Source organism: Enterococcus olivae (assembly GCF_053760925.1).
On sequence record NZ_JBSMVT010000001.1, the window covers coordinates 1 to 57671 of the forward strand.

Sequence of the window (57671 nt, forward strand, 5' to 3'; positions counted from 1 at the left end):
ATTGGGACGGCTATTTCTTCGTCACTCGCATCAAGAAAAATACCAAAGTTCACGTCGTAGACACATTGGAAAAATCATCAGAAGAAGAAATTCTACGAGATGAGCTGGTTCGTTTAGGTTCTAAAACTTATCTGACTGCCACTTTCCGACTCGTCACTGTTCAAGATAAAAGTGGACGTGCGTTTCAATTTATTACCAATCGAATGGACTGTACGTCAAAAGAAATAGCGGACATGTATCACGCTCGTTGGCAAATTGAATTGTTTTTCAAACACATCAAACAACACATGACCAGTAAAACGTTCTTTTCTCAAAGTGAAAAAGGCGTGCAGAATCAATTGATTTTAACGATGATTTCCGCTCTCCTTACGTTTCTCATCAAATTGGAGACGAAAACGGAACAATCGGTGTTCCAAATCAAACGATTCTTTCGTTATTTACTGTTTCAGCCTTTTGAGTGTTGGTTAGAAAAATTAATTCCCACATGAGAAAAAAGAAATTTAGCTCGTTACTTTTTTGGTTTTCAGTTGAATAACAGGTAAAAATTTTTCTGGAAAAAGTCATCCTTTGCGTCAGCACAGTTTCTTTTGACCTATTTCCACGAAAATTAGTTTTCAGAATATTCTAAATTATTTTTATGCAACACCAGTGACTTTTTTAATGTAATTTTTTATTGATATTTCTAATTTAAAACGTTGATATACCGCCTATCTAATCCCCAAAGCAATCCGGGCATAACGGCTCATTTTGTCTGTTGTCCAAGCGGGATACCAAACCAATTTTACTTCAATTTTTTCTACTTCTGGTACATCTTTGAGTGCGTCATGGATTTCTTCTGTAATAACATCCGCCAATGGGCAGCCCATGGTAGTCAGTGTCATTTTGATGACTGATTCACCAGTCTCACCATCAAATCCTACTTCATATATTAAACCTAAGTTGACAATATCGATCCCTAACTCTGGGTCGATAACTGTTTCCAAGGCAGTCAAAATGCGATCTTTGATTTCTTCTACTTCTTGATCGGTTCTTGCTTCGCTCATCTCGATCCCTCCCTCATTGTTCTACTTGCAATCATACCTTGTTTCTGATTATTTGTAAATCGTTGAACTGAATCTTGCAGGAAAATGGTATAATACAGAAAACAAAGGTTTTAGGAGGAGATTTAATGGCAAAAGAAGCAAGCTTTGATGTTGTTTCAGAAATGAATATGGAGGAAGTGAAGAATGCTATCCAAATGACATTGAAAGAGCTGAAAAACCGTTTTGATTTTAAAGGTTCAACGGTTGATATTACTTTGGATAATCAAAAGCTTACCCTGGTTGGTGATGATGATTTCAAATTAGAACAAATCAAAGATGTTCTATTGGGAAAATTTGTTAAAAGAGCTGTTCCAATCAAAAATATCCATTTCTCAGAAACAGAGCATGCCCTAGGCTCAAAAGCCCGACAACATGCGGACTTGATTAGTGGTATCGATAAAGAGAATGCTAAAAAAGTAACGACAGCGATCAAAAACTCAAAAATCAAAGTCAAAGCACAAATTCAAAATGATCAAATCCGTGTGACTGGTAAAAGCCGGGATGATCTGCAGGAAGTGATCCAACTATTAAGAAAAGTCGACTTACCAATCGAGTTACAGTTTACCAATTACCGTTAAAATGAAACAGTCGTTGACCACTTTTTCTACTTGGTCAACGACTGTTTTTGCCAAAAATTTTTTAATTCCTTTGCGAGCTCTGTTGGACGGAAACAGATTTTGGCTTTTTGCCAGTGAGATGGAAAGAGCTGACGATACCTCGGAGCAGTGAAACGCTGATCCAGCAGTAATACAGTTCCTTTGTCCTCCATATCCCGAATGACCCGACCAGCAGCTTGCAATACTTTATTCATTCCAGGTAGCTGATACGCATATTCAAATCCTGCTTGTTTGTGCTCATCGAAATACTCTTTGATCAACTCTTGTTCCGGATTGATTTGAGGCAAGCCTACTCCCACAATCGCTGTGCCGATCAAGCGGGTTCCTTTTAAGTCAATTCCCTCTGAGAAAATTCCACCCAATACACAAAACCCTATGAGTGACTCCTCGGGTTCTTCCGAAAATTTAGCCAAGAACGCTTCTCTTTCCTCTTCGTTCATATCTGTGTCTTGCAAGATAGTGGGAATCTCAGGAAACAACTCGGTAAATAAATTATAGGTGTCGTCCAAAAATTTATATGATGGGAAAAACACTAAATAGTTGCCTTTTTTGGCTTCTGCCATCATCACGATAGTCTCAACAATTGCTGGCAAACTAGCCATTCTTTGTTTATAAGTCGTTTGAATGTAATTAGCGATCAAGATTTGTTGATGATCGATCGGGAAGGGACTATCTAAACGATAACGTAGTGCTTCTTCTCCCCCTCCCAATACCTCTTGATAATAAGGCAAGGGACTGAAGCTTGCTGAAAATAGCAGGCTACTCTCTCCTTTGTCTAGCATTTTTTGTAAAAACGGAGCTGGTTCAAGACACAGTTGACGAATCGTTAGATCGTAGCGTGAGATCTCGATCGTCGTTTCATAATGATCATCATAAAATTCACTGATTTTTAAAAAATGAAGGCAGTCAAAATAAACACTTAAAATATTCTCCAATCCAGGCTCTTCTGGGTGTGCCGCCAACCACTCTTTCATTAGTTCGCTGAATTTAAACAATTGATTCAACAAGCCTTCAGCAGCTGGCGCCTGATGATGGAAAGACCAATTTTCCTCTTCGGCGATCGTCTGAATGGCACCAAACTCTTGATCGACTTTATTCAAGCTCCGATGAATTTTCTTATAGTCTTTTGAAAGTTTTTCTTTTAATCCTTTGAAAGCAGAACGTTGCAATGTAGCTGAATACATTTCTCTGGAACGATTCACTAAATTGTGTGCTTCGTCAATCAAGAAATAATACTTTTCTTCAGGCTCTTCAAAAAATCGTCGCAAATACACGGTAGGATCAAACAAATAATTGTAGTCACCAATGATCACATCACAAAACAAACTGACATCTAATGACAGCTCAAATGGGCAAAGCTGATGTTTTTTAGCATATCTTTCAATTACTGGACGTGTAAATTGATTTTCATGATGCAAGAGATCCCAAAGTCCTTCGTTGATTCGATTGTAATAGCCATTCGCATACTGACAGTCATCGGGATTGCATTTACGTTCGTCTAAAAAACAAATTTTGTCTTTGGCCGTCAAGGTGACACTTTTGGTTTCAGCTCCAACTTCAGCTAATGCCTGCAAGGCATCTTCTGCCACCTGTCGCGTGATCGTTTTTGCTGTTAAATAGAAAATACGATCCGCCCGTTCTTCTCCCAAAGCCTTGAAGGCCGGAAATAAGGTCGAGATCGTTTTTCCCGTTCCAGTCGGGGCCTCCACGAAGAGACGCTGCTGATTCCTTAATGTTTTATAAGCGGCCACCGCCAATTCTCGTTGCCCCTTCCGATATCCTTCATAAGGAAACTGTAAGGCTTGTAAAGACGTTGTTCGCACCCTTCGCCAATCATCCTGAAACAGCAGCCAACGATGATATTCCTGCGTCAGATCGTCAAAGAAAGAGGTCAGGAAATCAAAACTAAACGTTCTGCTTTGGCGAGTGACTAGAGACTCTGTCGTTTGAAAGTATGTCAATTGAACCTCGATAGACGAAAGTTCATTTTGCAAACTATAGATATAAGCATAAACCATTGCCTGATAAAAAAATAATTCTATTTGATCTGCTGGCAGATCCTCAAACTGCACTTCAGAAGTTTTGATCTCATCGATCACCCAATACTCTTCCTTCTTAAAGATACCATCTGCTCTACCTTCTACAATCAGCGTGTCCTCTCCAACAGAAACTTCCGTCTTTAAAAAAACTTCTTTCTGATAGTCTATGCCGCTCTCTTTTTGGATTTTCCTATGGATACGTGCACCTTCTTGGGCAGTATGATTACTTACTTTACGGTTGTCGATACTACCTTTTCTTAAAATAAATTCTACTAGCTTTCGTACCGATATTTTTCCACGATGCATAGATTCACCTTCTCTATCTTTTTATTATAGAGAACTGATTCGAAAAGTATAGCGAACAAAAAATTTTTTTAAAAGTCTTTTATTTTTTCTTTTGATACATTTCTTTAAGCTGAATCAGAAACCGTTTAAACGGTTCTACATCAATGCCCATTTTTTGATAATTCTCTAAAATCGATTGTATTTCAAGAAACAAATAACCTAAATATAGTACATAGAGCATGGTCATCCCTGCATAAGCAGGGAGCAAAAAAGCGACTGGCAAAAAGAAAATCAGCAAGATCATACTAGCCAGCTTTCTTAAAATGCCATTGATCCCTATTTTAGAAGTCACAGCTTTCATCCATTTTGCCGCCAGAATCCCGCTAAAAAAATCTAAAACCATGGCGATCGCTAATACGGACAAGACGTATAAAATATTATGCTCCTTAATTGTTTGAAACCATTGATTAACATCCATATTCTCCACTCCTTTCATTACTAGTAACGAAAAAAATTGAGAAAATGTAAAAGGAATTTTGAAAAAAATCAAAATTCCTTTTAAAGTTTTATTTGTCGTATTGAATCGTATAAATGATATTGTGCTCATCATAAACACGATGATTGTCTTCGTCTTCAAAAAAGAAGATTTTCTTAAAGTCCTCACCAATAAGCTCGATCTTTTCCTCATCGATAGACAAAGAAACTGGAGAAAACGTGTCTTCATAAACCATATAAGGATCCCCTTCCCATTCTTTACTTGGAAAGGTCTTTTCAAAATCTTTTTTGATAGGGTCGAGGTCGATCTCACTAATCGTCAGATAGTCTTTTTGATGACTACTAGGTATATATTGCTTCACAATCGTCAGCTTGCCTTCACTAAAATCATAGACTCCTTGATTTTGCGGAAACATTCTAGCTTCTTCCTGCATCAGAAGCACATCCGAGACTTCTGTCTCCTGGACGATCGGTGTACTTTCTACGATCGGATCATTACTCGTTTCAATGACCTCAGGAGATGGCTGACATGCAACAAAAAGAAGATTCGAAAAAACAAGAACTATTACTACTAATGTTTTTTTCAATGACAGTTACCTCCTATCTAAAATAAGTATAGCAAAGAAGCGAAACGAACAATTTTAAAGGAGAAATTTTTCATGTAATTTTTAATTTATTCCTGTTCTTTCTAATCAGATACTTAACAATTCCTGTTTTTCTAAAAAATTCTTTTTGTTTGTAGACCTTGTTTACGTTATACTTGAAGTATCATTAGACAAGGAGGGCTTTTATGGAAATTACACGTATCGTCACGGGTGTAATTGATGAAAATTGTTACTTAGTCTGGCAAAATCAGGAACTGCTAATTATTGATCCAGGAGCAGATGCCGAAAAAATCATCAAAGAAATTGAGAAAATTGAAGCAAAACCTTTAGCGATTTTGCTGACACATACGCACCATGATCATATCGGAGCAGTCGATCAATTGCGAGATTTCTACCAAATTCCTGTATATGTGAGTCCATTAGAAAAGGATTGGCTGCAAGATCCCGTTCTCAATCTTTCTGAATCCCGAGCAATCACTGCACGTCCGGCTGAATTCGAACTAGAGTTGAGAGCATACACGATCGGTCCTTTTACTTTTCGTGTGGTCGCTACACCTGGACATTCAATCGGCAGTGTAAGTTTTATCTTTAATGACTTTGTAGTTTGTGGAGATGCACTGTTTCGTGGAAGTATCGGTCGGACTGATCTGCACACAGGCAGTCTTGAACAGCTTTTACACAGCATTCAAACACAACTTTTTACCTTACCTGGTGAACTACCAGCTTACCCTGGGCATGGTGAAGCAACAACGATCGAACATGAAAAAAATACAAATCCGTTTTTTAACTGAAGGAGAGAATAATTATGGCGAAAACAGAACTTTATATCGTAAGACATGGGAAAACAATGTTCAATACACTGCAGCGTGTACAAGGATGGTGTGATACTCCCCTAACGAAAACCGGTGTGGCTGGAATCGAAAATCTTGGTGTTGGTTTAAAAGACATCGATTTTGTTGAAGCAGTTTCTAGCGACAGCGGTCGGGCGATCGAAACGATGCGCATCATCTTGAATCAGCATTCAAAAGGCAGCGAGATTCCTTACCATACTGACCAAAGAATCCGTGAATGGTGTTTCGGTTCTTTAGAAGGTGGTTATGACGCTGAGATGTGGGGAGTCGTGCCTCGTGTATTGAACTTCGAAAACTACGATGAAATGATCGACCGTGAAACTACGTTTAAAGACATCTGTGAAGCGATCCATGCTGCCGATACAGCTAATTGGGCAGAAACATATGAAGAACTAAGCACTCGCGTAATGACAGGCTTTGAAGACGTCGCTCATCGTGTAGAGAAAAATGGCGGCGGAAAAGCCGTAATCGTTTCTCATGGCCTAACGATTGCTTTCTTGCTGAACTTGATCCAAGAAGAAAACAATGTTCGTATGGACTTGGAAAATGGTTCTGTTACCCGATTAGTTTATGAGGATGGCCAGTTTATTTGCGAAGAAGTTGGTTCAACAGATTATATCGAAAAAGGCAAGGAAATCTCTAAAAATTCATTAAGCTAGCATACACACCTTTATCACAAAGGTTGATACTGCAGCTTCAAGAGGAAGCAAACTATTTTTGTTTGCTTCTTTTTTTGAAAAAAAGTTGGTAATCTTTTCAAGAAAAGGTATACTAAATCTTGTCATTATGTAATGAAAGGATGGAAAAAATGTTTTTTGCAAATATTATCAAAGCCGTAGTTTTAGGTGTTATCGAAGGAATCACCGAGTGGTTGCCGATCAGTAGTACCGGACATTTGATTCTAGCGGATGAATTTATTCAGCTAGAAGCTAGTGAAGCATTTATGACAATGTTTAATGTCGTGATCCAGCTAGGGGCGATTTTGGCTGTGGTTGTCTTGTATTTTAACAAGCTGAATCCCTTCTCTCCTTCTAAATCAAAGGAAGAAAACCGCGACACCTGGTCATTGTGGTTCAAAGTAATCGTCGCTATTATTCCGTCAGCGATCATTGGCTTGCCTCTCGATGACTGGTTAGATGCTCATTTCCATAAATTTTTACCAGTAGCGATCATGCTGATTGTCTATGGGATCGCCTTTATCGTTGTTGAAAAAAGAAACAGAGATCGTGTTCCAAAAGCGACTCAGTTGACTGATATCACCTTTCGTTTTGCTTTTGTTATCGGTATGTTCCAAGTTTTAGCCCTAATTCCAGGTACTTCACGTTCAGGTGCAACGATTCTTGGGGGAATTTTAGTTGGAGCTTCGCGCTTCGTTTCGGCAGAGTTTTCTTTCTTCTTAGGAATTCCAACCATGTTTGGTGCTAGCTTGCTAAAAGTCGTTAAGTTTATAACTTCTGGCAATAGCTTCGACTTTCAAGGAATCGTGATTTTACTGGTCGGTACGATCGTTTCCTTCCTTGTTTCAGTCGTTGCTATCAAATTCTTGATGAATTACATCAAGAAAAATGATTTTACTGCCTTTGGTTGGTATCGAATCGTTTTAGGTATCATTCTGATCGGCTATTGGGCATTTGCAATGTAATTCTTGTTTTTTGTGTTAAGTAAAATTTCTTTACAACTTATTATTGCATTGCTCGTTTTGTTTATGTATAATGACTAGTGTTGATTTATACGTTTTTCGTATAATAACTTTTTTATTCGGAGGTGAAACAAATGCCAAACATTGAATCTGCAATCAAACGTGTGCGTACAAGCGAAGTTGCTAATGCTAAAAATTCATCTCAATTGAGCACAATGCGTACAGCTATCAAAAAATTTGAAGAAGCTGTTGAATCAGGTGCGGATAACGTAGATGCGTTATTTAAAGATGCTGTTAAAGCAATCGATATGGCTGAGTCAAAAGGATTGATCCATAAAAACAAAGCTGGTCGTGACAAATCTCGTCTAAGCAAAAAAGTAGCTAAATAATGCTAAAGAAAAAGGGGAAAGCAACTTGCTTTCCCCTTTTTCTTTTTATTTCGCCTGTAACTGATTGGCTGTTTTCAAGACAAACAGCTGAAATAGAAATTCTTTGTCCATTCTGCCACTTTTGATCAGATAATCATTCTCGATCAACTCATCGTATAACAAGCTGAGAGCCTTTTGATCGAACTTTCGTGCCTGCTGCATCGCCAGTTTGACCCGATAAGGATGAATTTTCAACGTCTCGACAATATTTCCCTGCTGATAACCAACCTTCATTAGAATTGCTGTCTGCAAAAGCAAGCGAATCTGACTGATCAGAATAGCATTGATCTTGATTGTTTCTTCTCCTTGAATATGCAGATCTTCGTACAATCGTAAAGCCGCTTCCGTCTTACCTTGAAGAACGTATGTCGTCAAATCAAAAACATTATGCTCCAGTGATTTGGGAATCAGCTCTTCTACTGCATATTTTGAAATACGTTTCTCCTCACCAGCATATAGGCGTAGCTTGTCCAATTCCTGCATCGCCTTTGACAGGCTGACATCTGTCAATCGAACAAACAACTCAAAGGCTTCCCGCTGCATGACCAGCCCCTCATTGTCCAATGTCTGTTGAAGATAACGTCGAACCTCCGCTTCCTTCATCGGTTGAACTTCAACAAGAGTTGCTGCCTGCTTCAACTGCTTCGTTACCTTTTTTCGTTCATCCATTTTTTCATAGCTTGCAAAAATTACGAGAATTGAGGTATCCACTGGATTCTTCAAATAATCCAGTAGTCCGTCAAGATTGTGTTCCGGTGCATTACTTTTCTTCTCTGCCGTCAAAAAGAATGGATGTTCAACAAAAATCAAACGATAGTCTCCAAAAAAAGGCGTAGATTGTGCTTCATCCAACACAACATCCAGCGAATCCTGTTCTAAGTCAAACTGAGCAAAGTTCAAATCGTCCTGATCGACATTCAAGCTGGTCAGAAACGCTTCACGTACTTGATTTTGTAAAAAATCTTCCGTTCCCAAAACCAAATAAACCGGTTGAAATTTCTGTGAGCGAATCTCCTGTAATACTTTTTGCGTGTTCATCTCTCGTCCTCTCCATTCTTTCAATGGTTATCCTATCATGAAGCAGAAACAAATGCTAGTGTTCTTTTGCTGTCCATATCTTTGGAAAACGATCTTTCGGATACCACACATAGCGGACCATTCCGTCTTGATCAGTCCGGTATATTTGAACCTTTGCATGATTCAGTGTATCCAAAACTTCTGGATGAGGATGATTGAAGCGATTGTTCTTTCCGCAAGAAATAATCCCATGCTTCAAGCCGATTTTCTCGATAAATGCCGGATCAGTAGAAGTCTGGCTCCCATGATGCCCAAGCTTCATGACCTCCGCTTTCAACTTGGGATAATGGGTGAGCAATTGTTTTTCCCCCTCCTTGCCTAAATCACCTGTCATCAAAAAGCTAGTATTACGAATGACTGTGGTTAAAACCAGTGAATCCTCATTTTCACCTTTCCCAAGATGTTGAGGTGCTAGCACCTTCAGAGGGATTCTTTTACCTATCTGTTCATTTTCTGAAACTTCACGAATATTAGTTCGTTTTGGCAATTGAGCTGCCAAACGCTGAATACTAGGATGTGACAGGCTTCCTTTTCCCACATAGACCCATTGGACGGGTATCTGCTGAATCAATTCTAACGCATCTCCCATATGATCTGCGTCACCATGAGTAAGGAACAAACCAGTGATCTGAGTCACTCCCTCTCCTTTCAAAAATGGTAACAAAGTATATTCAATGCTAGCGCGATAATTTCTGGTTTTCCACTTTTCTTGTTCAAATTGCAATCGTCCCCCAGTATCGATGACATACACCTCTTGATTAAACAGACTTTGCAGAACAACACTGTCTCCTTGGCCAACATCTACAAAAGAAACCGAGGCTGTTAGCGATACTCGTTGACTGATAAGTAATATCAGTAACGGGACAAACAACCAGCGTTTTTTGCTACTCTGATAAATAAGTAAACTACTGATTATCGTCAGCCAAACAAGAAGCAAAGGTGGCTTGCCTGTGATCAATACTAGCGATTTGGTATAAGACAAAAGTTCTTCAAACAAGGAAATACCCGCAAGCAGTAGCCAATTCAGACTTGCCGTTTTTATACCGAGCATTGTTAAAAGACTCGTGATTGCCCCTAAAGGTAGTAAAAAGAAAGAAAAGAACGGTGCACAGATTGCTGTCAAAATACCCGTCAATAGCGGCAGTTCAAAGAAAGAATACATAAAGATCGGTGCTGCCAAGCAAGCAATCACCTGCGAGCGTTTCACGGCTCCATAAAATCCTTCAGTTGAAAATGGACAGAGCAAGATGAACCAGGAGATACCTAAGGACAAGATCCCTGATAACTGCAACAATATTTTTGGTTCTAATAACAATAAGAGCAGAGCGATGATACTAAAACGATCCATGCTCGACAAATAAATTCTCTTCTCCTTTAAAGAGACGTTCAACAAATACAAACAAGAAGCCCGTAAGACACTTACTCCTTGTCCAAATAAAAAAATTGAAAAAAAGATCAATACCGCACCTGCTGGGGCGAATTCTTGAAATATCAGCCTCGTTCGTCTAAACAAATAGTGCATCCAGCCATAAAACAAATAGACATGCATCCCCGAAATTGTAAAAAAATGCAAGATACCACTCCCGCTGTAGATATCTCTTAATTCATGGAAGGATTGATCTCGATAGCCTAATAACAATGCCCACAAATAAACAGTCAATTTTGGTGAAAAATGTATTTCCATCCAATCAATAGCGGTCGCTCGGATCTTTCTGAGAGAATACCACGAGGAAAGTGTTTTCTCACTACGAATCTCCTCCACAATAAAATTCCCCAAAAGTCCAGCTGAGAAATAGAAGTCACTGACATCAAAGCCATGCTTGTTCCGTTTTTGTTCCTTTTCTTTGAAAAAACCGTTCACCAACAGCTGTTTATTCCAATTTGTTCTCCTTCCCCACTCCTTCACCTCTTCCTTTGAGGTTGCTTTGTACTGCCCTCTAATCTTGCCATAGACCGTCTTCCCTTCGAAGGTGATCAAGTCTCCATTCAATTGGATCGTATCGGGAAAGACACGCATCTGCAATTGAATGGTCGTTTCTTCAGGAACTTCGATAAGATAGGTTTGCTTCATCCTGATAAACAAAAGACCGCTGCATAAAAGACCGATCAGGACCAACACATATCGTTTTTTATAGCACAGTACAGCTAAAAAATAGCAGCCAATCAAAAACAAAAAGGGCCACTGTAAAAGAAAACTATATAAAAAACAGATAGAGAAAAGCAATGGAAAAACCAGCTGGTTCTTCCATTGCTTTCGTTCTTTATTCTTCATTTAATTTACCAAAAGACAATTTTTCAAAATATTTTGGCTCTAACTTCACTTGTTCTACTTCTACCCCAACATGCTTGATTAAGTCCATGGCATAATCATTGTTGCGATAATCATTCAAATAATAAATTTTTTTGATCCCTGCTTGTAAAATCGCCTTGGTACAGGGCAAGCAAGGAAAATGTGTCACATAAATTTCTGATCCTGCTGTTGAAATCCCTAATTTAGCACATTGCAACAGGGCATTCATCTCCGCATGGATCGTTCGTATACAATGTCCCTCTACTACGTAGCAGCCATCGTCTATACAATGATCGTCCCCGCTCACCGAGCCGTTGTACCCACCAGCAATGATCCGACGATCCTTGACCAAAGTCGCCCCAACTTCAAGTCTGGTACAAGTACTTCTTAAGGCTAAGAGGACCGCCTGAGCCATAAAATATTGGTCCCAAGGGATACGACTATCTTTTGCTTTTGCAAATTCTTTTGAATTATGGCTGTTTGTTTTGTCATTCTTTTTTTCCATTCAAATTCTCCCTTATTTTTAGTCCAAATGATTTTTTATATTTTCATTACCCAGAATGCCTATGGTCGCTCAAGTTACTTAACTGAACGTCAAATAAAAAGTTGATCAAATAATCTGTATCTTGTCCAAATATTACCATATTCCCACTACTTTGTGTACAGATTCCAAAGAATAATGACCCTTTATATTCCTGTAAATATATTTAGTTTTCAAAGAACGTTCGAACTGCCTTTCAAATAAAAATACGCAATTTTCGTTCTTTTCTGGTCAAAATAACAACTATTAGCAAAAACAAACTGTATATCTATTGCAACTTTACCAAGAAATTTTTTGACCGTCAGAAAAGAATTGTACATTTGGTCCAGATGCATCTAGCGTCGTCAACCAAAGGATTTTTTTTGCAGCTTCTTGTGGTGTCCTTGAAGCACTTAAACCACCCATATCTGTACTGACCCAGCCTGGGCACACAGCGTTGACCCTGATATCACCAGTTACCTCAGCAGCTAAAAGCTGTGTGAGTCCATTCAAAGCAAATTTAGACAGTTTATACGCGCCACTTCTTTCAGAAGTTAAGGCACTGAGTTTTCCCATTGTCGAAGAAATATTGACGATCCTCCCATAATCATTAGCCATCATAAGTGGAAGAAATGTTTTAGTGACATAGTAAGCCCCTAGTAGGTTGGTTTTTAATGTTTGTTCCAAAATAGAAGCATCTTCCTTCAGCAGACCGCCTTGTTGATCTAAAAGAATTCCGGCATTATTGATCAGAATATCAAGTTTTCCATATTCATGGCTCACCCGATCGTTTGCTTGTTGGATACTTTCTAGTGAATCCACATCCAAATGCAAATACGCTACATCGAGTGACGATTTTTTCAAGGCTTGAACTGCCTGTTAACCCTTTTGAGGATTTCGACTGGCTAACAATACTTTATCCCTTGTTGTGCCAGTTGTCTGACCAATTCAAAGCCGATCCCTCTATTCGCTCCAGTCACTAAAGCAACTTTTTGATTTGTTTCCATTACAATCTCCCCTGATATCCGCCACAGGAAATTACCAGCAGTGACATAGTTATTACCACCTAGTGACACCGATATTACCAGTGAGTGCCAGACAAGTTACCAGTGAGAAAAACAATCGAGAAAAGCTGCCCTAATCCTTTAAATAAAGGAAGTGGACAGCTTTTCGTGAATAAGGTCAAAATGCACCATCGGTGAATACACTTTACCAGTAAGTGTGCAGAGAGTTTAACAGCAACTATACTGACCTTAAGGTCACCTAAGAGCCATTCCATATAATCCAGGAACGGCTCTTAGGTGATTTCAAGTATGTTTTCTACCTGTAAAATTTAAAGTTAGTATTGGTTGATGCTGCTATAGCCCTTTCATTATCTCGGAAACAGGGTGATTTTTATTCCATTCGATACGCTCCTCAATGAGACTTTGGTACTTTCTGTACGCGGAATAATCATCAAACACTTGATAAATATCTCCCTCTAAATCAGGGAACGCAAGACGTTCCTCATCTGATAATTGATTGACAGTGCGCCTTAGGTCGACAACTTGTTCTTCCAATTCAGTAGAATATTCAATCAGGGCCACGATAAAAGAAACAAGAGCGTCCTCCTCAGATTGCTTATCTAACATTTTATAATAATCTTCGGTTTCATCTTCATAACACATATTCGTTTAAACCTCCTTACATTGAAATTTAGTTGCGGATGCCATGTCGTTCACGCATGGATATTTCTCCATCTATCAATAATTGGATCGAGTTATGCACGATTCGATCCATAATTGCTTCAGCTACAGTGCCATTCCCAAGCTTTTGAGGCCATCCTTGCGGATCTATCTGGGAACAGAAAATAGTCGATTTGAGCTTGTATCTCATTTCCACAATTTCAAGAACGAGCGCTGCCTGCTCTGGCGAAATATCGATTAAAAGCCATTCATCAAGAATCAGTAGGTCTACTTTGGAAAGTTTTTTAATACTTTTGCGGTAAGAATCGTCATTTCGATATTGCTCCACCATCAGTTCATCCAGTAACTCCGGAAGGCGCACATACTTCACAGTATGGTGTTGACGGCAAGCTGATATGCCGAAAGCTTGTGCGATATAGCTTTTTCCAGCTCCAGTTGGACCTTTGACGATAATGTTGTTTGTTTGGCGAATGTAATTGCAGCTGGACAGTTCCAAGATACGCATCTTCTCTAATTTCCGGTCTTCGTGGTATTCGATGTCTTCAATGCAAGCCTGTGAATCTTGAAAGTTAGCGCTCTTGATCAATCTTTTCAACGTGTTCGATTTGCGTCTGTCGTACTCATGATCGATCAACAGCTGGAATCTTTCTTCAAAACTCATTTTTTTGAACTCCGGCGAACTCTCTTGGTTCTGATATCCTTCTACCATCCCTGATAATTTCATTGAAATCATTTTGCTTATTGTTTGTTCGTTCATTGTCCTTTTCCTCCCCAATAATCTGCGCCGCGTGTAAATCCGAAATCATCCTGAGACTTGGATGGTTTTTCCAGTGCTTTCTCGGCATCTTTTTTCTTATTTGCTTTCAGTTGATTTTGAACTAATTTGACCGTCGGTCGCTGAGTGACATTCAAGATTTCCTTGCACGCTCTTTCGATTTCGTACTTGGTATAACGGCGGGAACTATTTTTTAAAGAAAAAATAGACGAGAGTGCCTTGCGCTCAACCTGATAGGTGTCTAATAGATATTGAATGAGGCGCAAAGTGTTCTCTCCGATCGTTTCTGCCCATTGTAAGGCATTTTCCGGTGTTTGCTCGATATACAATTTATGGTTGTCAGGCATGTGATCTTTACTGGTGGATAACTGACCGAATTTCCCATATAATCGGGAGTGTGTAGCTACTCGCATTTGTTTGAAGAAGACCTCGATGAGATGCTCAGAAACACGTACATCGACGTTTTTCCCGATGTATTCATATGGGACGGAATAAAACATATTTCCAATGCTGATATGATAATCCAGGCGTACTTTAGCGGTTCTCCACTCGGCCATCTTGTATGGTTTTGCTGGAAGAGGTGAAAGTGCGAATTTCTCCTCTTCTTCAAACGCTGTAAAGCGAGTGCCTATCTTTTTCGAGAAATCTCTATGATTAAATTCTTCGAGCTTCAGGCCGACTTTTTGATTCAAGTCGTTCAGAGTAAAACAGTGCTCGTTCCGTAAAGCCGCAATTATCCATGTCGATATTGTGCTGACCGAGCCTTCAACAGACGCTTTGTCTTGAGGAGCCCGAACCCTTGCCGGCATGCATAAAGTCCCGTAATGATCACACATTTCACGATATGTCGGATTCAGCACGAGTTCTTTCAGCGTATGGCGGGTAACGGACGTTTTAAGGTTATCCGGAACAACAATCTGCGTACTTCCTCCAAAGTATTCAAAAGCACGGTTATGTGCACCAATCCAAGCGTTCATGTCCATGGATAAGGTAGCCTCAGCGTAGGACAATTGGCTGCACGGAAGTGTCGCGACAAAAACATAAGCCTTTACTTTTTCCCCTGTATCTCGATCAATGATAAATGCTGTTGATCCTGCCCAATCCACTTCCATAATTTCTCCTGGTTTTCTACGAACCCTTAGGGTTGCCTTGTACTTGTCTGCATAAGCTTTGTAATGACGTAAAAAAGACCGATAGGTATAAGGAATCTTGCCATTCGCACGACAACTGATACCATACTCATAGTGAAGCAGCGACAAGGTTACATTGGGTTTAGCCAGCTCTCTATGCACGAGTTCAAAATCAATCATGCCGTAGCCAGAATTTTCAATGGCTTTGTATGGATAAAGAAATTCTTCTATCCAATGGTCATCCATCTCCTCTGTCAGAGGGCATTCAAGTCCTTTTTCTTTAGCCAACTGAAGAATTTCAGTGACTTTTGGCCGACCATGACCCGTACTTGCGGAGACAGTCCGTAAGCTCAAGCCCTCGTGGGCCATTTCCAATATTTTTCGATATTGAATCATAAAAAAATACCTCCAATATAATGTTTTGCACAATCGTGTGCTCCTTCATTATATTGGAGGTATTGTTGATTTAATCATCTATTTTACCTAGTGGTAACTTCAGTTGTCACTGGGTGGTAATTTTCGTGTCTCTGACTGGTAATAACTATGTCACTAGTGGTAATTTTGGCTGGCGGATATCACTCCCCAATCTATTTTTTTGAATACTGTAAATGTTTGTTTCTTTTGATAAACCTAATTACTAATTTTTTCTATTATACTCCCCCCCTTCTCATGGAACAGTTTGTCATTTATCAGCAAAATAAAAAATAGATATTGCTTTAAACTCAAGGTGAAGGTTTATCCTAAAGATACATCATAATGATGAATAAATTTGAAGGAGAGATTCTAAGATGAATGATGTATTGATATTGACGAAAGAATGGGACAAAGTATTTCCGAAGAGCAAGCAGGTCGATCATTGCAAAGTGACTTTTCACAACCGCTACGGGATCACTTTGGCTGCAGATTTATACAAACCTCAAAATAGTGAGGGACTATTACCAGCAATTGCTGTGAGTGGACCTTTTGGGGCAGTAAAGGAACAATCATCGGGACTTTATGCTCAAACGATGGCTACCAAAGGATTTTTGACCCTCGCCTTTGATCCATCCTACACTGGAGAAAGTGGTGGAAGTCCAAGATATGTAGCATCACCTGACATCAACACAGAGGATTTTCAAGCAGCTATTGATTTTCTATCTGTTCAAACAAATGTTGATCCTGAAAAAATTGGGATCATTGGTATCTGTGGTTGGGGAGGTATGGCATTGAATGCAGCAGCTATCGACACACGTATCAAAGCTACGGTGGCTTCCACGATGTATGACATGTCTCGAGTAAATGCAAATGGTTATTTTGATGCTATGGGAGCAGAAGAACGCTATGATTTAAAAAAAGAATTGAACAATCAACGAATCTCGGATTACAAAAGTGATCACTATCAAAGAGCTGGCGGTGTCATTGATCCATTACCGGATGATGTGCCAAATTTTGTCAAAGATTACTATGATTACTACAAAACAAACCGTGGTTATCATAAGCGGTCACTAAATTCAAATGATGGATGGAATACAACTTCTTCTTTATCATTTATGAATATGCCACTTTTACAATACATTAGTGAGATTCGCTCTGCGGTATTTTTGATCCATGGAGAAAATGCTCACTCCTTGTACTTTAGTCAGGATGCCTATAAAAAGTTGAAGGGGAAAAACAAAGAACTGCTGATCATCCCAGAAGCTTCTCATACAGATCTCTACGATCAAATGGAGATCATCCCTTTCAATAAGATGGCAGCCTTTTTCCAAAAGCACCTCAATTAGATGGATTCATACTAACAAACAGAGCTTCTTCTCCTTGTGTTTGAGAAGCTCTGCTTGGTTTATAAAATCAAAGACATAGACTCATTGAACTTTGATGGATTCCCTTAATTTTTCTACTGTCTTCTCGCCGATTCCACTAACCTCGGTTAAATCCTCCACTTTTTGAAAAGGACCGCTTGTCTCTCGATAGTCGATGATCGCCTGAGCTTTAGCAGCGCCTATCCCGGACAATTTTTGCAATTCTATCTGGTCTGCAGTATTAATATTGATTTGCGCATCTGTTGTAGCCGATTGACTATACTGATTATCTATCGGAACGAAAGCATTCTCTGCTTCTTCTTTACTCGGCACATAGATCATTTGCTGATCTGTTAAACGTTCTGCCAAATTAAGCTGTCTTTGCTCTGCATTCTCAGTAAATCCTCCAGCTAAAAGCACCACTTCTTTGACTCGAGCGCCTTCTTGCAGCTCATATACCCCCGGTTTTTTGATTTCCCCTTTAATATCTACCATCAATACGACGGATTCGCTATTAACGGTAGACTGTATTTCTTCCACTGTCTGTTCTACCTGTAGATCTTCCCATGCGGGTGCCATTTCCTTATCGGGCAAGAGTAAATAAATTCCGGTGATCACTAATAACACAGCAATTACAAGTAGCCATCCATATTTTTTCATTGCGATGATCTTTTCCATAATCTGCTCCTTTCCTCTCTTCAATGAATAAATACGAAAAAAAAGTTTGATTCTTTTAACAAAATATCTAAATAATCACAATTATAAAACTTAGTGAAATATCCAATGCACAAAAAAAGGAATCTACAATGAGATCCCTTCGCATCTATAGTGAAAAAAATATATCAACGTGTTAAAAACCAAAATAGGAGCACCGTGGCGACAACTGCTACAACACCACGAACAACGATATCAACCGACAAGAAGCCAAATAAATTTCCCCAAAATGAATGTTTATTTTTCATCTCTTTTCTCTCCTTTTCTAATTTGCCAAAGTCAAACCTCCGAAAATTTCACAAACTTCTTATTTATATTATAGCAACATTTTTAGAAAGCGGGATACGTCTATAGTAGGATTTTTGATAAGTTCCTGTCCAAAAACACTACAATTGACTATAACTATTCGTTAAAGTAAGAAAAAAAAGCCGATGACACAACTGAAATCAGCTGTATCATCGACTAAATTTATAAAAGAAATGACTTTTTTAATTTTTAAATGAATGGATCGGTGCAGGAATTCTGCCGCCTCGTTGAATAAAATCAGCAGATTTCGCCGGATTGGTTTTCATGACTGGTGCAGTACCTAGTAAACCACCAAATTCGATCATATCGCCGACTTTGGCATTATGTGCAGGAATGATCCTCACAGCCGTTGTCTTATGATTGATCACGCCGATCGCTGCTTCATCTGCGATCATCGCCGCAATCGTTTCCGCTGTAGTATCTCCTGCTATGGCGATCATATCTAGACCAACTGAACAAATCGCTGTCATTGCTTCCAGCTTTTCTAAATTCAATAGACCATTTTCTACCGCCTTAATCATTCCGGCATCCTCTGAAACAGGAATGAACGCACCCGATAGTCCACCCACATGATTACATGCCATCACGCCACCTTTTTTGACAGCATCATTTAGCAAAGCCAAAGCAGCTGTCGTGCCGTGAGTTCCAACAGATTCCAAGCCCATTTCCTCCAGAATCAATGCTACACTATCTCCAACTGCTGGTGTCGGAGCTAGAGACAAGTCAACGATTCCAAAGGGAACATCCAAACGCTCAGAAGCTACTCGACCAACAAGCTGTCCCATACGAGTGATCTTGAAAGCTGTTTTCTTGACCGTTTCAGCGACAACATCAAAGGATTCTCCTTTAACTTTCTCCAGTGCTCGTTTGACAACACCTGGACCACTGACCCCCACATTGATGACACAGTCTGCTTCACCGACTCCGTGGAAAGCACCGGCCATAAACGGATTGTCTTCTACTGCATTGGCGAAGACAACCAGTTTCGCACAACCCATATCCGACGCTTCAGCTGTTTTTTTGATCGTTTCCCCCATCAATTTAACAGCGTCCATATTGATACCCGATTTTGTTGAACCAATATTTACCGAAGAGCACACAAAAGAAGTCTCCGCTAGCGCTTGTGGGATCGACTCGATCAGTGCACGATCTGCTCCTTGATAGCCTTTTTCAACTAAAGCGCTGTAACCGCCGATAAAATTGACGCCAACTGTTTGTGCCGCGCGATCCAATGTATGTGCGAATTTCACACAATCTTCAGCACTTGCTTGAGAAGCAGAGGCAATGATACCGATCGGTGTTACTGAGATCCGCTTGTTAATGATCGGAATCCCATATTCCATCTCGATTGCTTCACCGACTTTGACTAAATTTTTTGCTCGAGTGGTGATTTTTTGATATATTTTTTCGCATGCTTGCTCGACATCGGCATCCATACAATCCAATAAAGAAATGCCCATTGTAATCGTACGAATATCCAGATTTTCTTCTTCAACCATGCGGATCGTTTCAAGTATTTGATTTGTTTCCATGTTTGGCCTCCTGATTATAATTTATGCATCGCTTCAAAAATTTCTTCATTTTGAACGCTAATTTTTACACCTAATTTGTCGCCGATTTTTGTTAATTCTTGGCGTGTGTAATCAAAATCAGTCTGCTTTTCCATTTCCAACATCATCATCATTGTGAAATATTCTTGCATGATTGTTTGAGTAACATCCACAATATTTATTTCAAGCTCGGATAACTTTTGACTTACCCCCGCAATAATACCAACCTTATCTTTTCCAATAACCGTTAAAATAGCTCTCATGAATAAAGCCCTCCTTGATTTTTTTCTATTATAGCATACCTTCCCTCCTCTTCGAATCGATATTCAGAAAATAATTTCAACTATTTTCTGAATATTTACATGAACATCAATATTTGCTCCTTCGTTCCCTTCTTGTTTCTGTTTTTTAAGACTTCAAGGAATATTTTCTGTTGAAAAAAGAGCATTTACCGTTTTTTTATCGGTAAATGCTTTTTGTCTCTTTATCTATTGTTTAATCTAAAATCGTTACTTGAACAGTCCGGCGTCCCCAGTTGATACATTCTTCATAAGTTGGAAAGTGAACATCAACGATATTGCCTTTGATCGCTCCACCCGTATCGCTGGCAATGGCTTCTCCATAGCCTTCTACATACAATCTAGTTCCTAGAGGGATCACATTAGGATCAACTGCTACAGCCATTGGATTTTCCAGCAAATTCTGCCCAGTAGCTGTAACTGTCCCTCCACCTAAAGCATCAGCAGGATCTGAACTATAGGCAGTCGACTCCATAGTTAGTGTTCGACCTGAATAGTTGGTTGCTTCTGTTTGACTTTCTTCTGAAGTATCCGTTGTGGTACTGCTGGCTGTCCCTGTCCCTTCACTTTCTGTATTGATTTTTAATGACGTTCCGTCAAAAATCACATCTGGATTAGCGATGCCGTTGTCCTCTGCGATCTGATCGATGTGATTAACATTGCCAAAGTATTCCATCGAAATACTTGATAACGTATCATTAGGGGTTACGGTATGCTCGATTTCTTCTGCAAAAACACCTGTACCAAAGCCGACCATACTTAAAAAGGCAACACTGCCAAGTAGAAAATATTTTGTTTGTTTCATCTATGAAAACTCCTCTATATCCATTATTTCGTCGTCAAAAACGACTGAACAAATCATAGCAGGAGTTTTATCTAGTTAGGTAACAAAGTCATGACGAAACATGTCATTTGCAAAGAATCTCCTCTTACTGTTACAAAAAGGCTTTTCATTCTCTGTTACACACCTTCTAGTTACTTTATTTTTGTAACAAAAGCTACTAAGAAAAAGTTAAGAAGCGGTTTTTTATTGTTAAAAAGATACGTTTTTCAATCAAAAATGACAAAAAGATTGACTAAATGACAAAAGCATTTAGTCAATTTTCACGCTTTAAAATTTCATTTTTTCGATTCGGTCAAAGGCCTCTTTCAGCAGAGTGATCTCTTGTGTCACCGCCAAGCGAACGTGCTGGTCCCCTGTTGTGAAACCAAATGCCTTGCCAGGAATCATCAGAACTTGTGTTTCTTTCAGAACCTTTTCGACAAAATCAACGGAAGTTAACTTCGTTTGTTCAATATTAATAAAGGCGTACATCGTTCCTTTGATCTCACCAAGTGATAGGAAGGGAATCGCGTCAACACGTTTTTTTACGTACTCCAGCCTTTCTCGAAAGACATTGACTACTTTGGGAACCAACTCTTCAGAATGTTCCAGGGCATAGATTCCTGCCTGTTGCGAAGGAGCTGGTGCTGAATACGTCACATTCTCATTGATGCGCCGGACAACGTCATTCACAAAGGCTGGTGCGATCATATAGCCGATCCGCCAACCAGTCATGGCAAACGCCTTGGAAAAACCACTAAAAGCAATCGTATGTTCCGGGGCATAGACAGCCATCGGTGTAAAGTCCTCATAGAAACATAGTTCTTCATAAATCTCATCTGACAAAATAAACAAATCATGGGCAATCGCAAGTTCTGCGATTCCTTGGAAAACCTCTTTGGAAAAAACCGCACCTGTCGGATTATTCGGCGAATTGATCATCAATGCCTTCGTCTTATCAGTGATGGCTGCTTCCAGAATCGACAGATCAATCTCAAAGCCATCCTTCTCGTAAGTCGGAATCATCACAGGAATGCCGCCAGCAGCCTCCACCTGTTCTTTGTATGGTGAAAAGAAAGGTTCATGAATAATGACCTCATCTCCCGGATCAAGAATCGCCAAAAGTGCCAAATAAGTGCCATGCATGGCCCCAACTGTCGCTCTCACTTGATTCAATTCAAAGGAAAGATTATAACGCTTCTGGTAATGATTGACTACTGCTTGTAAAAAAGCACGGCTGCCGTCAGAAGCAGTATATTTTGTGTGTCCAGCTTTTGCATCTGCAAAAGCTGCATCGATAATCGTCTCATCTGTGATTAGATCAGGATCTCCCAACGATAAATCGATCAAATCGGTCGCCGTTTTTGCCAGCAGCCCAATATCCATTAATAGATTTTTCTCTGGATTTTGGTACTTCTTAGCAACTTTAGACTGATCCATTGATTACATCTCCTTTGATTATAAAACTTTGTTCAAAAAGCTTTGTGTTCTTGGATTTTGTGGGTTCCCAAAAATTTCATCTGGCGTTCCCTGTTCCTGGATGACTCCTTCATCCATAAAGATCACACGATCGGCTACTTTTCTTGCAAAGCCCATTTCATGTGTGACAACCACCATCGTCATCCCATTTTCTGCTAAATTCTGCATAACAGCCAGAACTTCACCGACCATTTCTGGATCAAGTGCAGATGTTGGCTCATCGAAGAGCATCACATCTGGCCCCATCGCCAACGCACGTGCGATCGCCACACGCTGCTGTTGTCCGCCAGAAAGACTGGAAGGATAACTGGTGCTTTTTTCCTCTAAGCCTACTTGCTTCAACAGGTTCATGGCTGTTTCTTGAGCTTTCTTTGTTTCTTCTTTTTTGACCTTGACTGGACTAAGCGTCAAATTTTCTAAGACTGTTTTATGAGGAAAGAGATTAAAGCTTTGGAAAACCATCCCCATTTTTTGACGAAGCTTGTCGATATCGGTTCCTTTGGCTAAAATATCCGTGCCTTCAAATTCGATTGATCCTTTTGTAGGCTGCTCCAATAAATTCAAGCATCGTAAAAAGGTACTCTTTCCACTTCCTGATGGACCAATGATCACGACGACTTCTCCAGCATTGACTGTTAGATCGATTCCTTTCAATACCTCATTTTTTCCAAATGTTTTGTGCAAACCTTTAATATTAATCATTTGTACTCATTCTCCTTTCAGCAACTCCCAATAGACGAGAAAGTGTAAACGTTAAAACAAAATAAATCAGTGAAACGATAACATACGGAAGAAATGGTTTAAAGCTTGCTCCCTGTACATTTCCCGCCTGGAAAATCAGTTCCGATACACCGATCACTGAAACAACGGAAGACTCTTTAATAACTGTGACAAACTCATTTCCTAAAGCAGGTAGAATATTTTTGATTGCTTGCGGGAAGATAATAAAACGCATCGCCTGTCTGCTATTCATCCCTAATGAACGAGCGGCTTCTAGCTGTCCTTTATTGACCGCCATAATTCCAGCACGAATGATCTCAGCCACATAAGCTCCACTATTCAATGCTAGTGCGATACACCCTGCAGCCAAGCGAGAAAGCTCAAGCCCGAGGATTCCTGTTCCAAAATAGACAATAAAAATTTGGACTAATAATGGCGTACCACGAATATATTCAATGTAGATTGTTGCCAATAAACGAGTGACTTTTGAACGTGCCAACCTCATCAGGCCTAGAAATGCACCCAAAATCGTTCCGAACAAGACACCGATCAACGCCAAGAAGATCGTATATCCGGCACCATTGACATAAAATTTATAATATTTCGCAAAAAAACCTTGCTCCTCTTGGAACATATACTGGTTTGCTTCTTCTTTGTATTGATCCAGCAAGCCTTCATCATTGATGACTTTGATTGAAGCATTGACTTTTTCGAGCAACATCGGTGCATCTTTTGGTAAGGCAACTGCCGTTTCTTTTTCCCCATCCTCAAATTCCAAGTCAGAGAAAATCAAATCCTCGTTATGATCAACGTAAGCCTCAGCCACCGGTCCTTCTAAAATAGCTGCATCGACTTTCTTATTTTTCAGATTCATGATTACATCTGGAATCTTCTGTAAAGAAGTCGGTACAGAGCCAGTCAATTCATCGAAAGCCAGAGCTTCCTGTGTTGTTTGCTTCTGTACACCGACTGGTACTCCTTCAAAATCCGAAAGACTTTGGTAGTTATCTGCATCCTCCGCACGAATCAGCAAACGTTGTTTCACCACCATATAAGTATCAGAAAAATTGACTTCTTTCAATCGTTCTTCTGTTACCGCCATGCCTGAAATGATCATATCTATTTTTCCTGTTTTTAACGCGCCTAGCAAAGCATCGAAGCCTAATTCTTCAATCCTCAGATCAACACCTAGATCGTCTGCGATTTTTTGAGCAATAGAAATATCAAAACCAACGATCGTATCCTTGCCGTTCACTTCCGCATGAAATTCATAGGGAGCATAGTCTGCAGAAAGCCCAACAACAAGCTCCTCTTTTTGGAGAATATTCTCATAATGCGGATCAATTGTTTCTGCTGTTGCAATCTGAGCAGGAAGCAAGCTCATGATCAAAGCAAAGACTGGCAAAAACAGCATCAACGCTTTTTTTCCCTTTTTCATTTTGTTTCTCTCCTTTTTATAAAATAAAAATGTATAAAAATTCAACTTTTACAACTTTTTCATGATACCATAGAACGTAGTAGAGGAAAAGATGTTTTCTCCACCTTCTAGTATTTTCCCTGTTATATAAAACATTTACTGTTTTTTTCTCATTTTCACTTTAATATTTTTCGAAAAAAATGTAAAATGATTGAGGTATATAAAAACATTTTATTGGTAGGAGGATTTCGATTTTGACAGATGAAAAACATACCCTAAAAAAAGACGCTTTGTTTCGCTTTTTTTCTAACGACTTTGATTCTTATACAGAATTGATAGAAGATTTAGAGAAACAACCTGTATCCACTAAAGAACTAGCGGATTTCATCTTGATGGTTCATCTTTCTCCAATGGCTACACTTATTATCAATGAAGAGTTACGGATCCAGTACGTAAATAAAGAAAGTATCCGTCAGACTAAAACTGAGTACGAAACAGTAATTGGCAGAACACTGATGGAACTCAGCTTTATGAATCTGCATGGTTCTGACATTCGTGATCTTTGGAAACAAGCAGTAACCAATGGTAAATGGTCAGGTACAGTAAATTATCTTGACAAAGACGGTTGTAAGAAGTCCTATTTGCTCCAATTGATCTGTCTTTCCGACCAAGAGACACAAGAAAAATACTGTGGACTGTTTCTCTTGGATGCTCTTCATCTTGGTGAAATAAACAATGTGGAACGGCAATTTGCTTATTTTGACCGTGTCACTCATCTTCCCAATTTTAACCAGATCGCCTATGATATCAACAAGCATATTTTATCCAATGAACAGCAACCAAGCGGACTGGCATTATTCAGATGTAGTAATATCGCCAAAATCTCAGCTCTATACTCCAGAGAAGTTCGCAAGCTAGTAACATTGGAAATGGTCAGAAGGATTCAGAATCTCCTACCGGAAAACTATCGACTCTACCGGCTTTCAAGAGAGATATTTGCAGTATATGTCAAGCCTCTGACGGACGAAGAGTCCTTCAAAGCCTGCATCGAAAAAATCCGCAATTATATTTTACAGCCTTTAAATATAGACAAGCACGTGATCCTGATGAACATTGAGATCGGCGCAACCAGTTTCCCTTCAAAAACCCGAGAACTCTCTGATCTGCTTGAACATGCTGGAATTTGTCTGGATCAGCACGAGACCTCTAAGATTGTTTATTTTTCAGAAGAAATGACGAAGGATTTCACGACGAGCTTGCATACAGTCGAACGGTTGAAACCTTCTATTGAACAGGATCTGTTAGAGATGTACTATCAGCCGATTTTCGATCACAACGATAACATTGTTGCCGCAGAAGCGCTGTTGCGATGGAACGATCCTGAGTTGGGCTATGTTCCACCAAATAGGATCATTAGATACGCAGAAGAACATGATTATGTGTCTGAACTCGCCAACTGGATCATAGACAGAGTATTCAAAGATAAGCTATACAAGGACTATTCGATCAATGTCACGATCAACGTCGATGTCACTCAGGTCGAACAGCCTGATTTCTTAGAAAGTGTCCAGAGGCTGATAAAAGAGCATCAAGTCGACACAGGAAAAATCATTTTTGAGATCACGGAACATCAGGCATTCGAAAAATCTCCTCTTGCCGTAGAAATTCTACACAAGCTAAAAGACCTAGGTTTCAAACTTGCTCTTGATGATTTTGGCGTTGGTCATTCGGCTCTTGCTTTGTTAGGTGATCTGCCTGCAGATATTTTAAAAATCGATGCCTCATTTATTACCCTGAATAATTCATAATTTTTCAAAAAAGCTTCAAAAACCTTGTTATAACAGTCTATTTTGTTTCGTTCATCCGCACTCTTTGGGTGTACAAAAAGAACCCCAATCTGCTATGGTTAAAGTGACTAAACCTAACCAAAGAAAGGGGTTCTCTCAATGGCAACTTTACACGAAAATCGTCTACTTTTCAATTCAAACGTTACAGTATCTCACTCTGGTGGAAATTTATCCTCAGATTCCGGCTTAATATTAGTAAAAGAATTCATGGACAAATTTAAGTTTAGCCGAATCTTACGTAAAAACATCCAGATTCAAGATGACCGACTGTATCATATTCATGAAAATGAATCCATTCTGGAACAAATCATCTTACAGTTAATTGCAGGCTATCCTACGGATTCTTCTGCCAATATATTAGCAACTGATCCTATCTTTCAAGCTGTTTTAAACAAAAAACGGTTGGCTTCACAGTCATCTATTTCTCGCTTCTGGGATCGGATGACAACAGAAAATATCATTCAACTTCAAAAGGTTAACCAAATTTTGATTGATAAAGCACGTAGGATAAGAAATACGAATGAAATGATTTTCGATTTAGATTCCACCCACAGCGATACCTTTGGAAATCAAGAAATGACCGATTATAATGCGCATTACCAGACAACCGGTTATCATCCGCTCGTTGCCTTTGATGGTCTTACTGGTGACTTTCTTAAAGCAGAACTTCGTTCTGGAAATGTCTACACCTCGAATGGTGTCGCAGCATTTACTCGACCATTATTTGAGCATTATCAATCTGTGACACCCGTAAGCACTATTATGGTACGTGCAGATAGTGGATTCGCAACGCCCGATTTGTATGAACTTTGTGAAGAATACGATAGTCTGTATACTATCCGCTTAAAAACCAATCGTAATCTGTGCAGAATCGCTGAGCAATTCATTACTATTAAGGATAATCACGATTGGGATAAGAAAGAAGTTCATTACTATAACGCCACTTATCAAGCAAAGGCGTGGAAAAAATTCAGAAGGATTTGCATAAAATCAACTAGAGAAGCTGGTGAATTGCTTTTTAGACATGAATTCATCATTACCAATTTCTCAAAAGATGTCTCTCCAGAAATGATTTTCCAAACGTATTCAAAAAGAGGAACGATGGAAAATTACATTAAGGAAGCAAAAAACGGGTTTTACTTTGACAAAACAGACAGCCCCAGTTTTATAGAAAATCATGCTCGTATGATCGTAAGCCTATTGGCTTATAATATTGTAAACTTCATGCGAACATTATGTTTTACCAATGAAACGAAAGGGTATCAGGTTTCTACTATCCGCTTATTTTTCTTTAAAATAGCTGGAAAGATGGTTCATTCTGGAAGAAGAAACTACTTGAAATTAAGCAGTTACCATGTTTACCAGAAAGTATTTTATCGGATTCTACAAAACATTCAGGTACTGCAGTGTTAAGTACGTTAATTGGGTAATTTAAAAAGTTCGTTAACCATCTGCTAGGATGAGTGTGCCCAAAATGAGGTCTTATTTGAATTTAATCCGTTAGCAAAAAGAAATTAGACCATTTAGAAGAATATTTTTGAGAAAAAGAGCCATTGACCATAAAATGAAACAGATGATTGATAAAATTTAGCCCTTTATAAAAGGTATGAATTATTCAGGATTACAAATGTTGAGGAAAATTCTCGCAAAGGAATCATCGCCCGCCATATCGTTAACTTAGCACAAAATTTAGGATTGCGAACCTGCTGTGAAGGAATCGAAACAGTCAAAGAAGCCAAACTTGCCCGATTGATCCATTCCAATTATATGCAGGGCTACTTATTCAGTAAAGCACTTCCATTAAACGAATTTCATGAATTTTCTAAGCATTGGAAAGAAAATCATGTATAAAAATACACCTATTCAATAGAAAGAAGGCAATGTCAATGCAACTGATCGTTAGAGGAACACCACAAGAATATGAATGCCGGACAAATGCCTGGCAAGGTTTGGGTCAGCATCTGACCAAACGAGGCTTGACAAATATTTTGATTCTGCACGGAAAGGATTCTTGGGCTGCGGCTAAGCCCTACTTCCCAGCACTGGATGACTTTACTCTTCATTTTGAATATTATGGTGGAGAATGCACCGATGCAAAAAGCGAAGCATTCGCCGAGTTTATTAAGAAGCATCAAATCGATGGTATTGTCGCTGTTGGCGGCGGAAAAGTGACCGATCTTGGAAAAGCCACTGCTAATAAAGTCAATGTCCCAATTTTGATTTTACCAACTTTAGCTGCCACCTGTGCGGCTTGTACTCCTTTAAGCGTCATTTACAACGAAGACGGTTCGATGGATCGCTACGATATTTTTCCAAGAGCAAATGCGCTTGTATTGATCGAGCCTGAAGTGCTTCTTCATTCTCCAATCGATTTGATGATCGCCGGAATCGGAGATACATTAGCCAAATGGTACGAAGCGGAACCATTGATCGGTCAGCTCTCTTATCAACCACTTGAGATTCAAGTGACAGAATTTGCAGCAAAAAAAGCCCGTGATATCTTGCTGGCAGACAGCTACGAAGCGCTGGAGGCGATGAAAAAGAAAGAGATCAACGAAGCATTCTTAAATATCTTAGAGACTAATATCTTACTGGCTGGTATGGTCGGAGGCTTCGGAGACGATTATGGACGTACTTCTGGCGCACACACAATCCATGATGCCATGACAATTCTACCGGAAAGTCATGATCATCTGCATGGAAATAAAGTGGCCTACTGCATTTTAGTCCAACTTGTCATCGAGAATAAAATCGATGAGATCCAACGCCTGCTTCCTTTCTATCAGCAATTGAACTTGCCCACATCTTTAAAAGCACTTAATATGACGCTCTCTGAAGAAGATTATCAGTTAGTCGCAGAACGTGCTGCAAGACCACAGGAAAATATTCATTTTCTTAGAGAAACGATCACACCAAAAATCGTTACTGATGCAATGAAACAACTGGAAATGATTACTGCATAAAAAAGATTCTCGCTGACTTTATTTTAGCGAGAATCTTTTTTATTTGAAAGGACAGTGTTCCAAGTGATCATTGACAATACCTACTGATTGTAAAAAGGCGTATACACTTGTTGTACCTAAAAACTTGAATCCATCTTTTTTGAATTGTTTACTGATCCGGTCCGACAATTCTGTAGAAGAAGGTACTTCAGAGATCACTTGCCAGTGATTGTTTATGATGGTGTATCCTGCCATTCTCCAGAGATAATCATTAAAGCTTCCATATTTTTTCTGAATAGCTAGATAAACCTCTGCATTGTTGATTAGCGCTTCGATTTTTTTTACGATGACGAATAATCCCTGGATCCTTTAACAATCTGTCAACATCTGCCTCTTGATATAAAGCTATTTCCCGATAATTGAACTGGTCAAAGGCCTGTCGCATCGTCTCTCTTTTCTTTAAAATTGTTATCCAGCTTAAGCCGGCCTGCATACTTTCTAAAACAAGCATTTCAAACAGCTTGTCTTCTTCATGTAGTGGCTTACCCCATTCTTGATCATGATATTCTTGCGACAAGAGATCTTTTGTCGCCCAATCGCATCTGTTCAACCATTTCACCCTTTCGGTTTACAAAAATAAGATTATGTAAACTTATTTCTTGATTCTCTCAATGGCAGGAATCACCGTTTGTAAAAAACGATCTTCACTGAAAAAATTATATTTGAACAGCATCCCTTGACTGGCTCCTGTTGAAATAATTGACACATGGGTCTCTTCTTCATTAGAGGCAATGGTCAGATGCAGGCTGACACGGTTCTGTCCCAAGATACTGTATCGCTCGTAGGCACGGATTGCAATCTTCGTCTCTCCAACCTGAACCAAAGAACTTTCTTCTATTGAAATAGTTGAACTTCCCTTAACAATGGCGTCATTAATATATTCAAAAACTTCATCAATCCCACCTGCCACATAGGCCTCATACTTTGCCATGTTTCTCCACTCCAAGTCTTTTCTATTATTTTTCTTCTTAATTTTTAGTGCATAATAATTTTGTTTCTGGTAATGATCTCATAACTAACGGATGAATCAATCATTCCCGATCCTGCGACTTCTTCGTTCCATCAGAACCGTATCACGCCATGTACCACAACTGTCCTTTCCGATTTTTTCCCGAAAACCGACTTGTCGAAAGCCACATTTCTCATGTAACGCAATACTACCGGGATTATTGGAAAAAATATCTGATTCCAACATCCAGAAACCTTCGTCTTCGGAAACACTGATTAGCTGCTCCATCAAAAATGTTGCGGTACCTTTTCCTTGATACTTCTCATCAATATAGACACTCAGTTCAGCTACCCCATCATATTCCGGGATCTTTGGATACGCCTGCTTCAAAGTAGCCCAACCAACGACCTCTTCATCATCTAAGATCACCAGTCTACCTACTGAAAGTCGTTCTTGATCAAATTCTTCATAAGTCAGCTCTTCTACAGTAAAGGTGGCTAGTCCTGTTTTCATTCCTTGACGATAGATCTCATAGACCCTTTGCCAATCTGCTTTCTGCATTTTTCTTACTTGAAATTGCATATAAAAACCCCTCTCCTTCCTTTATTTTCTTATAGAATTTGATTGATTGCAACTCCTCTCTTCTCTCATCTGCTTTGATTTGATGCACTCTTATTTAGCACTCTCGTTAAAAATGGTATAATAAGGGTAAAGAAAAGGCGGTGATGGCAATGAATCTCACTCAAAAAAGTCAGGAACGTTGGGAAAGTATTTCTCATGCAGTCTCTCGTTTTTGGTTCTCGACCGGTGCATTTTTACTTGCTACTCTAGTGATCATGATAGGGACGGAACAACAAGAGTTTTGGGAAAAACAAATTACCTGTATCTTTCTTGCCGGTTCTCTAGGCATCCTTGCACAGCTGATATACGAACTCTTTTTTCAAAAGAACAAAATGGTCCAATGGTCGTTGTATGTAGGCGCTTGCTTGTTCTCGGTCGGTTATTATATGTATTTGCGTCCTAATGAACTTTTTGAATATAGTGCAGGTATTCGGACGGGTGTCTTGTTCTTTATTGTTTTGATCACGGTGCTTTGGCTTCCTTCCATCAGGCAAGACGAATACGCATTTTCACGAAGTTTTATCGTGTTCGTCAAAGCATTCTTTACTTCATTTTTGTTCTCACTGGTCTTATATATTGGATTGATGGCGATCCTTTCAGCTTTTAACTTTTTGATCACTTCCATTGATTACAAAATCTATTCGCATATTAGTGCATTGACCTGGAGTGGCTTTTTTCCAATCTACTTCCTGTCACTGATGCCGGTCTTTCCGACTGGCAAAGAAGTACCCAATGAAAATTATTTACGTGCTACAACAATACCTAAGTTTTTCGAAATATTATTGACCTATATCATCATTCCAGTGATCGCCATTTATACACTAATCTTGCTACTATATATTTTACAAAATATCACTGGGGAATTCTGGAACAACAGCCTCTTAGATCCACTATTGATCAGCTATGTGATTATTGGCTGGTTTAGCTTATTTTCAATTGATACTCTGGAAAATCAGATCGTTCGTTTATTCAGGAAATATTTTCCTCTCTTGTTGTTTGTAGTCACTGGTTTTCAAGGAGTCGCTACATTGAACAAAATCAGACAAATCGGTCTGACGGACGGACGTTACTTTATTTTACTCTTTGTTCTTTTCTCTATCGTTTCAAGCGGGATCTATCTACTCCGACATAGCAAAATGTTCTTGATTCCTGGTCTATTGATCCTTTTGTCGGTACTCTCCATTTTTCCTGGAATCGATGCCGTCTCGGTTGCCTCAAGGTCACAAGCAAACCAACTAGAAGCCACATTGACTGCTAACAATATGTTGCAAAACAATTCGATTAAAGCAGATGGTACCATTCCAGAAAGAGATAAGAAAAAAATCGTTGAAAGTTACAGATACCTACGCAGGGTAGATCGTCTAAGTGAGGTCGATTTTCTGCCCCAAAATTATTTGAATAACACTGAATTCATCAAAACATTTGGGTTCAGTATTTTTAGCTTAGAGGAAGAGGGCTATCCTGGTGGCAATGAACCATTTACACCAAAAAGTTTTACCCTCAGTGCTGATCCTGATGATGTCCTTCAATTCAACGTTGAGGATCAGGATGTGTTGCTACCTCTTTATGTAGACCGAGGAAACTTTTCTCAAGTAAATACCAATCAACTGCCGATCATCTATCAAGATAAAACATATCAACTGATCTGGCAAAACAGCTTGGGCGAACAGCTAGACGAAGAAAATGTGCAGCAGGATCAGCTACAATTGATTTTGGAAGATGAAGATGGTCAACAGCTAGCAAATTATGATCTTCATTTTTTGACCGAACTGGAAGAGCTTGAACAGTCCTATCAGGAATTTTCAAAGCCTCTCGATGAGTTAACTTTCACTGAAGAATTTCCAGAAGTCACGATCACACTTTCTTTTACTAATCTTTATGTAGAAGAATCCAACTATCTCACTGCTGATTTTTACCTTATGCTTTCTTTTCACTAACAGACAGCCCCCAAATCAAGTGTAGAGCGACTTGATTTGGGGGCTTCTTCTGTTATTTTGTCTCTCTAAAAAGAGCTTTTCTTCTCAATTTAGGCGAGTATTTTTAATTCCAATCGATCGGGTGTGTTTCGTTTCTTTTTAGTAGTCAAGTACAATCTTTCTTTTGTCTCGACACATTCTAAGATAATATTTTGTCTCATTCGTGATTCTCCTTATTTCTATTAATATATTAAAATCATCTTTCAACGATCAGCAAGATAGGCTTCTATTTGGATCTTTTTGTCATGATCTAGCTCTTCCGTCGAGAGTTCTTTTAATAATTCTTCTTTTAAATTGACTGGGATTTCCCAGAAACCGTCGATTTTCTGGAAGAGTTCTGAGTCGTATTGTTCAAATAAAGGATACAGCTCAATAAACTCCTGGAAAGAAAGATTTTCTTCTTCATAAAAATCTTTGATCCAACCGTTCTGCAATGCAGCTTCTGTTGGAGAGCCATTTTCAGTGATGATTCCTTTTTCGACCATCATTCGGTACATAGCAGCTTTGGGTGCCTGCTCTCTTTCTTTTCCAAGAAAATGAAACTGAATACTCTCTTCGACCAGGGGTGGATAAATAATATTCATTCCGATCACCTCCTAATCAATCACTTTTTTCCCTTTATAATAGCCCTTTAACGAGACACGATGACTGCGTCGGTATTCTCCTAACGATTCATCATATGAAATCTCTGGTTTGTTGATTTTTTGATGTGTACGGCGAAGCTTCTTTTTGGCTTTCGATGTTTTTCTTGCTGGAACTGCCATATCATTTCCCTCCTTCAATTAAACCACTGCTTACCAGCTGGCTTTTTTAACTCCTGGAATCAATCCTTGATTCGCCAATTGTCTAAATTTGATACGAGACATACCAAATTTTCTCATGTAGGCACGTGGACGACCATCAATCAGATCTCTATTTTTATAGCGATTGGGATTAGAATCTTTCGGCAGTTTGGCTAACGCCTGATAATCTCCAGCTGCCTTTAGTTCCTTTCGCTGTTCTGCATATTTTTCAATCAATTCTCTTTGTTTTTCAGCTTTCGCAATTTTGGATTTTTTAGCCATGTTGTGTTCCTCCTTTCAAATCGTAACGATTACGTTTTACTCGAAATACTTTATCATCATCTCATTCATGTGTCAATAGAAATAAATTTGAAATTTCATTCATATGTTAGCGTCCTTTACTTAGTTATCATTCACTGTAAAATGCCTTACTTAAGATCCGGAGTCGAATCGTCATAAAAATTTAAGCTCAAATTGATCATCCTCGTTGTCAAAATCAAATCTTCTTATCTTTTTAAAGCGAGTTGACTAACATTCGGCTACGCATGATAACAGCCTAATTAATAAAATTCGCATTTTCTTGATTTTTCCTCTTTACAAAACGAACAAACATTCGTATAATATAAATACAAACATTTGTTCGCATTTATTGGAAGGGTGAAGAATATGAAAGCAATTCGTCGTTTCGGTTTTATTATAGGTATTTTATTGATTGGTATTATTATTGGAAATTTTGGAATGTTAACAGCTATTTTGATCGTCTGTCCACTGCTCACACTATGGTTGATTCTTTGGGACGATAAAAAATTTCGTCAGGCAGAACGCAGAAAAAAACACCAGATCATGACTGAGTATTATTCTTCTGATATTCAGTATGAATAATGTCTAAATAAAAAAAACAAACACTTTTTCTTTAACAGCCCGACACTGTTCATCGAAAAAGTGTTTGTTTTTTTGTCAATGCAGATCAATAAAAGCATTTGGTAAAAAACAGGACAGTCGTGACTGTCCTGCTTGTCTTTTAATATTCCATTAGAGTCAAAATCTCGTAATTCTCGATTTTTTCGCGTCCATTCAGTTCCATCAATTCAATAAGAAAGGCGCAACCAACTACGACACCACCTAGTTCTTCAACTAATTCGATCGTTGCTTTGATCGTTCCTCCTGTTGCCAGCAAATCATCGCAGATCAACACCCGTTGACCAGGAGTGATCGCATCTGCATGGATCGTCAATGTATCACTTCCGTACTCCAGATCATATGAAACTTCGATCGTTTCGCGAGGCAATTTCCCAGGTTTTCGTACAGGTGCAAAGCCCACGCCTAACTCATAAGCTACTGGACACCCTACGATAAAGCCTCTTGCTTCTGGACCAACGACCATATCGATTTTTTGTTCTTTCGCATAATCAACGATTTTTTTTGTCGCTGCTCGGTAAGCCTCTCCATCTGCCATCAGGGGAGAAATATCTCTGAAAACGATTCCTTCTGACGGGTAATCTGGGATACTCGCAATATAATCTTTTAAATCCATGTTGTTTCCTCCTAAGTTTATAATCAGTCATCCAGTTTGATTATTTGGACAACCAGTTTTTTAATGTCGTCAAATCACTCAATAATAAAAATTCTTCTGTCTTAATTTTTTTCAATCGTGTTTGATAGGTATTGCTTTCGGTCAACGGATGATTTGCAGGTTTTTCAACTCTTTGCATCACACCATCTGTTATCGTCACAAATCCCAATTCAGAGAACACCTGAATCATGAAAATGAGTAGTTTTTGAGGGATTTTTAAATAGTCTGAAACTACGGACAGCTTGTAACGAACATCTACTTTTTCTTGTTGTGCAATAAATTTGAAGAGCTTGGCATATTGTTCTCTAGAACCCATACCATCCAAATAAGCTTCATCCTCTGCGACACAAAGCAGATAAATACGAGAAGCTTGGATTTCTTGCGTGATCTCTCTGACTGCATCTAATTCTATCGGACAATCCAAAAAAACGAGTTGTTCAAAATCTTGATCCGCTGTTACTTGAAACGGTTCTGTGTCTTTAACTACCACTATCGCTTGATTCACTCTTGACTTCCAACGCTCTGCCTGCTTCTCTGAAAAAGAAACATATAAAGTTTTTTCTTCAAATTGTAACTTCTGATGATACTTTTTGGGACGATAATCAAATACTTGTAGTTCCTTGACTTGATAATCCTCCAGCATCAATTGTGGAATCCGATTTCCATTCCATTCATTGATCGACAACTGACCGATCACACTTAAGTCATCACTTTGAAATTCCAGCTCTTGCGGACCAAAGCCAAAGCCGATCCCTTCCAGTTGATGACGAGTTTCATCCATTAAGGTAAATTTTAAATGCTTGTTGTCGGCACCAATTCTTCGGCTATTGCTAACAGCTACCTTTTCAAATAGAAAATTAGGGACTGGGTTGTCCATGCCAAAGGGTGACAAATGTTTCAATGACTCAATGAAAGGCACCGATACATCGGATAATGGCAGCACAGCATCGATCGTCAAAGACATACCGCCTTCCAGCTGATGTTCTTCCATATACTGATTTAATTTCTCTTTCAACACAGGAAGATGTTCCACTGACAAGCTAAGACCAACTGCCGCATGGTGTCCCCCAAAAGAAATCATCCATTCACGCAAGCCATCTAACATCTCAAACAAATTGACCGCTTCTATACTACGACCGGATCCTTTGGCAGTTCCATCGTCTTTGATCGCCAAAACGATCACAGGTTTTCCAGTCGCTCGTAGAATCCGACCTGCGACGATCCCCAAAACTCCTTCATGCCAGTTTTGACCAGCGATCAAATGGATTGGATCATTTGGATCGACCATTGCCATCGCTTCTTCTGTAATTACTTCAACTAGGTCCTTACGTCGGGTGTTGATTCGATCTAGTTTGCTTGCCAGTTCTTCTGCTTCCTCATCATCAAAGGTCGTCATTAGATCGACTGCAGGGTTGGGGTCTTCCAACCGTCCGATCGCATTCAAACGCGGACTGATAGAAAAGCCGATACTTGTTTCATCCAATGTTTCCAGTGAGACACCACTGACAGTGATCAATTTTTCTAACCCAATGCGTTCCGTTTGCTTCATTGCATTTAAGCCAAAAGAGACAAGTGCTCGGTTTTCATCTTTCAAAGAAACCATATCCGCAACCGTCCCAATCGCAACCATGTCCAAAAACTCCATCGGAATCTCTTCAAGCAGCGCACAGGCTACCTTAAAAGCCACACCTACACCAGCTAGCTCACCAAAAGGATACTTTCCTTCAGGATGTCTGGGATGAATCAATGCGTAGGCATCTGGCAATGTTTTTGGTAGCTCATGGTGGTCCGTTACGATCACATCTACTCCCTGCTGATTGGCGAAATCGATTGCTTCGTGTCCAGAAACTCCGTTATCAACCGTGACAATCAGCTGAATTCCTTCAGCGATCTTTCTATCATAAACAGCCAAATTAGGGCCATAGCCGTCCTGAAAACGATTGGGTAGATAGAATTCTACCTCGGCACCCAAAAGCTCCAGCGTTTCCTTCATGATGGTCGTACTGGTGATACCATCTGCATCGTAATCTCCATAAACCAAGATTCGTTCTCCATTGACGATGGCTTCTTGTATCCGAGCGACTGCTTTCTCCATATCATGGAACAAGAACGGATCGTGTAGCATGTCCAAAGAAGGGCTTAGAAAATGTTCCAGATCTTCAGAGGTTCGCAAATTGCGATTCCAAAAAAGTGGTCCTAAAGAAACTGGCACATTGTTTTCTTCTAATGTATGAATAAACGTTTCTGGCAATTCCTGTTGTGGAGGCAACTGCCATTGAAAACTTGCTTGTTTCACTTGATCACTCCTAACTAAGTTAGTTTATCACACGAGAGTGACAAAATGAAGCATATAGCGCGGAATAATCACGTTTCTTAGCAACTTCGCTTTTCATCAGTAACAGTAAAAAACAAAGAGAAATAAGCAAATGGTAGTCAAAAGGTAGTCAAATTGGGCGAGCAAACAACAAATAAAAAAGAAGGAAGAGATTATAATGAAATTTTGTGAATGGTATTTACTTTGGTATGAGACGTACAGAAAAAACGGCAAGTCACCTGCGACATTAACTGCGTATGAGAACACATACAGACTTTTAAAGGAATCCTATTTAGGAAACATGGATATCGATCGAATCACTTCCGATAACATTCAAAGTTATATCAATGTTTATGGAGAGTCCCGTATGAAAAAGACAGTCAGAGCACAACTGTTCACACTAAAATCTTGTTTCGAAGTAGCCAAAGAAGAATCGTTGATCAAGGCTAACCCTGTTAAAAATATCGAATTGGTTTACTGTGAAAAATTTATGTCGCAAGAAAAACTACTGAAAATAAGAAATGAAAAAAAGTGGTTAGAACTCGATGAATATAATAGAACTAAAAAATTTTTGGTTTCATGGCTTGATAAATGTCTCGAATTACCACCTTTCCCCTTGAGCAAAAGAAATACTGATAGAAGTTTCAATTCCCAACCTTTGATGATGATTATCTTTATCGCACTAAAAACCGGAATGAGATTTGGCGAAATTTTAGGAATAACTCGTTTGGATATTTCAAACAATAAATTGAGTGTAAATAAGACCTGGAGCTACAACTATACATTAGATTTTTCTCCTACTAAAAACCTATCAAGCATCAGAGAAATTACTTTAGATCAAGAAACGGTTTATTTACTTAAAAAATACATTGAATGGCTAGACAGACATAAAGTTATAATGTACTCAGAAACAATTTTTGTTGAACGAAATAAGAAAAATATCAATAATTATGTAAATAGATCCCTACAGAAATTGCTGACTAGCTTATCAATCGAACGTATTTCATTTCATAAGTTGCGACATACTCATGCTACTATTCTTTTAGCTCAAGGAATTAATATAGATGTGGTCGCTAAACGTCTAGGTCATTCAGACACCACGATGGTTAGAACTGTATACGGCCATTTGTTAAATTCAGTAGAAAAGGAAGAAAACAAGAAAATCATTAATTTGATATAAGAGAAAACACGAACCCGTCAATTGAGTTCGTGTTTTTCTATCTGATATAGCGATATGTCACGTTCCCGTGGTGTGCTGCTTCACCAACAATTCTCTTTCGATCTTCATTCTTATTCCAAACCTCGATAAATGCCATCACGTTTTTTCTTTCAACTTCTATTTTTTCAATTTCTCCTTTGATCAACTTTTCAATCAATTCAACATATGGATTCATACTATCACTCCTTCGATTTTCGATTATATCAAAACTTTAAGATTTTGTTCGCTTTACAAAACGAACAAACGTTCGTATAATTTGATAAACAAGCGAATGGATGTGACTGTTATGTACTTTGATTATCGACTTGAACCTATTCGAGATATTCTGTTTATTGATATGAAATCCTTTTACGCCTCTGTCGAGTGTCAGAGACTCGGTTTAAATCCTTTGACAACCATGTTAGTTGTCATGAGTACAGGAGATAATACAGGGAACGGATTGATCCTCGCTGCTTCCCCTACTGCTAAAAAGAAACTAGGGATCAGTAACGTGACGAGAGCAGACAATCTTCCTGATCATCCTGATCTGATCAAGGTCAGTCCTCATATGACAATATATATAGAAGAAAATATGAAAATTAATGATCTATTCCGAACTTTTGTTGCGGAAGAAGACCTGTTAATCTACTCGATCGACGAATCAATCTTAGATGTGACAGCATCTTTAAACTTATTTTTTCCGGATCCTGAACTAACCAAACAACAAAAACGATGGCGTATGGCTAGACGGATACAGCGCGAATTGTATAATCAAACAGGTTTGTATTGCACAGTAGGTATTGGAGATAATCCACTATTGGCTAAACTTGCTTTAGATAACGGCGCGAAACATACGAAATGGATGATTGATGAATGGACGTATCAAGATGTAAAAGAAAAGGTTTGGAAAATAGATCCAATCACTGATTTTTGGGGAATTGGATCTCGGACTAAAAAACGACTATACAAAATGGGAATTGATACCATTGGACAATTAGCTACTGAATCTCCTTTGCGGTTAAAGAAAGAATTTGGTGTCATCGGAGAACAACTACATGCTCATGCTAACGGCATTGATCGAACAATTATATCAGAACCTTCCTTACCCACCAAAGAAAAATCTTACGGAAATAGCCAAGTGCTTGACCGTAACTATAGCAAACAAAAAGAGATTGAAATCGTGGTCAAAGAAATGGCAGAACAAGTCGCCACAAGAATTCGAAGGCATGAATGTTTAACTCAATGCGTGAGTGTTTATATCGGATCAGCTTTTGGGGAAGATAAGGGATTTAATCGACAAATGAAAGTTCCGGCGACTGACAATAGTAAACAACTTGTAGATTATTGCTTATTTTTATTTAGAAAGCATTACAAAGGACAAGTAATCCGACATGTAGGAATATCTTACTCCAAGTTGATTTACTCCAAAGCTTACCAATTGGATTTATTTCATGATCCAGAAGAATTTGAAAAAGATAGGAAACTAGATAGAATTATTGATTTGATTCGAGAAAAATATGGTTTTACCTCTATAGTCCATGCAAACAGCATGCTACCTGGTGGACGTGCCATTGCACGAAGTCATTTAGTTGGTGGGCATGCTGGAGGAATGGACGGAATTAATGATAAAGGATTGGATAATAAATGAATATTATATCAGCCTATGAGCAAGGATATATTAGTTTAGATTATTTTAAACAAAACTTTTTGGATTGGGTTTCCGAATCATTAGAATGTTGCTATGGAGAAAACTGTGTAGATTTTTATGCGGATTTGTCATTAGGAAAACAGGATTGTCACTATTATGTAAAAAAATATGGAGTTGGTTTAGATGGAGACATTGCGTGGCAAAGTTACCAAGATAAAGATAATCAAGTACCTGACGAACGGAATCCCTTTAGTCAGATTTAATGTCGACGACACTAACTGTCTGATTGCGTTTCATAGCTTGAATTTTCTTTTTGAGGTTCAAGAAAATTCCGATATTGTTGTCGGTGGCGAATATAATAAACGTGGTCAATTTGTAGTCAAACGGTACTGCTCCATAAAAAATGAAGCGTTCAGGACAAAATACGCCACGTTTGGGCTATAAATGGTTCTAACCCTATTTTTTGTAGTATAAATAATAAGGGGTTGATGCTTATGGCTGCTAAAGATATTATTTTCCAAGTAACCAATTTACAAACGAATGAAACTCATACATTTGAAAAACTTAGTTATGCTATGAGCTTTCAAAAACTATTAGACAAGAAACACATTAAAAACAATTTAGACTTTCAAAAAAAGAAATAAAGCCTACCTCGTAATGAGATAGGCTTTACTAATTGAGAATATTTTTATTTTGATTTATGAGTCTTATGTTTCGAATCTATTCTGTATAAAACAAAATATCCTTCATCATTGTAATATCCGAAAATTCTGAAAGGGGTTCTATCTTTCCCGTAATGAAAGACTTCTCTTTGCGCTCCATTAATAACCTTAAGTTCATAATTTTGACCACGCCCCTTGGTTCTTAGAAATAAATTATCTACTTCTGTAATAGACAACTTCTTATCTACCGTTTGTTTAATAAAATTATCTAAAGCTCTTAATGATTCTTTATTCAAACACTTAAAGCAATAATTATTATCTAAGCTCTCTTGAATACAGAACTTAAATCTCATTTCCCGCCTGTTTAATATCGATCCATTTCCGGTTTCTGTAACTCTAGTTAATCGTTGCGCCAATTTTAATCTCCAGCATAAATACTTCTGTAATAATTTTTCATATCTTCATCTGCTATTGCTTCACTACAACTACCACCTTCAGAAGCTCCCGCTCTAGATCTAGCGGAAATCCAAGGGGCTTCCACGTGAGTAAGGGCCTCTAATTCATTTGCAGATTTATCTCCGTAGGTAATCCAAACTGATTCTAACAAATCATTAGTCATCTCATCAATTTCAAAACTAATTTTTTCTTCCTTTTCGATAGAATTCCATCTGTAACCTTTGTATTTTCTATATAACTCTGGAGAAACAGGACCATGCGCCCAAGCTTCAAATTGGGTATCTGAAATCATCTTTTTATCAAACAAGGCATTGCTCCACGCTTGTGCATAGAAACATAGTTTTTGAAGTTTTTTAGGTGTCATAGAATCCTTAAATAAGAACCAATTAGCAATATCATACACGCTGTAATTCGTATCCACCTTCATCATCCTCTTTCTATCAAATCTTCTTACACAAAATATTAGCATATTTTGTTCGCTTTATATGTCATGCTTACACTGTAACTATATCACCATATTAGGAACCGTACAATAGTTCGGCTTAAATTTGTTCGCTAATTTTATAAGCTAATATGTAAGTTAATCTGATAAAACTATGTACAACCCACGCCTTTATCATCAGCGTGGGCAATAAACATTACAGGATATTGATTTTTTATTTTTTAGAACAATTTGTTTACTTCTCTTTGCACCGCTACTGGATCATATCCAGCTTTTCGTAATCGGTCAATACGAGTTTGACCAGTACCCCAATTACCAACACCATTGTAAATCTCTCGTGCAATTTGAGCATTAGTTTTTTTGGTTACTTTTGGTTTAGCTGCAGTTTTGACACCTAGTTTTTGATTGACTAAATTTTGAATAGTCGTTGGATTGTAGCCAGCTTTTTTCAAGCGATTGGTTCTATCTGTACCATTACCCCATTGACTGTTGATGACTTCTTGAGCGATAGTATCGTTAGATTTTTTGGCTGGTGCTTTAGGTTTAACAGTAGCACCTAGTTTCTCGTTGACACGTTTTTGGACTGCATCATATTGACTACCTAATGCCTTTTTACATGCATCTCCAGTACCATGCTTGCCAGCAATCACTTCATCCGCCAGTTGGTCAATGGTTTTTGATACTGGCTTAGATGGCGCAGTCGGTTTAACCTCTGTTTTTGGAGATTCGACGGCTGTTGATTGACCGATCGTTTCTCCAGCTACAGCTTCGATCAATCCTTTGCCGATTCCTTCTTTGTTTTTCAAAAATGCATCGACATCTTTAGAGTTGGTCACATATCCCATCTCCACCAAGCAATAGCTCGTTTTCGTTGGATAGAATACGTTGAGATTTAACAGGTTTCGTCTGATCGACACGCCATCTGTTCTGGACCAACCGATGTAATCACCAATCACTTTAGCGACTCGCTTATCTGTGGCATCCGGTGAGCTACCAACGATGATGTGGCCACCTGTATTTTTCCCTACAATTCCGGCATCCCAGTGTACTTCGAGAACATAATCGTACTTGCCTTTGACGCTGTGAGCGCCACGTCCTTTTTGCGTTTCAGTGTACATATTGAGTCCGAGATTATAAAAGTCTACTTTGGCATTTTTTAGCAGTTTAGCGTATTTGACCAAAACGGGGTACAGCTGATCATATAAGGTAGTTTCATTCCATTTACCGTGAACAGCTCCTGGATCCCCTTGACGGTGACCGCCTACAATTAAAATTTTTTTCATTTAAAACGTCCTTTCTTGGTATACTTTCCTTATCAGCAAGTGGTCTGCTGAAATCTGATAAGGAAGGTGGTGAAAATGTATGAAATTAGATAACTTACACTTGGATTTTGACAATGCTGCAATAATCCAAAATGATGAACGCATTGATTCGCAAGGAAACAAGATTGTCCGTCAAAAATTAGACAATGGAGTTACTTGGATCAGAACTGAAACGCCTGATGGTTATAAACGTATAGATTTTAGTCATCAACCTATTGATCTCGGCGGAGGTTCTTATAAAATTGATGCAACCACTAAGAAAGCCGATTTCCATGATTACTACTGATTAAGATTAGTCATAGAAATAGTTTTAGCATCAAAAGTTCCTGACGTAATTTTAGAAGTTTCCTTGTTGGCTAATTTCGCATCAACTACTGACAAACCTGTAATAGGTTGCTCCTGGTCATCATCGACCGGGAGTGATTCTTTTAAATTTACATTTCCTAAATTTGTACTGATAGCCGATAAACTGTCAGTTAGTATCTTGCTAGCATCAACACTGATAAGCTTGGCACTTGCGATAGAATTATCGGCAATGGTGGTTTTTCCATTGATTCTGATTTTGTCCGCTGAGATCAAGATGCCTTCATCTGATGTGTTGATTTGACTGATTACACCCTCTTTATCTACTTTCTTATCAAGCAGTCCGACTAAAGCAGTTACTTGTCCGGCTAATTGAGCAACCGTAGAATTTAAACTTTTAACCTCTTGTTCTAACATTTTAATTTGCTGATTTCCTTCCATCATCATTCTTCCTCCTATCTAAAATAAAAAGGACTAGCGCTAAGCTAATCCTTAATTCCAAGTGTCTTAGTAAACGCTTGGTGCAATCCAGTAGATGCTAAGCCACTGACTGCACCGTAAACGATACTTTCAATTCCTACACCGTTGATCAATGCTCCTAGCAATGCCCCTAAGATGATTACAATCAAAGGGATGTAATCATTTGCCACCTTGTCTAAAAACGGCGTGTGCTTAATCGCATATCCTACAACTACGCATGCCAAGATGATGACTGGTACTAAAAATTCTGTGATATTCGTTAAATCCATTTCTTTAACCTACTTTCTTCCAAATTGATTTAATTTGTTCCCCGTGTTCGATCAGACGGTCATTGTGCTTGTCCATGCGTTCGTCATGCTTCTTCAACTCATCATGGATAGTTCGTCTATCTTCCTTACTCGCTTCCAAATCTTTGTTGATTAAATCTAGTGTGTGGCTCATTTTCGTGAGATTGTCAGATATTTTGGTAAAGTTCGTCATAATCGGTTTAACCAAATACGACACCAATCCGATAATCGCCATAATCGCTCCACACCAAGTTGCTACTGTTAATACATCTACCATGCGACACCTCCTAAAAAATTAAATACCCAACAACAACCAAAATAAGAGTAAGCCTATAATGATTAGTCGCCATGCGTTGTATTTCTTCATTCTTCTTCGTCTGCTTCCGCAATCAGCTGATCTTCAATATCCCAAATTTTGTCTTGAAACTCTCGCCAGTCATTCCGACATTCTGTCTTGTTAGCATCGTACAACTCTTGATTCGTGATAGACTGATTGGCGTTTGTATTTTGACCCTCACCGATCATAATTTCTGCACGGAAATAAACTGCTTGATTTCCCCCAACCATAGATTGTCCTGTTAGTGTCGTTGATTTATTAATTTTTAAAGCCATGATGATTCCTCCTAATATTTTTTTATATTTAAAAAGCCACCGACTATTTGTCAGTAGCTTTCTTTGTTGGTTTACTTGGCGCTTTTTTCGGTTTCGTTTGTGCTTCCATCTGATCAAGCAGCTTGTCGTAAATGTCCGCTTCGTCACCGCTTAATTCGCCTTCGTAAGCTTTTAAGATACGTGGCATTTCGTTAAAGTTTTTAACGTAAGCGCCAGATTCGATGACAACTTCTTCTTCCCACAAGATATTTTGTTGCGTTTTAAACTTCGCAACGGATTCTACATTTTGTTTTTCTGGCGGTAGCAACTCTTTGTTCTCGTCCAATAACTCATATTCCGACATAAGCTCTTTTTCCGCTTCGACTAACTCACCGAACGCCAATTCCAACTGTTTCTTTAATTTGGTACGGTGGCGACTATCCTCTCCTTTTACCGGAATACCTTTCAAAAAGTTGATCGTTGTCGCTAGTTCTTTGTTTTTCAGTGTGATTTTCATGTTGTTCCCTCCAATTAAAATATCCCTACGCCACTAACTGACGTAAGGATTCTACTTCGTTTCTTAACATGCTGATTTCTCCAATCATACGCATGTTCTCATTTTTTATATCTCTTAGTTGCTTCTCGTGATCAGCCAAGATTACGTTGTGATACATGCTGATACGGTCATAAGCTAGTGATTCCACTTGACCATCTGAGCCATACATAACCACTTCTTTTAAACCCTTATCATGGAAATCATCCGCGATAAATCCGTAGTAACGGTGCGTAGACTTACCACTTTCAACAGCTGCCTTATCTAGCCATGAGCTAGGCTGAATCTGCAAGACTTTTTGTGCATTCACAATAGCCTGGTTAGCTACTTGAATATCCGTTTTATACTTTCTGGCTGAGGTAGAACGTCCAATTGTTCCAGCATCAGTGATATACATATTAGACGAACCAGAGTATGTTCTGTTGTAGATTGCCCTACTCCAAATTCTATTACCACCTGCGTTAGTACCTCCATCACGACCGAACGACATACCTGCTGCGGTGTCATTGAAATAGCCGTCTCCTCCTTGCGATCCCCCTCCTATCTGCACTTTATTATTTTCAATAGTAATCATTCTTTCGTAGATGTTACTTCTGTTGTAATAAAACTCATAGCCATATTCCGATCTAAAAATCAATTTATAATTTGAAACGTCCTCAAATATTTTGTGTTCACGGTTGGAATCACCAATATTAAGCTCACGACTTAACGTAACATTACGGTTGAAAGTTGCAGCAGCCTCAACTGTCATCGGGGCATTTACTGCCAACGATCCCGCTTGTATAATTCCTTCGCCGTTCAATCTCCATTGTGCATTACCTTGGCTGCTAGAGGAAGGTATTACAAAAACATTTGAAGATGTAGTTCCGGCTGAATTTAATGAAGCAATTGAGAATATTTCTCCCGGATATTGAAATATTGCCATTCCAATAGGATTTTTTGAAGCATCATTTGCTACCCCTAGATAACCTATATCGGAGCCACCTCTAGCGAATCTCAAAGCACCGTTGCTCATATTCATTGTATACTTATTGTTTGTTTGCGTAATTATTCCACCAGTTATAGTGACCCCAGTAATACTCCCTGCTGTGACATCACCTAAATTTGCAGAAATAGCACTCAATTTGTTCACCGAAGCGTTATTTGCCACCAGTTTGTTAACGTCTAAACTGATAATCTTAGCACTAGCAATAGTCGCATCAGCTATCTTCGCACCAGTTACTTGCAAGTCACCAATCTTCGCAGTACCAATAGTTGCGTTGGCTATCTTCGCACCAGTAACAGCTAGGTCTGCAATTTTACCTGTAGCAACTGCCAGATTTGCAATCTTACCCTCGGATACGGACAAGTTAGCTAGTTTTGCAGTGGAAACCTGTAAATCATTAATGTTGGCTGTGTTGACACGCAAATCAGCTACTTTTAGTCTTGCCACTTCCATCTGACCTGTAGTGATGTTTGAAGCGTTAATCTTGGAGACAGTGATAACAGAAGCATCAATAGTGCCTGCTGTTAGCTTGTTAGCTGTTAGACTGGCAATTTTAGCATCTGTAACTGCCAGATTTGCTATCTTACCTTCTGATACTGCTAGGTTAGCTATCTTAGCAGTGGAAATGTTGGCATCCGCAATGTGCGCAGTTTTGATTGTAGCATCCTGTATATACGTTGTTGATGGCGTGACCATTAGAACATTATCATTGGCTCTGATTAAGACTCTGCCAGCTTGTGTGTTGATTTGACCTATCAGTTCGCCTTTTGATACACGTTGGTCAATCATATTTGACAATTGCGTGATTTGAGAAGAAAAATGGCTTGTTGGTAGACTGTATGAACTAGGCGCTACCTTCCCTTTAACTAACATGAAGTCAGTAAAATACAAACTGCCATGAGCATCAGATGATCCAGCTATTCTTCCATTATTATCAAGTCTAATATAAATTTCCTTCCAATTATTACCCGTTGTGAACGTAAATTCAAAGGATTCTAACCCAGTTGTAGATAATCTTTCTCCTGTTCTTGAAACAAACCCATTAAAGCCGGAACTAGCGCCATTACCTGTTTCGCTATTCCACATTACGTATAGATCAAAACTAGATAAAGCAGAATTATTAAATCCCCAAAATTTAACAGTATAAGTTGAGTTACTTTGAATAGGTATATAACGAGTTCTGATAATTCTTTCGGATGATGTTGGATTTAAAATAACCCAAACTGGAGCAGCTCGATTCATGTAAAAGTCATGATAGACTGATATAGTTTCAGAACCAAACCAATTTCCAGAAACTGGTGCATTTTCAGCATTTCCAAACGGAAAAATATTATCAGTTCCAATGCTACTTAAATCAGATACTACAGACGTGATCTGTCCTGCCAACTGCGTTACTTCTGACTGGTTAGCTTTATTAGCAACGGTTCCTTGTATTCCGCTAACCGTTTGTTGCAATGTGCTGAACGCAGTGACTGTTGCTTGATCCTCTGGAGCTGGTTGCCAAGGAACTGGCTTATTCCCTTCGACTAGCATTGGAGAGTTGATCCATAATGTACCTGGGACAGATAGCCTGCCCAAAATAATTCTTTTTGGTTCATGTGCTTCTTCTTGAGTCCAGGTTATCCAAAAATATGTCCATTCTGTTCCGACAGTCAAAGAAGATGAACCATCATCATTTCCCGTTCTGACTTGACCTTGACTGGTTTTGGATCCTGTAGTCGTATTAGGACTGTAGAAGAAGTTGCCAAAAGAAACGGTTCTATCTGCTTTAGCCCAAAATGATATAGTGTATTCTTTGGCTTTAGGAACTATTGTTGTGACGACGGTTTCTGATCCAGTAAATGCATCACTGTAACCACTTGTTACAGTGATGCCGATAGATACATTGCCCAGATGCCCTTCGCCCCTAACTCTTCGCGGAGCGGTAGTTACATCGCTCATGTCTCCTGTTCTTTTGAGTAGATTCCGTCCGCCAATCTCCAATCCGTCTAAATCTGACCGTACAGTAGCTACAGTTGACTGTAAACCACTGTAACTACTCTGCAAATTACCAATCTGTGTGGTATGCCCACTAGCCAACGTGTTTAATGCGGTAATACTACCTGCTTGTGTGCTCAACGTACTTTCTGCGCTACTCACACGCCCCGTCAGTGTGTCTACCGTTGCAGTAGTCGCACGTAAACCAATCTGCGTTGTGTTCGCAGATATGGCTGTTTCAGAAGTTCCCACACGCCCAGATAGCGTGTCTACCGTTGTCTGATTGGCTTTCAGCTCTACTTCACCACTTAGCGTGTTCACTGTTCCTGTCAGCGTGGTTACGTCACTCTTTGCAGTGTTCGCAGTATTAAGCGCAGTCTGCGCATTAGTCAAAGCAGTGCTTGCGTTCCCTTGTGCAGTAGTAGCTAGACTCTGCGCAGTGTTCGCAATATCAGTCGCAAATCCAGCATCTTGCACCGCTTGTTGGGCTAAACTCACCGCATTGTCAGATTGGCTGATTGCTGTAGCAACTTCACCCTCCATAGATGTGACCATGGATTGTGCTGTTTCGCCCGCAGTCTTGGCTTGCTCCCCAACTGTCTTCGCAAGTTCTGCTTCTGCTAAGGCATTAGCACCTACTTGTTCCGCTTGTTGGGCTACTAGTTCCGCACGTTCTCCAGCTTCTTTTGCTTCCAGTCCTGCTTGTTGAGCTTGTTGACCTGCTTGCTTGGCTTCCAGTCCAGCTTGGGTTGCTTGCTCACCAGCGAGACGGGCTTCTTCGCCTGCTTCGATAGCTTGTCGAATAGCTTCTAGCAAGGCTTCGTTAGGTGCATCAGAAATCTTAAGAACCCACTTAGGATCACCATCGACTAACTCATACTGCCAAATCTCGTTATTTACGCCATTCTTTTTAAACCAAGTATCACCAACCTTTGGATTAGGTGGTTCAGTTTCAGAATCATAATAGTTATGATTCCCACCAGTCGCGCTTTCTAAAACACCTCTGATTTCTTCGATTTGTTGTTTCAGTGTTCCTCTGTAACGATAAGTTACCTCGGAACTTGAAGAAGTCGTAGCCTTTGAATCAGCACGCATTCCGCCATTGTAGGTAAAAGAAAAAGATAGATTAGGTACCGAATAACGAATACCTTCTCTATCTTCAATGTATATCCAATCCCCAGCTTCGAGGTTGGGATTCCCTTGCCATTTTAGTTCAAACGGGAAATAAGTAATATCTTTCACGTATTGCCAAATAGAGTTAAGCAAAGGCTGAGTCATGATTTTATTTTCCAATGAAATGACATTGCCGCTACTTGATCCAACTCGTAATACGTCTGTTTCTTCATCTCCTGTACGGACGGTAATTCCATTTGGGCGATAAGTGGATTCGTTTTTCGTGAATCCTTTTAGCATATAGTTTTCTGGCTTGATCGTAAAATTGGTTGTATTTAGTCGTTTGACTTGCAACTTACCATCACGATTGAAATTGGCGAAACCACCGATGAATTGAGCGATTAAGCCGATTGCTTGTCTATGAGTGTAACCTTCCGGCTTTCTTATCGTTGTTGTTGGTAAGGTAGAAAATGACACTTGGTCAATCTCTACACCCGATAGATTTGCAATTTCTAACGCGACATCACGAATGCGTGCTGGATAAGTCAACTTGGAATCGTAAACACCTTCCAACAAAATCATTTGATCTAATGCTGTGATAGTCGTTGTTTTGTTGTTTCGATCACGATTGCATTCAGAAATGATAAACTTACCAAGTTTCGAAAAATGGTACGTTTCGTCGACTAAGATTCCGACTTCTGCGGTTAGTTCTTGATCAATAGAAAGATTTTCTATCACTTCTGGAAATACTACACTTAGTTGATTGATAAAAGTAGAACCAATTTGAAAAGATTCTCCTACGATTGATTCTTCTTCAAAAGAAAGAGAAGTTACACGATCATTCTCGTACACTTCTCCGTTTAAAAATATTTTCACTTCTAATTGTCGGCTAGGTTGCAACCATGCTTGATTTACTTCGTTTGTTACATTTAACATGCAAACCACCTACCTTTCAATGAAGTTCATGGTTAGCCCTTCCCACTTTGGGAGTTTGCTATTCCACGAATAAGTAGGCGCTGACCTTGTGCCGACATAAAAGGTTTTTGTTTCCATTGAACCCGTCACGGGATCCGGATAAGTTGCTTGAAAAAACTGATTCCTTACTGATTGTAAAATCGTTGAAATTTCACTATCAGAAAGAGGTGCCCACTCAAGATTTAACTTGCGCTTCACACCTACACGGTCACGGATCATATCACCGTTAGCATTACGTCCGCTCTCGCTGTCAATATCTTCAATATCGACAGAAAAAGTTTTAGGGGTCTTTACAACGACCCCTCCAATTGCTAAATGCGCCATATAAAGACCTCCTAAATATTCAATTCTGTTCGACCGATACGTCTGTGATAATCATTAATTTCTTTGACTGCAAAACGTCCGAACTCTTTACCGCCAATGTTGATGATGATATCGCCATTCGGTGCTTGCTGTGCTTGACCGCCCATCATTTGAACAGCCATCATGATTCCGTTGACCATAGACTCCATAGAGTCTTGAATTCCTCCACCTTCGTAACGAGTACCGTTGTTATCAGCGTAGTTACGGCTAGGTTGAGTAAATGTGTTAGGTTCCAACGTGCTGGGCATCGAGATTTCAGGATTTGACCAATCTACACCCATGTAATTGAGTGCTTGCTCAATCAGTTCCATCGCACGAGCGGGTTTTTCTAAAGGAAGAACCATTTCTTTCTTGTTGCCTTCTCCCATGCGATAGATACCATCTTCTGTGACCCATCCACCGTTAGCGTATCCAACGCCTCGATATGCCCTCGTAAGAGAACCGTAACGAGAAGTTGCATAGCGCATAGAAGCTAAGATGTTAGACATCGGATCCCAAATATTCTTATTGTGAGGACTACGAGCATATGCTCTAAATGTCGGATCAATTACTTGCAACAATCCTTTTGAAGGAATTCCATTTCTAGCATTGATATCCCACAAATTAATCGCATTTGGATTTCCGTTTGATTCGGTTCGAATTTGGTTTAATGTTGCGTTGACATTTGCAGTGTTGAGCAGTCCTAGCATACCTAAAGCTCGCTCTACTGTACCTTGCCAGCGCGCAACGTTAGGTGCAAATCGCCTAACTCCTGAAACCTTACCACTTGACGTTGCTTGTCCGTATGTTTTCGGATCGACTGACTGACCAAAAACACTACCTTTACGCAATTCATAATGGACGTGCGGACCAGTGGAATTACCTGTACTACCTACTGTTCCTATTTGTCTGCCAGCAGATACCGACTGCCCAAGACGAACACCGATGCTATTCATGTGCCCGTATAATGTATGCAATCCTTTAGCTACGTTGATAGCTACTAGATTTCCATAACCACTTGCCCATCCGGCGTAAGAGACTGATCCAGGGTGTTGTGCGGGTAGCGGTGTTCCAGTTGGCGCTGCGTAGTCCATACCGCCATGCCACGTTTTGCCGAATAACCTCGCTCGATTTCCATAATCAGACGTCATGATGAATGGCGGATTTCTAAATCTTGGTGCAAATGCTCCTGATCCAAAACTCGCTTGCTGTTGAGCAGCGACTTCTTCTTGGTGCTTTTTGTAACCAGAATTGAATTTATCCGTCACCCATTTAGTTGCACCGCTTGCCACGGTTGCCACCGTGCCTTTGGCCATATCAAGTCCCGGTTGTACAGCGTTTGAAAGATTGACAAATTTAGAAACCGCAGCGTTCAGCAACTTACTAGGTTCTTTGGCATAAGACCAAATGTCAGAAGCGACTTCTTTAGCCCCTTGCCATTTTTCTTTGAACCAATCACCAACACCACTAGCGTAGCGTGGCATGCCTTTCATCATGTTCGCTGTCTGTTGGCCACTTAATACAGAGGAGCCTTTCGGAAGGTTTACAACCATATTTCGTTGCTTAGGAAATAGTCCTGTTTGTCCGTTTGGTAAATGATAGGCCTCTTGGTAATTAGAACCTAGTCCATCGTTGACCATGGCCAATCCGCCTTGATGATATCCTGTACCAGTAGCGTATTTAGGGATTTTCCACTCGCCGAGTTTAGACTTGCCAGCCCCGACTTTACCTAGAACCCAGTTAATACCTTTGATCACACCATTCATTGCTTTACCGATGATACCTACCATGCCATTACCAATTGAAGACGCAGCATTTTTGATGGATTGAACACCATTTTTAAGACCCGAAGCAATTTTACCGGGCAATCCTGATGCCCATCCGCCTATCTTGTCAAAAACTCCCTGTGCCGTGTTTTTTAAACCGTTTAGTGAGTTTGCCATATTAGTTCGCATGGTTCGGAAAGCACTTGAACCTTTTGAGCTAGCGTTGCTTGCTTGTGAACTGATTTTAGAATAGATATTGTCAAAGTTTGATCTTGTGCTATTCCAAGTTTCGGAGAATCGTCTTCCAAGATTATTTTTCATCTCGTTTATCCGATTCGACGCATTGTCTTTCGCTTTGCGTGTCGTATCAGTGACTTTCGAAGTGAAATCATCCCACGTTTTCTTGGTGTTTTTAGAAACATCAGACCAACGGCTTTTGGTGTTGTCCCAAATGTTCTTTGCATTGTCTGTGACGGACTTTTTCGCCTTGCCCCAGTTGTCAGAAGTCCATTTAGTCACCTTGCCCCAAGTATCAGATGTTCCTTTAGATATATCTTTCCACTTGTCGGAAACCCACTTGCCAGAGGAAGTCGCAGCACTTTTGATCGCTGTACCTGTTTTCCCCCATAACTCTTTGGATTTATTCCAAATTTCACTGGTTTTGTCAGAAACAGATGTTTTCATATCAGTCCATAATGTAGTAATGATCTCAACGGGTTTCGCCATCAAGTCCTTGATTCCGTTGTACAAACCTTCGATTAAGAATGCTCCAAATTCAGCAAACACAGTCGATGGAGAATGGATACCGAACAACGACTTAAAGCCGTTCACGATTGGGTTAAATATGTTTTCTTCCATCCAATTTCCGATATTAGCTAATGCTTCGCCGATTCCCATCAACAAGCCGTTCATGAACTCCATTCCAGCATTAAAGAAGTCCGAAATATATCCACCCAAAGCACTAATAAATCCTGCAACAGAATCACTGATTACCGTCCAAATTTCTTGTGCTTTAGTTGAGATCGCTTCCCAGTTTTGCCATAACAAAACACCTACGCCAATTACAGCTGCAATTGCCAATGTTAACGGCCCGCCTAACGCTGCAACTACCGTTCCTATTGCGGCACCTACTGTTGAGAGTAAACCGCCCAGACCACCGATTGCTGACAAAGCAGTGAAAATACTCGAAATCACACTCACGATACTACTAATAGCACCAATAATTTTAAGTGCACCAGCGAAGGCGATAAAGAAGGTCACAAATTTTGAAAATCCTTCCGAGTGTTCCGAAATCCAATTCCCGATAGCCGAAAGTGCATCTCCTAGCTTCACAAGCATAAAGACAATTACACCACCGCTCCAAGAGGCAATTGGTTGTAAGAAACTATCCCAGAACCATGCAAAAGCTGGTTTTATACCGTTTATAATTCCGTTCACAAAATCAAGTGCTCCGCCAAGTAAATGAAAATATGCGGGTAATAAATCTTGGATAGTGAAACTTGCTAAAGGCAGTAGAATATTTTCATAAGCCCATGCAATACCATCAAATACATTTTGAACTAAAGGTTTCATTGACTCTAAAAGTCTGTTTATCGCTTCTAGCAAAGGACTGAAATCTAATGTTTCTGCCCATTTCGCAGTAACAGAAGTCATGCGTTGAATTGTGCCTAAAACAATGTTGATCAAATCGAATATGTTTTGCATGATTCGTGTGCCAACATCTGCCTCATTCCACGCCTTGTTAAACTGGCTCGCAAGATTTCCTATTATCAATCCGATATCCCGTACAATTTTAAGAATGTTTGAAACGACTTTTTCGCCGGTCCCGTTTGTCCAAACGGTCATGAAGCTCCGACCGATGGATTTTACTAATTCCCAAACTTCTGTTAAAGCATACTTCCAAGCGTCAATCACACTTTTTCCGTGTTTGTCCCAAGCATCTTGAATCGGCTTGAAGAAATCCTTCCAAATTTTCTTAGCTTGTGCTGCCCATCCCGAAACCCAATCAGGAATTTTTTGATCAGGAACAGAAAAATCGACACCAGGTTGTTTACCCGTGTTCGCTCCATCGTTTGAATCGTTTTGAACAGATAGATTGTTGATCTCGTCAAACCCCATCAAACTACGTTGCATTTGCTTGATTTTCTCTTTGTTCTTATCCGCAGCGGTTCCTGATTCATTCATCGCTTGGACACTTTCATAAAGCCCCTTAGCACCTTGTTTAGCAGCCGAATACGTTGTGCCAAACAAAGCGGCGATAAATCCTGCGAAAATGGCTGTAGCATGCGATAATGCACGCATCAGTGCATTGATAGCTGGTAATACCGCTTCGTATATCGGATAAAAGGCAGTTAGTAAATTGACTTTGATTTGATTCAATGAAGCTGAAAATTCAGTGTTTGCTTTGAGTGCACTCCATAAACCTTGGGATAATTGTTGTAACCCTTTAAAGAGTAGTCCATAGAATATAAACGTTCGGAACATCATTTTCATTTGTGTTCCGAGAGTGAACATCCCTTTATTGTTTCTGGCGAGTCCTTTATCAACATTTCTTGATGTTCTATTAAAAACATTCCCAAAACGAGAGGCAGCTAACGCAGCAATTCCAAGCCCTTTTTGTGCATTTGTTCCAAATCTAGCAGTTGCCATCGCAAGCCTAGATATGAGTCCGCGGGAACCTTCTGTTGTACGACCAAAACGACGAATACCTGATCCTGCTGTTTCAGTTTGTCGTGACTGTTGACCTAAAACTGTATTCACTTTTGAAAGTGCTGGCACGAGAGCTTGTGCTCTGTCCTCAATCATTGAATAGGCACGTTGCAACGAATCATTATCTTGAATCAATTTATCCATTACGCTAGATTGCTTCATAATCTGCTCTTGAATTTTCAATGATGCCGCGGTGTCTTCCTTTCCGGTAAAACCACTCGAAAAACTACCTTTAGGAAGTTGCGCTTTTTCGTAATCGGCATTCATCGTGCGTAACTTTGCTTTAAGAGAGTCAATCTTTCCTTCGTTTTGCATCATTTTATTGGCGATATTATCCAAAGATTGAGGGATAGAATCAAATTCTTCCTTCATTTGTCGAGCCATTCCACGAGCGCTATCTTGATATTTCGTTAGTTGCGCTTGTGCCCTAGCAATTTGGTTATCGTACTTGATCATGCCTTTTTCATCATTGTTGGCCACAGACCCTTGACGTTGTGCACGCAAGAATGCTAAATCCGCTTGTTTAGCTCTTGCTTGACCCATTTTAGCGTTTATTTCATTGACAATTGCATCTACATCTTTGCCAACTGATTTTCTAGCTTTAGTAAATCCAGTAGAAAGATTCTTACTAATGTTAACGCCAGATCTTTGTGAGTTCTTTTCCATATAGTCCATTTGACGTTGAAAGTTTTTGTTTAACTGTTCTACTTGTTTTTCCATACGAGTAGCGCCTTCAGAAACATCCATGCTTTTTTCAGCTTTTTCTGTACCTTTATCTAAAGTTACACCCATGTTTTTTGCCCATTTTTCAACAAACGGCATCACTTTCGAGAGTTGTCTTTCAACTCTTTCTGCGTTGGCATCAATGATTATCTCCAGTTTTTCCAGTTCCATCTTTTCCACCTGCCTTTCTTAAATGATTTGCAACTCCTGTAAGTTGTTGTAGCAATAGTTGTTGATCAAGTGATTCATTAAATTCTTCGTTGTCTTCAAAGCTATTAGATACTTGTTTTCTTTCTTCTTCCAAAAATGGATACATTTCATAGATTTTAGGCATCTTGTTAGGTGTATTGAACGCATATGCGTTCAATTGAGCCGAGTTGTAGTCAAACATCGCTCGGTTTTTCATCTCAAGCTCGTACCTGTTCTTGTTGGCCTCTACTTGAGCGATAATTTCTAGGTAGGTTAAATCCCAATAGCGATCAGCGGGTATTCCCCATTGCAATGCTAGTGGCTCCATATCTTGAAAGAGTTCAGTAAGTGTCTTGTACTGCTTTACACTTCGAAGTCCGTCGCTTCCTCGTCGAAATTGACTTCCTTCTCCTTCTCGGTTTCCTTCGGTGCTTCCCTGGTTCCGAAAAAACCGGACTCATCCAGCAATTCTTGGATAATGTTCATCAAGTCCATAGTAGAATTGCCTTCGTCTAAGAATTTTTCAAAAGCGGTAAAGATCGTATCGTCGCTGACATTAGGCGTTTGGTTCGCACCTTGCAGAACGATCAGCATTTTTTTAGTGCTTGGTAGACCCATTCCACCTTTACTATTCATAAACAAGCTCATCAAGGATTCATCTAAGCGGTTTTCAATCCGATAAATGTCTTTGGCTTTCAGTTGGAGTTTTAGCAGTAAATTTCCAAATTTCACTTCTTTGAATGTTGGCATTTTGATCATTTTGTTTTCAGTCATGGTGTTTTCTCCTATTCATATAAAAAATAGGTCAGCCGATTAAGACTGACCTTTCCTGTTATTCTTCTGTTTCCGGTTCGTCTTATTCTGGTGGTTCTGGCGCTGTCAGAGTCAAGACGTTCGTATCAGTTCGATTGCCATTAGCTGTTGTGACTGTCGTGGTGTACACTCCTGGTGGTGTGTCGGCAGTCCAAGTGATATTCCCGCTAGAACTTACCGCTAAGCCAGTTGCGTTTGGCGCAATCGCATAGCCAACATTTTTATTCGTGGCATTTGTTGGTGCAATCGTTGCAGATAATTGGCGACTTCCAGCAGTCCCAGCTTCTGCGCTTGATGTTTTAGGCGATAACGTCACACCAGTAACATTTACAACTGGATCGGTAACAGTCACCGCACAAGTAGCAGTTCTGTTACCACTAGTCGTTGTGCAAGTAATAGTAGCCGTTCCAGCACTAACCGCGGTAACCACACCCGAATTAGTCACAGTTGCAACGTCCGGATTGCTAGA

Annotated in this window: 59 protein-coding genes and 2 pseudogenes (1 of these 61 running past the window's edge); 18 read left to right on the plus strand and 43 right to left on the minus strand. The window is 39.4% G+C overall.

The annotated features are described in order from the left end of the window. Positions 1-488: transposase (locus ACWODM_RS00005; protein WP_455319301.1), on the plus strand; the 488-nt coding region annotated here is incomplete at its 5' end. A gap of 219 nt (positions 489-707) precedes the next feature. On the opposite strand, the gene ACWODM_RS00010 is transcribed toward ACWODM_RS00005, so the two are convergent. Further along, on the minus strand, positions 708-1043 hold the full coding sequence (locus tag ACWODM_RS00010) for a metal-sulfur cluster assembly factor (RefSeq protein ID WP_455319302.1): 336 nt from the start codon (positions 1041-1043) through the stop codon (positions 708-710). Positions 1044-1168: 125 nt separating this feature from the next. Here ACWODM_RS00010 and ACWODM_RS00015 point away from each other — a divergent pair, with 125 nt between their 5' ends. After that, positions 1169-1660: a YajQ family cyclic di-GMP-binding protein gene (locus tag ACWODM_RS00015; protein WP_455319303.1), complete on the plus strand. Its 492-nt coding sequence runs from the start codon at positions 1169-1171 to the stop codon at positions 1658-1660. Positions 1661-1686: 26 nt separating this feature from the next. Here the strand turns inward: ACWODM_RS00015 and ACWODM_RS00020 are convergent, their stop codons facing one another. The 3 genes from ACWODM_RS00020 to ACWODM_RS00030 all read right to left on the minus strand — a co-directional run bounded on the left by ACWODM_RS00020 (position 1687) and on the right by ACWODM_RS00030 (position 5105). Further along, positions 1687-4044, minus strand: coding sequence for an ATP-dependent DNA helicase (locus tag ACWODM_RS00020; protein WP_455319304.1), 2358 nt, complete (start codon positions 4042-4044; stop codon positions 1687-1689). Between the two features lie 79 nt (positions 4045-4123). After that, the gene (locus ACWODM_RS00025) at positions 4124-4501 is read right to left on the minus strand and encodes a phage holin family protein (RefSeq protein ID WP_455319305.1); all 378 of its coding nucleotides are present in this window, start codon (positions 4499-4501) and stop codon (positions 4124-4126) included. 88 nt (positions 4502-4589) lie between these two features. Then, the gene (locus ACWODM_RS00030) at positions 4590-5105 is read right to left on the minus strand and encodes a hypothetical protein (RefSeq protein WP_455319306.1); all 516 of its coding nucleotides are present in this window, start codon (positions 5103-5105) and stop codon (positions 4590-4592) included. A gap of 203 nt (positions 5106-5308) precedes the next feature. Here ACWODM_RS00030 and ACWODM_RS00035 point away from each other — a divergent pair, with 203 nt between their 5' ends. From ACWODM_RS00035 to rpsT, 4 genes are all read left to right on the plus strand, one after another. Then, positions 5309-5914 carry an MBL fold metallo-hydrolase gene (locus tag ACWODM_RS00035; RefSeq protein ID WP_455319307.1) on the plus strand — a complete coding sequence of 202 codons (606 nt, stop codon included), beginning with the start codon at positions 5309-5311 and terminating at the stop codon, positions 5912-5914. Between the two features lie 14 nt (positions 5915-5928). Continuing rightward, positions 5929-6633 (plus strand): histidine phosphatase family protein, encoded by a 705-nt coding sequence (locus ACWODM_RS00040; RefSeq protein WP_455319308.1) that lies wholly within the window; start codon positions 5929-5931, stop codon positions 6631-6633. A gap of 149 nt (positions 6634-6782) precedes the next feature. Beyond that, positions 6783-7616, plus strand: coding sequence for an undecaprenyl-diphosphate phosphatase (locus ACWODM_RS00045; protein ID WP_455319309.1), 834 nt, complete (start codon positions 6783-6785; stop codon positions 7614-7616). A gap of 131 nt (positions 7617-7747) precedes the next feature. After that, positions 7748-8002, plus strand: coding sequence for a 30S ribosomal protein S20 (gene rpsT, locus ACWODM_RS00050; RefSeq protein ID WP_455319310.1), 255 nt, complete (start codon positions 7748-7750; stop codon positions 8000-8002). Between the two features lie 45 nt (positions 8003-8047). Here the strand turns inward: rpsT and holA are convergent, their stop codons facing one another. The 8 genes from holA to istA all read right to left on the minus strand — a co-directional run bounded on the left by holA (position 8048) and on the right by istA (position 15914). Beyond that, positions 8048-9079: a DNA polymerase III subunit delta gene (gene holA, locus ACWODM_RS00055; RefSeq protein ID WP_455319311.1), complete on the minus strand. Its 1032-nt coding sequence runs from the start codon at positions 9077-9079 to the stop codon at positions 8048-8050. Between the two features lie 55 nt (positions 9080-9134). Beyond that, entirely contained in the window at positions 9135-11390 is a 2256-nt protein-coding gene (locus ACWODM_RS00060) for a DNA internalization-related competence protein ComEC/Rec2 (protein ID WP_455319312.1), read from the minus strand. Next, a complete protein-coding gene (locus tag ACWODM_RS00065) occupies positions 11380-11913 on the minus strand; it encodes a ComE operon protein 2 (RefSeq protein ID WP_455319313.1) in 534 nt (177 codons plus the stop codon). Before ACWODM_RS00065 ends, ACWODM_RS00060 begins: the two co-directional genes overlap by 11 nt. 315 nt (positions 11914-12228) lie before the next feature. Next, the gene (locus ACWODM_RS00070) at positions 12229-12792 is read right to left on the minus strand and encodes an SDR family NAD(P)-dependent oxidoreductase (protein WP_455319314.1); all 564 of its coding nucleotides are present in this window, start codon (positions 12790-12792) and stop codon (positions 12229-12231) included. 41 nt (positions 12793-12833) lie between these two features. Beyond that, complete coding sequence (locus ACWODM_RS00075) at positions 12834-12935, minus strand: SDR family NAD(P)-dependent oxidoreductase (protein WP_455319315.1); 102 nt, start codon at positions 12933-12935, stop codon at positions 12834-12836. A 351-nt stretch (positions 12936-13286) separates the two neighbouring features. Then, positions 13287-13595, minus strand: coding sequence for a hypothetical protein (locus ACWODM_RS00080; RefSeq protein WP_455319316.1), 309 nt, complete (start codon positions 13593-13595; stop codon positions 13287-13289). Positions 13596-13623: 28 nt separating this feature from the next. Beyond that, on the minus strand, positions 13624-14370 hold the full coding sequence (gene istB, locus ACWODM_RS00085) for an IS21-like element helper ATPase IstB (protein ID WP_455319317.1): 747 nt from the start codon (positions 14368-14370) through the stop codon (positions 13624-13626). Further along, entirely contained in the window at positions 14367-15914 is a 1548-nt protein-coding gene (gene istA, locus ACWODM_RS00090) for an IS21 family transposase (RefSeq protein ID WP_455319318.1), read from the minus strand. Before istA ends, istB begins: the two co-directional genes overlap by 4 nt. Positions 15915-16306: 392 nt before the next feature. Here istA and ACWODM_RS00095 point away from each other — a divergent pair, with 392 nt between their 5' ends. Further along, positions 16307-17278: an alpha/beta hydrolase gene (locus ACWODM_RS00095; protein ID WP_455319319.1), complete on the plus strand. Its 972-nt coding sequence runs from the start codon at positions 16307-16309 to the stop codon at positions 17276-17278. 81 nt (positions 17279-17359) lie between these two features. Here ACWODM_RS00095 and ACWODM_RS00100 read toward each other — a convergent pair whose 3' ends face one another. From ACWODM_RS00100 to ACWODM_RS00130, 7 genes are all read right to left on the minus strand, one after another. Then, positions 17360-17974, minus strand: a complete 615-nt coding sequence (locus tag ACWODM_RS00100; protein ID WP_455319320.1) for a helix-hairpin-helix domain-containing protein — start codon at positions 17972-17974, stop codon at positions 17360-17362. 524 nt (positions 17975-18498) lie between these two features. After that, entirely contained in the window at positions 18499-19848 is a 1350-nt protein-coding gene (locus ACWODM_RS00105; protein WP_455319321.1) for a DUF711 family protein, read from the minus strand. Between the two features lie 14 nt (positions 19849-19862). Continuing rightward, entirely contained in the window at positions 19863-20129 is a 267-nt protein-coding gene (locus ACWODM_RS00110) for an ACT domain-containing protein (protein ID WP_455319322.1), read from the minus strand. 232 nt (positions 20130-20361) lie between these two features. Further along, the gene (locus ACWODM_RS00115; RefSeq protein WP_455319323.1) at positions 20362-20970 is read right to left on the minus strand and encodes a 3D domain-containing protein; all 609 of its coding nucleotides are present in this window, start codon (positions 20968-20970) and stop codon (positions 20362-20364) included. A 306-nt stretch (positions 20971-21276) separates the two neighbouring features. Next, positions 21277-22428, minus strand: a complete 1152-nt coding sequence (locus ACWODM_RS00120) for a pyridoxal phosphate-dependent aminotransferase (RefSeq protein WP_455319324.1) — start codon at positions 22426-22428, stop codon at positions 21277-21279. Between the two features lie 18 nt (positions 22429-22446). Continuing rightward, positions 22447-23169 (minus strand): amino acid ABC transporter ATP-binding protein, encoded by a 723-nt coding sequence (locus ACWODM_RS00125; RefSeq protein WP_455319325.1) that lies wholly within the window; start codon positions 23167-23169, stop codon positions 22447-22449. After that, entirely contained in the window at positions 23162-24625 is a 1464-nt protein-coding gene (locus tag ACWODM_RS00130; RefSeq protein ID WP_455319326.1) for an ABC transporter substrate-binding protein/permease, read from the minus strand. Before ACWODM_RS00130 ends, ACWODM_RS00125 begins: the two co-directional genes overlap by 8 nt. 233 nt (positions 24626-24858) lie before the next feature. Here ACWODM_RS00130 and ACWODM_RS00135 point away from each other — a divergent pair, with 233 nt between their 5' ends. The 4 genes from ACWODM_RS00135 to ACWODM_RS00150 all read left to right on the plus strand — a co-directional run bounded on the left by ACWODM_RS00135 (position 24859) and on the right by ACWODM_RS00150 (position 29414). Then, a complete protein-coding gene (locus ACWODM_RS00135) occupies positions 24859-26412 on the plus strand; it encodes an EAL domain-containing protein (RefSeq protein WP_455319327.1) in 1554 nt (517 codons plus the stop codon). A 138-nt stretch (positions 26413-26550) separates the two neighbouring features. Further along, positions 26551-27864, plus strand: coding sequence for an IS1380 family transposase (locus tag ACWODM_RS00140; protein ID WP_455319328.1), 1314 nt, complete (start codon positions 26551-26553; stop codon positions 27862-27864). Between the two features lie 207 nt (positions 27865-28071). Beyond that, positions 28072-28302, plus strand: a complete 231-nt coding sequence (locus ACWODM_RS00145) for an EAL domain-containing protein (protein WP_455319702.1) — start codon at positions 28072-28074, stop codon at positions 28300-28302. Between the two features lie 29 nt (positions 28303-28331). After that, complete coding sequence (locus ACWODM_RS00150; protein WP_455319329.1) at positions 28332-29414, plus strand: iron-containing alcohol dehydrogenase family protein; 1083 nt, start codon at positions 28332-28334, stop codon at positions 29412-29414. 39 nt (positions 29415-29453) lie between these two features. Here ACWODM_RS00150 and ACWODM_RS00155 read toward each other — a convergent pair. The 3 genes and pseudogenes from ACWODM_RS00155 to ACWODM_RS00165 all read right to left on the minus strand — a co-directional run bounded on the left by ACWODM_RS00155 (position 29454) and on the right by ACWODM_RS00165 (position 30984). Continuing rightward, a pseudogene (locus ACWODM_RS00155) lies at positions 29454-30003 on the minus strand (DNA-3-methyladenine glycosylase I). A 42-nt stretch (positions 30004-30045) separates the two neighbouring features. Then, positions 30046-30384, minus strand: a complete 339-nt coding sequence (locus ACWODM_RS00160; RefSeq protein WP_455319330.1) for a DUF6054 family protein — start codon at positions 30382-30384, stop codon at positions 30046-30048. A 96-nt stretch (positions 30385-30480) separates the two neighbouring features. Beyond that, positions 30481-30984, minus strand: a complete 504-nt coding sequence (locus ACWODM_RS00165) for an N-acetyltransferase family protein (protein ID WP_455319331.1) — start codon at positions 30982-30984, stop codon at positions 30481-30483. 149 nt (positions 30985-31133) lie between these two features. Between ACWODM_RS00165 and ACWODM_RS00170 the strand changes: the two genes are divergently transcribed. Continuing rightward, the gene (locus ACWODM_RS00170; protein WP_455319332.1) at positions 31134-32960 is read left to right on the plus strand and encodes a DUF4153 domain-containing protein; all 1827 of its coding nucleotides are present in this window, start codon (positions 31134-31136) and stop codon (positions 32958-32960) included. Positions 32961-33012: 52 nt separating this feature from the next. Here the strand turns inward: ACWODM_RS00170 and rpmG are convergent. The 4 genes and pseudogenes from rpmG to rpsN all read right to left on the minus strand — a co-directional run bounded on the left by rpmG (position 33013) and on the right by rpsN (position 34063). Continuing rightward, a pseudogene (rpmG, locus tag ACWODM_RS00175) lies at positions 33013-33160 on the minus strand (50S ribosomal protein L33). Positions 33161-33202: 42 nt separating this feature from the next. Further along, positions 33203-33583 carry a hypothetical protein gene (locus ACWODM_RS00180; protein WP_455319333.1) on the minus strand — a complete coding sequence of 127 codons (381 nt, stop codon included), beginning with the start codon at positions 33581-33583 and terminating at the stop codon, positions 33203-33205. Positions 33584-33595: 12 nt separating this feature from the next. Then, complete coding sequence (gene rpmF / locus ACWODM_RS00185; protein WP_455319334.1) at positions 33596-33763, minus strand: 50S ribosomal protein L32; 168 nt, start codon at positions 33761-33763, stop codon at positions 33596-33598. 30 nt (positions 33764-33793) lie between these two features. Continuing rightward, positions 33794-34063 carry a 30S ribosomal protein S14 gene (gene rpsN, locus ACWODM_RS00190; protein WP_455319335.1) on the minus strand — a complete coding sequence of 90 codons (270 nt, stop codon included), beginning with the start codon at positions 34061-34063 and terminating at the stop codon, positions 33794-33796. 384 nt (positions 34064-34447) lie between these two features. Between rpsN and ACWODM_RS00195 the strand changes: the two genes are divergently transcribed. Continuing rightward, the gene (locus tag ACWODM_RS00195) at positions 34448-34663 is read left to right on the plus strand and encodes a hypothetical protein (RefSeq protein WP_455319336.1); all 216 of its coding nucleotides are present in this window, start codon (positions 34448-34450) and stop codon (positions 34661-34663) included. A 139-nt stretch (positions 34664-34802) separates the two neighbouring features. On the opposite strand, the gene ACWODM_RS00200 is transcribed toward ACWODM_RS00195, so the two are convergent. Both ACWODM_RS00200 and recJ read right to left on the minus strand, forming a co-directional pair. Further along, the gene (locus tag ACWODM_RS00200) at positions 34803-35315 is read right to left on the minus strand and encodes an adenine phosphoribosyltransferase (RefSeq protein WP_455319337.1); all 513 of its coding nucleotides are present in this window, start codon (positions 35313-35315) and stop codon (positions 34803-34805) included. A 40-nt stretch (positions 35316-35355) separates the two neighbouring features. Next, positions 35356-37650: a single-stranded-DNA-specific exonuclease RecJ gene (gene recJ / locus ACWODM_RS00205; RefSeq protein ID WP_455319338.1), complete on the minus strand. Its 2295-nt coding sequence runs from the start codon at positions 37648-37650 to the stop codon at positions 35356-35358. Between the two features lie 196 nt (positions 37651-37846). Here recJ and ACWODM_RS00210 point away from each other — a divergent pair, with 196 nt between their 5' ends. Further along, complete coding sequence (locus ACWODM_RS00210) at positions 37847-38848, plus strand: tyrosine-type recombinase/integrase (protein ID WP_455319339.1); 1002 nt, start codon at positions 37847-37849, stop codon at positions 38846-38848. 37 nt (positions 38849-38885) lie between these two features. On the opposite strand, the gene ACWODM_RS00215 is transcribed toward ACWODM_RS00210, so the two are convergent. After that, positions 38886-39062 carry a hypothetical protein gene (locus ACWODM_RS00215; RefSeq protein WP_455319340.1) on the minus strand — a complete coding sequence of 59 codons (177 nt, stop codon included), beginning with the start codon at positions 39060-39062 and terminating at the stop codon, positions 38886-38888. A gap of 111 nt (positions 39063-39173) precedes the next feature. Between ACWODM_RS00215 and ACWODM_RS00220 the strand changes: the two genes are divergently transcribed. The 3 genes from ACWODM_RS00220 to ACWODM_RS00230 all read left to right on the plus strand — a co-directional run bounded on the left by ACWODM_RS00220 (position 39174) and on the right by ACWODM_RS00230 (position 41158). Then, positions 39174-40514, plus strand: a complete 1341-nt coding sequence (locus tag ACWODM_RS00220; RefSeq protein ID WP_455319341.1) for a Y-family DNA polymerase — start codon at positions 39174-39176, stop codon at positions 40512-40514. Beyond that, positions 40511-40777 carry a hypothetical protein gene (locus tag ACWODM_RS00225; protein WP_455319342.1) on the plus strand — a complete coding sequence of 89 codons (267 nt, stop codon included), beginning with the start codon at positions 40511-40513 and terminating at the stop codon, positions 40775-40777. Before ACWODM_RS00220 ends, ACWODM_RS00225 begins: the two co-directional genes overlap by 4 nt. A gap of 231 nt (positions 40778-41008) precedes the next feature. Further along, a complete protein-coding gene (locus tag ACWODM_RS00230) occupies positions 41009-41158 on the plus strand; it encodes a hypothetical protein (protein WP_455319343.1) in 150 nt (49 codons plus the stop codon). Between the two features lie 44 nt (positions 41159-41202). Here the strand turns inward: ACWODM_RS00230 and ACWODM_RS00235 are convergent, their stop codons facing one another. From ACWODM_RS00235 to ACWODM_RS00245, 3 genes are all read right to left on the minus strand, one after another. After that, entirely contained in the window at positions 41203-41592 is a 390-nt protein-coding gene (locus tag ACWODM_RS00235; protein ID WP_455319344.1) for an MAG6450 family protein, read from the minus strand. A 2-nt stretch (positions 41593-41594) separates the two neighbouring features. Further along, a complete protein-coding gene (locus ACWODM_RS00240; protein WP_455319345.1) occupies positions 41595-42053 on the minus strand; it encodes a Panacea domain-containing protein in 459 nt (152 codons plus the stop codon). Positions 42054-42295: 242 nt separating this feature from the next. Beyond that, positions 42296-43357, minus strand: coding sequence for an N-acetylmuramoyl-L-alanine amidase (locus tag ACWODM_RS00245; protein WP_455319346.1), 1062 nt, complete (start codon positions 43355-43357; stop codon positions 42296-42298). A 79-nt stretch (positions 43358-43436) separates the two neighbouring features. On the opposite strand from ACWODM_RS00245, the gene ACWODM_RS00250 reads away from it, so the two are divergent. Further along, the gene (locus tag ACWODM_RS00250; RefSeq protein WP_455319347.1) at positions 43437-43682 is read left to right on the plus strand and encodes a hypothetical protein; all 246 of its coding nucleotides are present in this window, start codon (positions 43437-43439) and stop codon (positions 43680-43682) included. On the opposite strand, the gene ACWODM_RS00255 is transcribed toward ACWODM_RS00250, so the two are convergent. The 11 genes from ACWODM_RS00255 to ACWODM_RS00305 form a co-directional block, all read right to left on the minus strand. After that, entirely contained in the window at positions 43676-44143 is a 468-nt protein-coding gene (locus ACWODM_RS00255; protein ID WP_455319348.1) for a hypothetical protein, read from the minus strand. The two genes, ACWODM_RS00250 and ACWODM_RS00255, sit on opposite strands and share 7 nt — an antisense overlap. 41 nt (positions 44144-44184) lie before the next feature. Beyond that, positions 44185-44448: a phage holin family protein gene (locus ACWODM_RS00260; protein WP_455319349.1), complete on the minus strand. Its 264-nt coding sequence runs from the start codon at positions 44446-44448 to the stop codon at positions 44185-44187. A 4-nt stretch (positions 44449-44452) separates the two neighbouring features. After that, the gene (locus tag ACWODM_RS00265; protein ID WP_455319350.1) at positions 44453-44743 is read right to left on the minus strand and encodes a hypothetical protein; all 291 of its coding nucleotides are present in this window, start codon (positions 44741-44743) and stop codon (positions 44453-44455) included. Between the two features lie 86 nt (positions 44744-44829). Continuing rightward, positions 44830-45078: a hypothetical protein gene (locus ACWODM_RS00270; protein WP_455319351.1), complete on the minus strand. Its 249-nt coding sequence runs from the start codon at positions 45076-45078 to the stop codon at positions 44830-44832. Positions 45079-45121: 43 nt separating this feature from the next. Next, positions 45122-45574, minus strand: coding sequence for a DUF1617 family protein (locus ACWODM_RS00275; RefSeq protein WP_455319352.1), 453 nt, complete (start codon positions 45572-45574; stop codon positions 45122-45124). 25 nt (positions 45575-45599) lie between these two features. Further along, positions 45600-50621 (minus strand): hypothetical protein, encoded by a 5022-nt coding sequence (locus ACWODM_RS00280; RefSeq protein ID WP_455319353.1) that lies wholly within the window; start codon positions 50619-50621, stop codon positions 45600-45602. A 9-nt stretch (positions 50622-50630) separates the two neighbouring features. After that, on the minus strand, positions 50631-50984 hold the full coding sequence (locus tag ACWODM_RS00285) for a DUF6711 family protein (RefSeq protein ID WP_455319354.1): 354 nt from the start codon (positions 50982-50984) through the stop codon (positions 50631-50633). 11 nt (positions 50985-50995) lie between these two features. Beyond that, positions 50996-56371, minus strand: a complete 5376-nt coding sequence (locus ACWODM_RS00290) for a peptidoglycan DD-metalloendopeptidase family protein (protein WP_455319355.1) — start codon at positions 56369-56371, stop codon at positions 50996-50998. Then, positions 56340-56702, minus strand: a complete 363-nt coding sequence (locus tag ACWODM_RS00295; protein WP_455319356.1) for a hypothetical protein — start codon at positions 56700-56702, stop codon at positions 56340-56342. Before ACWODM_RS00295 ends, ACWODM_RS00290 begins: the two co-directional genes overlap by 32 nt. A gap of 50 nt (positions 56703-56752) precedes the next feature. After that, positions 56753-57163, minus strand: a complete 411-nt coding sequence (locus tag ACWODM_RS00300) for a DUF6096 family protein (protein WP_455319357.1) — start codon at positions 57161-57163, stop codon at positions 56753-56755. Between the two features lie 82 nt (positions 57164-57245). Then, positions 57246-57671 carry the 3' portion of an Ig-like domain-containing protein gene (locus ACWODM_RS00305; RefSeq protein WP_455319358.1) on the minus strand. 297 nt of this gene lie beyond the right edge of the window, so 426 of the gene's 723 nt are visible here — the last part of the coding sequence; the start codon falls outside the window, past its right edge — the gene reads right to left on this strand; the stop codon is at positions 57246-57248.

Excerpts from the sequence above, each read along its gene's own strand:
- ACWODM_RS00010 (WP_455319302.1), bottom strand. The coding sequence starts at position 1,043 with ATGAGCGAAGCAAGAACCGATCAAGAAGTAGAAGAAATCAAAGATCGC.
- ACWODM_RS00015 (WP_455319303.1), top strand. The coding sequence starts at position 1,169 with ATGGCAAAAGAAGCAAGCTTTGATGTTGTTTCAGAAATGAATATGGAG.
- ACWODM_RS00020 (WP_455319304.1), bottom strand. The coding sequence starts at position 4,044 with ATGCATCGTGGAAAAATATCGGTACGAAAGCTAGTAGAATTTATTTTA.
- ACWODM_RS00025 (WP_455319305.1), bottom strand. The coding sequence starts at position 4,501 with ATGGATGTTAATCAATGGTTTCAAACAATTAAGGAGCATAATATTTTA.
- ACWODM_RS00035 (WP_455319307.1), top strand. The coding sequence starts at position 5,309 with ATGGAAATTACACGTATCGTCACGGGTGTAATTGATGAAAATTGTTAC.
- ACWODM_RS00040 (WP_455319308.1), top strand. The coding sequence starts at position 5,929 with ATGGCGAAAACAGAACTTTATATCGTAAGACATGGGAAAACAATGTTC.
- ACWODM_RS00045 (WP_455319309.1), top strand. The coding sequence starts at position 6,783 with ATGTTTTTTGCAAATATTATCAAAGCCGTAGTTTTAGGTGTTATCGAA.
- rpsT (WP_455319310.1), top strand. The coding sequence starts at position 7,748 with ATGCCAAACATTGAATCTGCAATCAAACGTGTGCGTACAAGCGAAGTT.
- holA (WP_455319311.1), bottom strand. The coding sequence starts at position 9,079 with ATGAACACGCAAAAAGTATTACAGGAGATTCGCTCACAGAAATTTCAA.
- ACWODM_RS00060 (WP_455319312.1), bottom strand. The coding sequence starts at position 11,390 with ATGAAGAATAAAGAACGAAAGCAATGGAAGAACCAGCTGGTTTTTCCA.
- ACWODM_RS00065 (WP_455319313.1), bottom strand. The coding sequence starts at position 11,913 with ATGGAAAAAAAGAATGACAAAACAAACAGCCATAATTCAAAAGAATTT.
- ACWODM_RS00075 (WP_455319315.1), bottom strand. The coding sequence starts at position 12,935 with ATGGAAACAAATCAAAAAGTTGCTTTAGTGACTGGAGCGAATAGAGGG.
- ACWODM_RS00080 (WP_455319316.1), bottom strand. The coding sequence starts at position 13,595 with ATGTGTTATGAAGATGAAACCGAAGATTATTATAAAATGTTAGATAAG.
- istB (WP_455319317.1), bottom strand. The coding sequence starts at position 14,370 with ATGAACGAACAAACAATAAGCAAAATGATTTCAATGAAATTATCAGGG.
- istA (WP_455319318.1), bottom strand. The coding sequence starts at position 15,914 with ATGATTCAATATCGAAAAATATTGGAAATGGCCCACGAGGGCTTGAGC.
- ACWODM_RS00095 (WP_455319319.1), top strand. The coding sequence starts at position 16,307 with ATGAATGATGTATTGATATTGACGAAAGAATGGGACAAAGTATTTCCG.
- ACWODM_RS00100 (WP_455319320.1), bottom strand. The coding sequence starts at position 17,974 with ATGGAAAAGATCATCGCAATGAAAAAATATGGATGGCTACTTGTAATT.
- ACWODM_RS00105 (WP_455319321.1), bottom strand. The coding sequence starts at position 19,848 with ATGGAAACAAATCAAATACTTGAAACGATCCGCATGGTTGAAGAAGAA.
- ACWODM_RS00110 (WP_455319322.1), bottom strand. The coding sequence starts at position 20,129 with ATGAGAGCTATTTTAACGGTTATTGGAAAAGATAAGGTTGGTATTATT.
- ACWODM_RS00115 (WP_455319323.1), bottom strand. The coding sequence starts at position 20,970 with ATGAAACAAACAAAATATTTTCTACTTGGCAGTGTTGCCTTTTTAAGT.
- ACWODM_RS00120 (WP_455319324.1), bottom strand. The coding sequence starts at position 22,428 with ATGGATCAGTCTAAAGTTGCTAAGAAGTACCAAAATCCAGAGAAAAAT.
- ACWODM_RS00125 (WP_455319325.1), bottom strand. The coding sequence starts at position 23,169 with ATGATTAATATTAAAGGTTTGCACAAAACATTTGGAAAAAATGAGGTA.
- ACWODM_RS00130 (WP_455319326.1), bottom strand. The coding sequence starts at position 24,625 with ATGAAAAAGGGAAAAAAAGCGTTGATGCTGTTTTTGCCAGTCTTTGCT.
- ACWODM_RS00140 (WP_455319328.1), top strand. The coding sequence starts at position 26,551 with ATGGCAACTTTACACGAAAATCGTCTACTTTTCAATTCAAACGTTACA.
- ACWODM_RS00150 (WP_455319329.1), top strand. The coding sequence starts at position 28,332 with ATGTCAATGCAACTGATCGTTAGAGGAACACCACAAGAATATGAATGC.
- ACWODM_RS00160 (WP_455319330.1), bottom strand. The coding sequence starts at position 30,384 with ATGGCAAAGTATGAGGCCTATGTGGCAGGTGGGATTGATGAAGTTTTT.
- ACWODM_RS00165 (WP_455319331.1), bottom strand. The coding sequence starts at position 30,984 with ATGCAATTTCAAGTAAGAAAAATGCAGAAAGCAGATTGGCAAAGGGTC.
- ACWODM_RS00170 (WP_455319332.1), top strand. The coding sequence starts at position 31,134 with ATGAATCTCACTCAAAAAAGTCAGGAACGTTGGGAAAGTATTTCTCAT.
- ACWODM_RS00180 (WP_455319333.1), bottom strand. The coding sequence starts at position 33,583 with ATGAATATTATTTATCCACCCCTGGTCGAAGAGAGTATTCAGTTTCAT.
- rpmF (WP_455319334.1), bottom strand. The coding sequence starts at position 33,763 with ATGGCAGTTCCAGCAAGAAAAACATCGAAAGCCAAAAAGAAGCTTCGC.
- rpsN (WP_455319335.1), bottom strand. The coding sequence starts at position 34,063 with ATGGCTAAAAAATCCAAAATTGCGAAAGCTGAAAAACAAAGAGAATTG.
- ACWODM_RS00195 (WP_455319336.1), top strand. The coding sequence starts at position 34,448 with ATGAAAGCAATTCGTCGTTTCGGTTTTATTATAGGTATTTTATTGATT.
- ACWODM_RS00200 (WP_455319337.1), bottom strand. The coding sequence starts at position 35,315 with ATGGATTTAAAAGATTATATTGCGAGTATCCCAGATTACCCGTCAGAA.
- ACWODM_RS00210 (WP_455319339.1), top strand. The coding sequence starts at position 37,847 with ATGAAATTTTGTGAATGGTATTTACTTTGGTATGAGACGTACAGAAAA.
- ACWODM_RS00215 (WP_455319340.1), bottom strand. The coding sequence starts at position 39,062 with ATGAATCCATATGTTGAATTGATTGAAAAGTTGATCAAAGGAGAAATT.
- ACWODM_RS00220 (WP_455319341.1), top strand. The coding sequence starts at position 39,174 with ATGTACTTTGATTATCGACTTGAACCTATTCGAGATATTCTGTTTATT.
- ACWODM_RS00225 (WP_455319342.1), top strand. The coding sequence starts at position 40,511 with ATGAATATTATATCAGCCTATGAGCAAGGATATATTAGTTTAGATTAT.
- ACWODM_RS00230 (WP_455319343.1), top strand. The coding sequence starts at position 41,009 with ATGGCTGCTAAAGATATTATTTTCCAAGTAACCAATTTACAAACGAAT.
- ACWODM_RS00245 (WP_455319346.1), bottom strand. The coding sequence starts at position 43,357 with ATGAAAAAAATTTTAATTGTAGGCGGTCACCGTCAAGGGGATCCAGGA.
- ACWODM_RS00250 (WP_455319347.1), top strand. The coding sequence starts at position 43,437 with ATGAAATTAGATAACTTACACTTGGATTTTGACAATGCTGCAATAATC.
- ACWODM_RS00255 (WP_455319348.1), bottom strand. The coding sequence starts at position 44,143 with ATGATGGAAGGAAATCAGCAAATTAAAATGTTAGAACAAGAGGTTAAA.
- ACWODM_RS00260 (WP_455319349.1), bottom strand. The coding sequence starts at position 44,448 with ATGGATTTAACGAATATCACAGAATTTTTAGTACCAGTCATCATCTTG.
- ACWODM_RS00265 (WP_455319350.1), bottom strand. The coding sequence starts at position 44,743 with ATGGTAGATGTATTAACAGTAGCAACTTGGTGTGGAGCGATTATGGCG.
- ACWODM_RS00270 (WP_455319351.1), bottom strand. The coding sequence starts at position 45,078 with ATGGCTTTAAAAATTAATAAATCAACGACACTAACAGGACAATCTATG.
- ACWODM_RS00275 (WP_455319352.1), bottom strand. The coding sequence starts at position 45,574 with ATGAAAATCACACTGAAAAACAAAGAACTAGCGACAACGATCAACTTT.
- ACWODM_RS00280 (WP_455319353.1), bottom strand. The coding sequence starts at position 50,621 with ATGTTAAATGTAACAAACGAAGTAAATCAAGCATGGTTGCAACCTAGC.
- ACWODM_RS00285 (WP_455319354.1), bottom strand. The coding sequence starts at position 50,984 with ATGGCGCATTTAGCAATTGGAGGGGTCGTTGTAAAGACCCCTAAAACT.
- ACWODM_RS00290 (WP_455319355.1), bottom strand. The coding sequence starts at position 56,371 with ATGGAACTGGAAAAACTGGAGATAATCATTGATGCCAACGCAGAAAGA.
- ACWODM_RS00300 (WP_455319357.1), bottom strand. The coding sequence starts at position 57,163 with ATGACTGAAAACAAAATGATCAAAATGCCAACATTCAAAGAAGTGAAA.